The sequence below is a fragment of the Williamsia sp. Y844 genome (assembly GCF_056786475.1).
Genome location: NZ_JBXCJB010000002.1, coordinates 57,672 through 115,342, shown reverse-complemented (window position 1 = coordinate 115,342; position 57,671 = coordinate 57,672). Strand labels below are relative to the sequence as shown.

Below are 57,671 nucleotides of genomic sequence, written 5' to 3'. Positions count from 1 at the left end.
GGCGGCCGCCGCAGGTTCAGGAGCACCGGCACCATAGGCGAACAGGATCCGGTCCCATCCGAAATCCTCGTGTGCACGAGCGAGTTTGAGCGTGTACTCCCTGTCGAAGGAGCCGGCGGTGGTACGAGGGTGGATCTCGGTGCCGTCATTCGTGGCAGCGATCCCCAGGAACTCTACTGGCATGTTTGTCCTTTTCGATGTGTCAGATGAAGTGCGCGAAGATGCGCCGACCGATACGCATCGACGGCGGGAGCCGGGTCGAAGCGGTCATGTCAGAGCCTCCAACGCGACGGGAGTGGAGATCGGGCGGCTCGGGATCTCACGTCTGAGCACCGGTGCGATCTCGGACTGGAAGAGTTCGAGCGAGTCGCGATGCTGGGAGTCGGTGAGGCCGCTGGCGTCAGCGTGCAGATGCATGACCTCATGACCGAACTTCTCGTGATATCGCAACACTTTGTCGATCACCTGCTGCGGGCTCCCGAGCAGAAGTGAGCTTCGTTCGATGGCGTCCTCGAGGGTCGGAAACACCAGCGGCAGACCGAATGACCCGATTCTCGCCAAGGTGGCGTCGAAGATCGGGCGGTATGTGTCGATCGCATCCTGCGAGTTCTTGGTGGCGTAGTACCCGGCCGATCCCGCACCCACGAGAGCATCCGCCGGATCGTGCCCGTATGCCGCCCACCGCGCTCGGTAGTGGTCGATCAATTCGGCATAGGGTTCGATCGGATTGGTGACGTTGGCCGAGAACAGCGGATCTCCGTAAAATGCTGCCAGATCGACTGATTCACGGCTGGTGGCGCTGCCGTGCCAGACGCGAATCTTCTTCTGCAGCGGGCGGGGCAGGGCCTCGGCGTCGGTCAACGACGGCCGGTACTTGCCCGTCCAGGTGACCGTGTCGTCCTCCCACAACCGTCGGAAGAGTTCGTAGCCTTCCCGGTTGCGCTCCCACTGGTCGGCCTCGGTGACGTGGAACAGCTTGGCCTGCGCGGCGCCGTTGCCCTTGCCGATCATCAGTTGCAGTCGGCCACCGGAGAGGTTGTCGAGGGTCGAGTAGTCCTCGAAGGCGCGAACCGGATCGAGCAGACTGAGCGTTGTCACCGCGGTGAACAGCGCGATGGTCGAAGTCCGTGCGGCGATGTTACTGAGCACAACCGGTGGCGACGAGGAGATGAACGGCCTCTCGTGCCGCTCGCCCACCCCGAAACCGTCAAAGCCCAATTCCTCTGCGAGAACCGCGTTGTCGATCACTTCTCGAAACCGCTCCGCCGCGGTCACGGTCTCGCCGGACAACGGGTGAGGCGTGTGGGTGATCAGACTGATCAACAGAAACTTCACCCGGACTCCTGAACTGACGGCATGGCACACAACCTTCATCGGTCCCGGCAGTAGCACCCGCACCCGCCGAGGCGGGGGGTTGCTGCGACGTCAGCGAGCCGGGTCTCTCAATCGCTCTTGATGATCCTTGTGCACAGTAAGCCGGTGCCCATAACGCGTCAAACGATGAATCAACTTGCCCGACAGACAGTGTGAGTCACGTTGGTCCCGCCATCAGGGATGTTCAGCCCTTTCCGGCGAACGGACCGACGGACTTTCTGAAGCATTGCCGCAGCACAACAGCCTCCAGGGCGATCCGGTCGGTCCGCGGTGATCGCAGGCCGTCCGGCACGACGCGTCATGACCACCCGCCGTGGAACGGTTAGATTCAGTCAGGTTCAAACCCCACGCCATCTTTTGATGGCCATCGGAATCGTGCGCCCAGGTCGCCGGACCCGCTATGGCTTGTTGCCCTCGTCTTCGATGATCCTGGGGGCTGCGACGCCAAACAGAACAAACGCGATCTCCCGATCTGCCATCAGCGAGGACCGGTCGGCGCCCGGGAGTACAAGAGGTTCGGCAAGATGCTTGTACCCGCAATGACTTTTCACCGCCACACCGCAGCCGGGATGACTTGTCGATCGAACCGGCCGTCTACTCGGGCGCCTGCAGCAGGTGTTCGCGTGTGTCGGCGAATGCTCGCCCCAACACGGCAACGTCCCGCGGACTGAGCAGGTCGAACATGTTTCGCCTGACCTCGGCGACATGTCCGGGGCTCGCCGACGCCAGCTTCTGCATCCCGGCGTCGGTCAATTCCGCCATCATGCCGCGTTTGTCGTCTTCGCATTCGACGCGAAGCACCCATCCGGCGTCGACCAGACGGCCGATTGCCCTGGTGGCGCCACTTCTCGTGGTCGTGATCGCATCAGCCAGATCCCGCATGCGCAGTCGGTGCTGCGGCGCCTCGGACAAGATGACCAGCAATTCGAAGTCCGTGAACGACAAACCGGCATCCCGGGCGAGCTGCTGATCGAGCGTCCGCAGCAGCAACCGGGTCGCATCCAGGTACGCGCGCCACGTCCGCTGCTCGTCCTCACTGAGCCACTGTGTTGATTCCACGACTAGAGCATAGCCAAAGTAGTTGACAAAGCAACCAGTTGCGGTACGCTACCGAAGTAGTTGAGCACGCAACCATTTACCTCTGCCCACTCGAAGCGCACACTGGATGAAGACCCCCGCACGGAAGGACCGGCCATGAGCACCGCCGACATCGACGAGAAGCGCCTGCAGGAATATGCGGGCAAGCGTGAGGCGATCCGCGCCGAACACCTGGTACCCGCCGAATCCCGGCCGGCCTCCTCTGCTCGCGGTCTGCACCACACCGCACTGGTCAGCAGCGACGTCGAACGCACCGTTCGCTTCTACCAGGACCTACTCGAATTCCCGCTGACCGAACTCATCGAGAACCGCGACTATCCCGGCTCCTCGCACTTCTTCTTCGACATCGGCAACGGAAATCTCTTGGCGTTCTTCGACTTTCCCGGCCTGGATGTCGGTCCATACCAGGAAGTCCTCGGCGGGCTGCATCATGTCGCGATCAGTGTCGAGCCGCAGCGCTGGAAACATTTGCGCGACAAACTGATCGACGCGGGCGTCGAACTCATCGAACACAGCGAGGTGTCGCTGTACTTCCGCGACCCCGACGGGGCCCGCCTCGAACTCATCGCCGATCCACTCGGCGAGATGTACGGCTCTCACGTTCTCTAGACATGGCTTCTGGCGATAGCGCTCCACTCGAAAGGCCCTACCGATGACCACAGCAACACCTCCCACCCGCTTCGACGTCCGCCGTGCCGACAGTCGCTTCAAGACCAACGCGGGTTGGCTCGACTCCAAACACTCCTTCTCTTTCGGCCCCCACTACGACCCGGCCAACACCCACCACGGTGTCCTGATGGTCAACAACGACGACATCGTCCTGCCCCGACAAGGTTTCGACACTCATCCCCATCAGGACATGGAGATCGTCACCTGGGTTCTGCAGGGCTCCCTGGTCCACCAGGACTCGATGGGACACAACGGCGTCATCTACCCCGGTCTGGCGCAGCGAATGAGCGCCGGTACCGGGATCATGCATTCGGAGAAGAACGATGTCTGGCGCCAAGACACCGCCGATGCGACCCACGATCCCGTGCACTTCGTCCAGATGTGGGTTGTCCCTGATGAATCCGGTATCACGCCGGGCTACGAGCAACTGGAGATCGACCACGAATTGCTGTCCGGCGGATTGGTTCCGGTGGCCTCGGGCATGCCGCAGTACGTCGACCATTCGGCGATCCGCATCAAAAACCGTTACGCCACCATGCATGTGGCGAGGATGTCCCCCGGGCAGCATCCCCTGACACTTCCCGACGCTCCCCTGCTGCACGTCTTCGTCCCGCGCGGCGACGTCGTGATGGAGGGTGTCGGCGAGCTCGGCGATGGCGACGCGGTCCGCGTCCACGGCGATGGCGGGCAACAGCTGACCGCCACCTCCGATGCCGAGGTCATCGTGTGGGAAATGCATGCCGCGATAGCGGCCTGAGACACCGGGCACATGGCAGACCCGATGCGGGGCTTCACCGATCCCGGACCGCCGTCGCGGATCGTGTTCGGCAGCGGGACCCTGGCAACCGTCGGCGACGAGGTCAGCAGGCTCGGCGGCAGTCGGGTTCTGCTGATCGCCGGACCGCGCCTGGAATCCCTGGCCACCGAGCTCACGGACCAGTTGGGAACTGCGCTCGCGGCCCGCTTCGACGGCGCGGTCATGCACACGCCGCTGGAGGTCACCGAGCGCGCGATGGAGTTGGCCGAAGCAGCAGATGTCGACTGTGTGGTGGCGATCGGCGGTGGTTCGGCAACCGGACTGTCGAAGGCGCTGGCAGTACGCGGCGGATACGACCAGATCATCGTTCCGACCACCTATGCCGGCTCTGAGGTGACGCCGGTACTCGGCGAGACCGTCGACGGGGTCAAGACCACACGCAGTTCGCCGGCCATCCTGCCCGAGACCGTCATCTACGACGTCGACCTGACCATGGATCTGCCTGCCGCGATCACACTCACCAGCTCGATCAATGCCCTGGCGCATGCGGTCGAGGCGTTGTACTCGGCCGACGCGAATCCGGTCACCGACCTCATGGCACTCGACGCCGTCACGGCCATCAACCGCGCACTCCCCCGCGTGATGGCTGATCTCCACGACGCGCAGGCCCGATCCGACCTGCTCCGCGCGGCCTGGCTGGCCGGCAGCTGCCTGGGATCTGTCGGAATGGGCCTGCACCACAAGCTCTGTCACACCCTGGGTGGCAGTTTCGGCCTGCCCCACGGCCCGACGCATACCGTCGTGCTGCCGCATGCCATGGCCTACAACACCCCCGCCGCACCGGAGACGATGGAGCGCATCGCCAATGCCATGGGTGTGCCCGATGCCGCGGCAGGCGTCTACGACCTGGTGGCGGGGCTCGGCGGGCCGCGCTCACTTCGCGAACTCGGATTCGATCCCGAATCCATCGCTCGGGCAAGCCAATTGGCAACCGCCAAGCCGTATCCGAATCCGAGGCCGGTCACATCTGCCGGCGTCGCCGAACTCCTGCGCGATGCTACCGTCGGACGCCGACCATCCACCGAGTCCGCTCGGACCCGATCCACCATGCCGTGATGGGGAATCTCGGGGAGCGTTTCGAAGAGCATCGCAGTCGGCTGCTGTCGGTGGCATACCGGATCACCGGCAGCATCAGCGATGCCGAAGACGCGGTTCAGGAGTCCTGGTTACGCCTCGATGCGGCCGAGCACGACGCGATCGACGATCTCGGCGCCTGGCTGACCACCGTGGTCGGCCGGATCTGTCTCGACCGTCTCAAATCAGCCGCCGTGACACGTGAAAGTCATGTGGGCCAATGGCTTCCGGAGCCGATCGTGACCCGGATAGCCCCCGAATACGACGATCCACTGCACGCCGTCATCGCAGCCGAAGACAGTCGTTACGCCGCGATGGTGCTGTTCGAAACCCTCACCCCGGCAATGCGCGTTGCCTTTGTCCTCCACGACGGATTCGGCGTTCCCTTTGCCGACATCGCCGAGATCCTCGGCTCCTCGACCGCGTCGGCACGCCAACTCGCCTCGCGGGCCCGTCGAACCGTCTCCGACATCCCGGCCCCGGTCAGCGACACCGAACAGGCCGAAGCCGTCGGCAGGCTCGTCGCGGCGATGGCGGCCGGCGACATGGATGCGGTGTTGGCCGCACTGGATCCGGACGCGATGATCGTCGGCGACGCCAACCGCACCACACCAACCGCGGTGAAGGCGATTCGCGGTGCCGCCGGAGTTGCCCGATTCCTGTTCTGGCTTCTGCGCCGCTACGGACCTGACGCACTCGCCCTGCAGATACCCGTCCGGGTCAACGGTGAACTCGGAACCTATTCCGCCGGCTGGGAGGTCAAGGGTGATCGTCGCGCCTCACCGGCCCGGGTCGTCTGCTTTGTGGTCCGCGACGGCCTGATCGTATCCATCTACGACATCGCCGATCCGACCAAGCTGACTGCGATCGATGCCGCTCAGCTCGTGCCCGCCTCCGAGGCAGCGTCACCGCCGGCCCAGGGCACACGGCAGGAGTCAGTGGAAAATCCCTGATCGGTCATACCCAGCGCCGCATACATCCGGGAGCGCTGGTTCTCCAGCGAGATCTGGTAGGTCAGCTCGATCAGTCCGTCGATTCCGAATCGCTCGCGTAGGTCGTCCACCTGCTCGTCGGTGACCGTGGGCGGCGTCGCGCTCACCGCGTCCGCGTAGGCGATCGCGGCCCGCTCATCGGCACTGTAGAGCGGCGACGTCTCGTAGTCGGCGATCTGTTGCAAGCGGTCGATATCGAGATCTTCATGCTTCTGGAGCATGGTGCCGAAGTCGATGCACCACGAACATCCGACAACCCACGCCGTTCGGTAGACGGCGATCTCGCGAATATTCGGCGGCAACACCTTTGACGCCCGCTCCACCGCACTCTCGTGCACGCCCGCCGCCATGAACAGGCCCCGATGGTGTGCCAGGACCGCAAAGGGTTCGGGCACCGACCCGAACCGGCGCTCGGCGTACCGATACACGCCCTTGACGATCAGCCCCGCGTCTTGCGGCGCCAGTGCTGGTATCCGTGCCATGTCTGTTCCTCCCAATCCGTCGGCGCGAGGTGCGCCTCTATGGGGTAGACGAGACAGCAGGCGAAAACGTGACAGATTCGCGGAGAACGACTCAGACCGGGAGATCGACCGAGTCCGGCGCCCACAACCGCTCGTAGTGATACGGGTCGAAGGTTCCGTTCCGTTCCCGGAACGAGCGGCCGGTTCCGGGCCAGAGCAGCGTGAGCCGGCGACTGGTCGGATCGAGGTACCAGCTGCTGCAACCACTGAGCCATACCGTCGACGCACTACGCTCGTCGATCTCCCGGGTGTAGGCCTGTTCGGCAGCGGCCGTCACCTCCACCGCACGGGTTCCGCTGTCGTTGAGGTGATCGAGGGCGCCGAGCACGTAGTCGATCTGGGTTTCGATCATGTAGATCGCCGAGTTGTGGCCCAGCGCCGCATTCGGTCCGTCGAGTACGAACATGTTGGGGTATCCGCTGATGGCGGTGGATGCGTACGACACCATCCCGGCCCCCCAATGCTCCGAGAGCCGTTCCCCGTCGACCCCGACGATCCGGGTGGCGAACTCCGGGCGGGCCGCCGAGAAGCCGGTCGCCATCACCACGGTGTCGAGCTCATAGGCCTTCCCGCCGGCCGCCACCGCCCGGGATCCGTCGAACTGTGCCAGCGCGGATGGCTCGAGCGTGACGTTCGGCCGGGTCATGGTGGGAAAGAAGTCGTCGCTCAACAGGATTCGCTTGCAACCGATTTCGTAATGCGGTGTGAGATCGGCGCGCAGGCCTGGATCGGCGACCTGCGCGTGGAGATGACCCAACGCCCGGTCACGTATCTGGTCGATGTCCGGGTGCAGGCCGCGACGCTGCCCAAATGCCTTGTCCGCCTCGGTGAACAACTCTTCTCGAAGGCGATCGGCATTGGCCTTCACCCGTAATTCTTCGCGCTCGGCCGAGCTGTACTGCCGATTGCCGCGCGGGACCACGTACGGCGCGCTGCGGGAGAAGACCACCAACTCCTCGGCCCGCTGCGCCAGTTCCGGGACCAGCTGGATCGCCGAGGCACCGGTACCGACCACACCGACCCGAGCGCCGTCGATCGGTGCGGTGTTGTCCCAGCGCGCGGTGTGAAAAACACTGCCCGGGTATGCATCCATGCCCGGGATCGGCGGAACGAGTGGGTCGGCCAGACGCCCCACCGCGACCACCAGCACCCGAGCCCGGAGCTCACCGGCCGTGGACGAGACCGCCCAGCACAATTCGTCGGGCAGCCACCGCGTCTGGGTCACGTCGACACCGAGGTGCAGATGCGGCAACAGCCCTTCCTCGGCGGCGGCCTGCTCGAGATAGTTGTGGATCTGATCGCCTGCGGCAAACAGCGATTCCCAGTCGCCCGGCGGACGGAACGAGAACGAATAGACGTGCGAGGGCACGTCGCAGGCCACACCCGGATACCGGTTGTCCCGCCAGGTGCCGCCGACCGCGTTTTCCCGTTCGAGGATCACAAAACTCTCGTCACCGCGCCGAGCAGTGCGGATCGCCATCCCGAGTCCGGCAAATCCGGCCCCCACGATCGCGACGTCGACGTAGTCGGGCAAGAGTTGCGGGCCGGTCATGCAAATACCCGACGCAGGACGTCGCGGCGTTCGGCCGAAGGCGAGCTGTAGGGGGTGGTGCGTTGACGAACCGTCCGTCCGAGGTCCGCGGCCAGGCTCTCCACATCCGCGGGCAGCAGTTGTCTGCCACTTTCCGGGCCTGCACTCGGCATCAGGGTCCCGTCGATCAGTACGCCCCCCACATCGTCGGCACCACCGCGCAGGACCGCGGTGAGCGCCTCGGCATCGAGCTTCGTCCACGCCGCCTGGACGTGATCAAACGACTCCTGGAGCATCAGCCGTGCCACCGCGTGTACCGCCCGCGTCTCGCGGAAGGACGGACCACGGGTCGCCATCTCACGCAGGTGCGGCGGTGCGAGCTCGGGCAACATCGGCATCAGGATGAGTTCGGTGAAACCACCGGTCCGCGCCTGGATCTCGCCAAGCAATCGCAAATGCGCAACCTGAAGTTCCGGCCGTTCGAGATGGCCGTAGAGCAGCGTCGCGGTGGATTTGAGGCCCACCTCGTGCGCGGTGGTGATCGTCTCGACCCACGTCTGAACCGACAGCGCCTGACCGTTCGGCGAAAGCGCTTCACGGACCGAGTCATCGAGTACCTGGGCAGCGGTCCCCGGAACAGTGCTCACCCCGGCGGCCTTGGCAGCCAACAGGAAATCCCGGACCGAGATCCCGAGACGGTCGGCGGCATCGATCACCTCGGGTACCCGGTAGGCGTGCAGGTGCATGTCCGGTGCGACAGTCCGGATGCGTTCGACCACCGTCAGGTAGTCGCTGGCAGGCCGCGCCTGGGGCACCGGACCCTGCATGCAGATCTCGGTGGCGCCCAGCGTCCAGGCTTCGGCCACGAGATCCTCGAGTCGCGGCGACGCGACGAGGTCGAGTACGGCACCGGTGTCGAAGTTCCGGTTGGCAACGAATGTGAGTTCGTCGCCGACTGCTTTCTGACGGGCGGATTCTGCCAATTCGCACAGTTCGTTCAGCTCGTCGCCCTGCGCTTGCAGCAGCAAAATCCATTCGGCATCGTCGAGCGGAGCCGAACCATCAGCGATCCGGCGCAGCGCCGGCCGCACCGTGGACCCCGGGAGCCGAGTGTCTTCGGCCCAGGACCTTCGCATCGTCATCCTTCGACTCTAGAACCGGACCACGACCGGTGTTCGCCGCAGGTACACCTGCGACACCCACCGTGTCGGGACGACGGTCCGGGCGTGGTGGGCCACTAGAGTTACCGCCAAGTCGGCGATCCGGTGACAATCTCCACGTCACAGCAGTAGAAGGCAGACACGATGGCGGAATCTCAGGCGGTTTCCGACGATGGTCTCGAGTCGGTACGTGGGGTCGCGATCCTCTGTGTTCTGGCTGTTGTCGGCGGGATTCTGATCGGATTCATCGGCGGCGCATTCCGCTGGTGCCTGCGCGAGGCCGACCAATGGCGCGGCGACATGCTCGAGTGGGCGCATGAGCTACCCGGTCCGGGCTGGCTCGTCCCGGTGGCGGTCACCGCCACCGGCGCCGGATTGGCCGCGCTGATCGTCCGGTGGGTCCCACTGGCGTCGGGCAGCGGTATCCAGCACGTCGAGGCTGTTGAACGTGGCGAAGCGAAAGCCGCACCATTGCGCGTGTTGCCTGCGAAGTTCGTCGGCGGCCTGCTGTCGATCGGATCCGGACTCGTCCTGGGCAGGGAGGGCCCGACCGTCCACATGGGGGCGGTGATCGGCGCCGAAGCCGGCCGCCGCGCCCGGCTCGACGACGGTGACTCGCGCCTGATGCAGACCTCGCTGGCCGGGGCCGGACTCGGCGTTGCGTTCAACGCCCCGATCGGGGGTGCGTTGTTCGTGTTCGAGGAGGTGACCAAGTCCTTCCGCCTCCGCACGGCCATTCCGACATTGTTGGCGGTTGCGGTCGGTGTGGGCTGTTCACGGATCATCCTTGGCGACCACCCCGACTTTCGCGTCGACGCCGTCGAATCCCCATCGATCACCCTACTGCCGGTGTTCGTGGTCTTCGGCCTTCTCACGGGCTTGCTCGGGGTGTTCTACAACAGGCTGATCCTCGGCTCGCTCGATCTCCTTGCGCTCTTCCCCACCGTCCCGAAAGTGGTGAAAGCCGCCGCCATCGGCGCGGTCATCGGCGGTCTCCTGGCGATCGACCCGCTCGCGGCAGGCGGCGGTGATGACCTGGCACAGAAGGTGATCGGCGGCGGCAGCATGGCGCTGACCGCGGTCGCCGGCTATCTCGCGGTCCGATTGTTCGCCGGCCCGTTGTCGTACGCGGCAGCCACGCCTGGTGGCCTGTTCGCTCCGGTACTCGCAGTCGGCGCCCTCTGGGGTGTCCTATTTGTCGGTGTCGCAGACGTTTTCGTGCCGGGCGTGGACTCGTCACTCAAAATCGCGATGGCCGTCGTCGGCATGGCGGCATTTTTTGGCGCCGTGGTCCGGGCCCCGCTGACCGGGATGGTGCTCGTCATCGAGATGACCGCGGTCACCTCGGTCAGCGTCCCGATGATCGCCGCGACCGCGATGGCCGTACTGGTCGCCCAGTTCGCGGGCTCACAACCGATCTACGACAGCCTCCGCGAGCGGATGCTCCAGTCCAGGCCGCACGCGTGAACGCACCGTGGTCTGCGCAACTCAGATCGCACTCAAACCGGTGGCCACCAGTCGCCGTCGTTCGCGAAAGCCGAGACGCCGGTACAGCTCGATCGCTGATGTGTTCGTGATCGCCGCATGCAGGAAGGCCTGTTCATCGCGGGCTTCGATCTGCCCGACCAGGGTGTGGACCAGTCGTGCTGCCAGCCCCTGCCCCCGGTGGCTGTGTGCCGTGCAGATCGCGCTGATCTCGGTCCACCCGGGCGCGCGCATCCGCTCCCCCGCCATTGCCACCAATTGTCCGTGGTCGCGGATACCCAGATAGGTACCGAGTTCGATGGTCCGGGCCGCAAACGGTCCGGGCTTGGTCGCGGCGGTCAGTTCCAACATCTCCGGCACGTCGACCTCACCCAGGACCACGGCGTCCAGATCGCCTGCACCACTGACATTGTCGGCCACCATCTGCACGAGATCGAGCGTGTTGGCAGGCCAATACTCGGGTACCTCGTACGGTTCGGCACTGAACAGGATCGCCCCGGATGCCACCGCCAGTGCTGCCGCCGACGCCCAGTCGTCAGATGTGGGGTCTTCCGGGATCGACATGAACTTCGAGATGCCCGGATCGAATCGTCGTACCCGACCCCGAACCTGCGCCACATTTGCATGGAACCCGTTGAGTGAAGCGCCAATCGGGTCGTCAAGGGCGAGTTGGTCGGCTACGGGTGCAGGTTGCGGTCTCATAGTTTCCGTTCTGCCTCCACCATCAGATTTCTGGTCAGTCCCCGGAACTGATCAAACTGGCCGTGCGTGCCGTATTTGATCTTCAACGTCGAGTACACCTGAAACTCCGCGGCCCCCGCAATCGAATTGGACTCCGGCAGGTAGTTCGGCAGCACATTCTGGATGTTCGGATCACGTCGCAGCCTCATGATCGTCGACTGGTGGACCGTCGAGTTCGCGCGCATCTTGGTGATCACCACACCGAGTTCGACGATCTGGCGGCCGATCTCGTCACTGAACTCTTTGACCCGCCGCTGGATCTGCGGGATTCCATGGGTGGACAACACATCCGGGATGGCCGGGATGATGTATCCGTCGGCCATCGCCAATCCGTTGAGTGTGATCGGACCGACGTTGGGCGGGCAGTCGATCAGGATGTAGTCGTACGAGTCGCGGACCGGTGCAATCGCGTCCCGGAGAATGGTGACCGCGGCCAACGTGTCGTCGGCCCGGACCCGCAGCGCGCTGACCTCCTCCTGGACTTCGATGAGGTCCAGCGACGACGGCAACAGGTCGAGGCCCTTCACCGTCCCGACCGACGACACCGACCGCTGCACCGCGGACCCGACAACAAAGTCGCTGGTGCCGTCCAGTGCGTCGTTGAACAGTGTCGCCAGCGTCCGGCCTGCCCGATTCAGCTCTGACCAGCGCTGCTCACCGATCATCATCGTGGTCAGGTTGATCTGCGAGTCGAGGTCGACGACCAGTACCCGCTGCTTGAACTCACCCGCCAGGAACTCCGCGATTCCGGCCGTCACCGTCGTTTTACCCACGCCTCCTTTGAGGCTGATGGTCGCGATCACCTTGGCCATGCGGGTGCTCCCTAGAGCCTGTTCGCCTGACTGGCGTTACGATCAACTTACGACGGAGAGGCCCGGCTCACACCTCGATCAAAGTTCAGGGCCTCCGTCTGACCAGCTTCAATACCTGATTGTCGGATACTGCCGATAGCCTAAAACGTGCTCAATGACCGTAACGATCAGATGGGCTATAGGGTCACTGGGATACGGTCCAGCAACAGTCAGGAGCAACCATGACCGATCCGATCGACTTCGACAGTTCGATGGACGACTCGTGGGCTCAGTTCCGACTGTCTCTGGCCGACACCCTGGCCGATCTGAAACACGGCGAGCGCCATGTCCTCGACCGGCCCGACCCGGTATTCGAAGAGCATGCGCAGGCGTTCACCTTCACCGTCACGCGCGCAGGCCGCATGCGCTGCGCGCTGTCGTCGGAGTTTCCTCGGTATCTCTGGCCGGCCAACAGCGAGGCGCCGGCGGCCCTGCTCGAGCGCGGCTGGCGCGAACTCAGCTCAGGTGAGTTCACACTGACAGTCGGTCGCCGCCACGTCGACAAACTGGCCGTCGAGGTCACCTCGGTGATCCGCGAGCACTGGCAAGTTGTCCATCCCGCGTTCTTCGACCGGCCCGCCCTTTACGACGACGACGGAGCGCCACCGGCAGACGTTTCTGTCCGACCCAGCGGGCCTGCCCATCTACAGGCCCTGGTCGAGGGAGTCCTCGCCCAGGTATCCTGCGACCCCATCACAAAAGATCACGACGGGGACATCACCTTCACGCTCGGCGGCCTCACGTCGTGGTTGCGAGTGCGGGCCACCGAGTCCTACGTCGACCTTTTCACGATGCTCGCCCCCGACATCGACACGAATCCGCATGTGCACGCAGTGTTCGATCTCCACGGGCCACACTGGCCCGAGATCGACTTTGTCGTCTCCCGCAACCATGCGGTGGCCCAGATCAGCATCGACGCGAACGTGTTCACACCCTCGGCTGTCGAGGACGCATTACTCACTTGGTTCAAGTTCATGCGTATCGGTGCCGGACTGATCGCGCGCGAGATCGCGTGCGCCGGAGTGACCGGCGAAGTCGCGGCGGCATCAACTGATCCAGCCGACCTCTATGACGGCCTACCGCCCGCGCTGATGGTCCTGCTGCACCTCGACCCAGACGGAACCGGTGTCCTGACCCCACACGAGGTTGCCGAGATCTGTGACTACGACCGCGATGCGATCCTGCGGTACCTACGGATCAGCACCGACGAGGCGATCTCCTGGCGCCGGGCCGCAGACATCGCGGCAGAACGTGGCGACCGGGACGAAGCTCGCGCCTGCCTCCACGAGGCCGACGGGTGGGCGTGCACCAAAGAAGCCTTGCGTGCCGGTCTGCGTGCGGTGGTGTTGCCCGGCGATCACACCCGGCGGCGCAAGAGCAGGCCAACGTCCTCCGACGTGGACGCAGTCCGGCCAGACTGACCTCGTCCGGCCGAGCAGCAGAACGAGATCTCCTGCATTCCAACCGAATCCGATTGTAGAGTTCGGCGACGATGGTGTGCCGGAATCAGGTCTAATTCGGTTCGTAGGGCGGCAGAGCCGGCAACTCCAGATTCTCGCGGAACGTGTTGCCAACGTAGTCGGAACCGACAATGCCACGTGTGCGCAGTTCGGGCAGCAGTCCGTTGGTCACGAAGTCGCGCGTACGTGGGTCCGCGAGTCCTCCTAGCGAGATGATGTCGAGAACACCCGCGTCGTAGCGTTCTTCGATTGCGTCGGCGAGCTGATCAGGCGTGCCGGCCATGGCCCAGTGCCCCGTGTCCTTCGATGCGATGATCAACTCTCGCAGCGTCTTTCCCTGCGCTGCCAACTTCCCGAATATCTCGACTCTGCCTCGGCGGCGATTGACCGACTCCGGATCGGGCAGCAACGATTCCGGGATCGGCTTGTCGAGCGGCAATTCGGAAAGGTCGACGTCCCCACCGAACATGTCTTCGAGACGAACCCGGCCCGCGCCGAAGTCCGTGGATTCCTCTGCCTCCCTGGCCAACTGCGCGACTTCGGCTTCGCTGGCGCCGTAGGTGGCATGGAACGAACTGAAGATCAGCGGCAGTTCGCCGCCGCGACCGAGTTCCGCGGCCCTGGCACGGATGGGCTTGGTGTACGTCACCGCGTCTTCCATCGTCGCCAGGGATGTGAAGACGACCTCCGCGAAGCGTGCTCCGAGCTCGATGCCACCTGCAGACTGGCCGGCTTGGAATTGGACGGGGCGACGCTGTGGCAAGGATGGGATATTGAGTGGCCCCTGCACTTTGAAGTACTTGCCCTGATAACCGATGGGAAGGACACGCGAGGCATCGAGGCGCGCGCCTTTGGGTCCGGCAACAAGCGCTCCGGGACGCCAACTGTCGAAGAGTGCGCCCACGATCTCGAGCGACTCCGTCGCGCGCGCATAGCGCTCTTCGGGACTCGGAAGGTCTTGGTCGCTGTAGTTCTCTTCTCCGAGCGATGACGTGACGGCATTCCATGCCGCCCGCCCATTGCTGACGTGATCCAACGTGCCGAACAGGCGGGCCAGGTTATAAGGGTGGTGGAATGTCGTTGTCACTGTCGCAATCAATCCGACATGCTCGGTGACAGCACTGAGGGCAGCGAGAAAGATCAACGGTTCCTGCGCACCGATGGCGCCCTGTGCACCGAAGCTCAGCAGGTCGGGCTGCGTGCACTCATGCCGTCGTCTGCGCGTCGAATCGGGCCAGATCAAGCGCTTCCAGAAAGCCTGCGAAGTCGTCGAAATGAACAACGTGCCCGGCGTCATGGACGGAGCGCACCTCGAATCCGGCGGCACGCAATTCCTCGGCACGTGCGGCGGGCACCAGGTGGCTCGGATCGGCGAGCACCACAATGGATCGAACAGCAGGCGCAGTCACTCGCGCTGAAGTGAACGAACTAAGACCGTCCAGGATCCGCTCGTCCCACTGCCCGAGCGCGGCCAGTTTGCGAGCCTTGCTCCCCTCACTCCATTTCGGGTACACCACGTCGACATCCTCCGCAGTCCAACCTTTCTGCGCGCGGAACGAGTCCACGACGGCCGGGTCGACCGACACACTCCAGGCCGGGTCCTCGTAAACGGCCACGCCAGGACGCAACACTTCGACGGCGTGCGCCAAGACCAACCCACCGAGCGAATGCCCGAGCGCGAGGGCCGGTTCCGCAGGCACTGCGTCCAGAACCGCGTCCACCAGCGCCTCGACCGAGTACTCGTCGAGATGCTCACTGGTCCCATGTCCTGGCAGATCGACAGCATGAACGTTGAAGCCGCGACGGGCGAACTCCGGTCCGACCTCCCACCATGACTCCGACGAGTTGCCGAGGCCATGGATGAGAACCGCGTTTCGATCTCCACTCCCCCACCGTCGGACATTGACCCGAACCATGCAGCACCTCCGCTGTAGATCATTCGTGCGTCGGACGTTACGGCCGACTCGCCCCGGCGAGAAGAGTTCTGCGCATCGTGATTTTGCGGAGTTCTGCTGTATTTCCTGCCCGTGCATACTGTGAAATGCGGCGAATTCGACCGTGCGCCAGGCACACCCACGAAGAGGATTCATGAGCCCGTTGACCATAGCGATCGTCGGCGCCGGCCCACGCGGAACCGGCGTGCTCGAGCGTCTACTGGCACGTGCCACCGACCGGGACCTTCACATCCACGTCATCGACCCGTTCCCGCCCGGAGCCGGCCGTATCTGGCGTGAAAGCCAACCTCCCCTGCTCTGGATGAACTCCGTCGCAGCCGACGTCACGATGTTCACCGACGACACAACCGCGGTCGAAGGCCCCCTGCGCCCCGGCCCCACGCTGGCCGAATGGGTACAGGCCAACACGGAGATCCTCGGCAGCGACCCCGAGCTCCTCGACGAACTACGCGGGTTCACTCCAGACTCCTTCGCCTCGCGCACTCTGCAGAGCCGTTATCTCAGTTGGGTTTTCGACCGAGCGACCAAGGGCTCCTCGGCGCGGGTCACTTACCACCAGCGGACCGTCGTCGACATCTCGGGCCAAGGCCCGCAACAGGTCTCGCTTGACAACGGCTTCATCGTCGGCGCAGATATCGTCTTGCTGGCACAAGGCCACCCGGACTCGCTCCCTTCGGGACGCGAACGCACACTCGCCGATTTCGCGGCAGGCAACGGATTGACCTACGTGGGTCCGGGATACACCGCCGACCTGGACCCCGATGTCGTGCCCGCCGTCGAGCCGATCCTCGTCGCAGGCCTGGGCCTGGCATTCATCGATTGGATGGTGTTGCTCGCCGAGAGCCGCGGCGGTACGTTTGTTCGCAACACCGAAGGCGCGCTTGTCTATTCGCCTTCGGGTCGAGAACCGATCATGTACGCCGGTTCGCGCCGAGGCGTGCCCTACCATGCGAAGATCTCGTACGACATCGCTGCGGCCCGCCCGCCACTACCCAAATACTTCACCGCCGATGCATTCACCGGCAACGGCCCCTTGAGCTTCCACGACGACATCTGGCCGTTGGCGTCGAAAGAACTCGCATGGGCGCACTACTACGAACTTTTCGCGGCCCATCCCGACCGAGCACGCGGGACGTGGACCGATTTCGAGTTCGAGTTCGATGCGCTTGATTGGGGGTCCGTCGCGCTCGATGAACTCGTCAGCACATTCGTCCCCGACGAGCGTGATCGCATCGACCTCGAGCGGCTGGACCGGCCTCTGACCGACGAGAAGTTTACCGGGCTCGATGAAGTGGCGCAGCGTCTTTGCGCATACATCGAGGAAGATCTACACCGCCGATCAGACCCATACTTCAGCTACGACGCAGCGGTGTTCTCGGCACTGCTGTCGGTCTACATGACAATCGGCGAACTGCTGCGCCGCGGTAGGATCCCAACCCAGTCGATCGCGGCGGATGTCGAGGGGTGGTTGCATTCGTTCTTCAGTTTCTACGCCAGCGGTCCCCCTCCGCTTCGCCTGGAACAGCTACTCGCGCTGTCCCGCGCGGGTGTGGTTCGGTTTCTCGGACCCGAGGTGTCGTTCACCGCTGACGCCACCACCGGGAAGTTCCGAGCGAGCAGCGACGCTCACCCGGACACCGTCTTCGCCGACACCCTCATCGATGCTCGGCTGCCCGTCGCGTCGATCTCGGCCAGCGGCGATACCCTGCTGCGCACCTTGTACGCCCGCGGGGAGATCACCGAAGTGAGAGCGACCACCGACAGCGCCGCAAAGATCGCCGTCGACGGCCGATCCCGGATCCTGGGCGCCGACGGTACCGTCCACCCGCTTCGATACGCGGTCGGTCCCTGGGTCGCCGGGCACACCTGGTCGAGCGCATTCCCACGGCCCCGAACCAACGCAGGCTTCTTCCGTCACAACGATTCACTTGCGTCCGAACTGCTCAGTGTGGAAATCGGTGCGCACATCGATCAGTCGAGCGTGTCAGCGACCCGGTAGCCGCGCTTATCTCAGCTGCCGGTGGCTTTGCTGAATCTGGGTAGAACTCCGGTCCCGAAGTGCACTGCCTCTTCGAGATGTGGGTAGCCGGAGAAAATGAACTCGTCGATACCCACGTCCCGGTACTCCTCGATGCGCGCCGCCACTTCGTCGTGGCTGCCGACGAGTGCCGTCCCCGCGCCCCCTCGCACGAGGCCGAACCCGGCCCACAAGTTGGGCGCGACAAGCAGTTTCGAGCGATCACCACCATGCAGGTCGAGCATGCGACGTTGACCTTCGGAACCCAGTTTCCGCAAAGCTTCCTGGCGGCGTCCGATCGTCTCGTCGTCCAAGCCGGCGATGAGGTTCGCTGCTGCGGCCCACGCCTCCTCGGCGCTCTCACGAGTGATGACGTGCAGTCTGATTCCCCCGCGGACTGCCCTGCCGTTCTCGGCTGCCCGGGCCTTCACCACTGCGAGTTTCTCGGCAACCTCGGCAGGTGGCTCGCCCCATGTGAGGAACACGTCGGCTTGTGCCGCTGCCACGTCGATCGCTGCCGCCGATGAGCCGCCCAGATAGACGTCGGGCAGCGGAACCGAGCTGTACCCGCTGAATCCGCCGCCCTCACGCTCCACCGTGTAGAACTCGCTGTCCACGTGCACGTTTTCGCCGTTTCCGACGGCTCGCGCGATCTCGAGGAACTCATGGGCCCGACGGTAACGATCGTCCTTGCCCGCCGTGTCACCGTACCCTCGCTGTTCCGAATCATCACCGCCGACAACCACGTTGAGCAGGGCACGCCCACCGGACAACCGCTGGAACGTACTGACCATCTGCGCCGACAGCACCGGAGCCACCGCCCCTGGACGGAACGCAACGAGGAACTTGAGTCGCTCCGTAGCCGAGATCAGAGCAGACGTCACGAGCCACGAGTCCTCGCAGTGTGCGCCGGTCGGTGTCAGGACGGCGTGAAACCCCAAGCGGTCCACAGTTTGCGCGACTTCTGTCAGGTAGTCGAGAGTTGCCTCGCGATGCCCGCCTGTCTTCGTCGCGACGCGATCTCTCTTGACACCATCTCCCTTGACACCATGGCCTTTGACACCACCGCTTGCAATACCTACACCGTGTGAACCTGCGCCGAGTCGCTCGTCGTCACCGCCGGTCGGCAGAAACCATGAGAACTTCATGCTCGCCTCCTTCTATGATCGGCCACCGCGCACAGCAACGACGCCAGCAGCATCACGAAACACACACCGAGGCCGGCAGCGATCGCCGGCCCGAATTCGCCCGTGCTCGCCAGGATTCCAAGGTACAGACCCGACACGGCGGCCAACGATATCGTCGCCGAAACTCGTTGCGAGAGCTGCAGGAACGCAGCCGCAACACCACTCGCCCCGGCCGGCGCGTACTCTAACGTCAATCCGCGGTTCGGCGCGTCGACCAGCCCGCTCGCGATTCCGGATATCGCCGCCAACACGACAAACATCGTCACGATGTACTCGCGGGGCATCGCGTTCACGGTGACGATGTAACCGGCGACCACGACCAGTTCGGTGGCGACCGCGCACACCACAGCGCCGCGTCCGAATCTCGAGACAAGACGCCAACCGAAGGCCGACGTCACGGCCATCATCACCGACCCGGCTGCCATCACGAGTGCGGCCTGCAAAGCCGAATAGCCGAGGCCTTCGATCAGATACAAGCTCAGTACCGCATTCAGCGCCAACAGAGCACCGAACCAGAACATCGCGACCATCGTTCCGAGTGTGTAGCCCCGCGCCGCGATCAAAGCCGGCAATAGCACCGGCACACCACCATGTGCGGCGAATCTACGTTCGGCGAACCAGAATCCGACCAATGCAGCCACCGATACGGCGACGGACAGCACGGAGAACACAGCCCCGAACGAGGATACCAATGGCAGCAGCAAGGCGAGCGTTGCCACAGCAAGCGCAATCAGCCCCACGATATCGATACTCGCGCCCGCACTTGACGTGCGATCCGGCCGTAAGAAGAGCACCGCCATCACCAACGTGGCGAGAGCGAACGGGACATTGAGGAGCAGCAGCAACCGCCAACCCAGGTCGGCATCGGCCACCCCGAGCAGGGCACCGCCGATGATCGGGCCGAACAGTCCGGCCAGGCCCGCTGCCGTGCTGTAGGCACCAAGCGCTTTCGCGCGCTGCCGCCCGGAGAACCGGTCGGTGATGATTCCCAGGACCTGGGAGCTGACCATCCCCGCGCCGACGCCTTGACCGAGGCGTGCGGCGACGACCATCCATGGACTCGATGCCAGCGCGCCAACGACACCCATTGCCGTGAACAGGGAAAGGCCGACGAGGAACAGCCTCCGTCGGCCGATCACATCCCCGAGCCTGCCTGCCGGTACCAGCGCCAGGCCGAACGTCAACGAATAGCCGGCGAGGATCCACTGCACCTGGGCGGTATCGGCACCCAGCGATGTGCGAATGGCCGGGATACCGATACCGAGAACTGTCGAGTCGAGCAGTGTGGTGAATCCGGCTGCAGCGCAGACCAGTACCTCTGCGCGCGACCCGACGGTGGTGCGTGGGTCAACCTGCAGCGCTGATATCGCTGTCACCGACCTTGCGTCGCGTCAGAGGTGCGCCCAGGCCCAGGTTCTCCCGCAGTGTGTTCGACTCGTACGCGGCCCGATACGCGCCCCGCTCTTGCAGCTCCGGGACCAACCAGTTGACGATGTCGTCCAGCCCGCCCGGCACGATGTACGGCGAGATGTTGAACCCATCGGTTGCACCACTGCGAACCCACTTGACCAATTCGTCGGCCACTTGCCCTGGCGTGCCGGCAAAACCGGAGCGCGCAGTTGTCTCGATGGCCACCTGCCGCAGCGACAGGTTCTTCGCATCGGCCAGTGCCCGCCATTCCTTCGCGATCGCGATGGGGTCCTTGCCGTCCCGCGCGGCGCCACGTGTCACCGAGATGGGTGCAGGCAGGGGATCTTCTTCGGGTAGTGGACCATCGGGATCACGATCGGAAAGGTCACGGCCCCACACCTGCCCGACGAGCGAGAGCGCCGTCTGCCCGGTGAATTGCCCCTCGCGGACCCACCGCTCCTTTTCCTCGACCTCGGAGGCGTTCTCCGCCAATACGATCTGCGTCCCGGGGAGGATCTTGATGTCATCGTCCGGCCGGCCGGCCTTGCGCAGACGCGCCCGAATGTCGTTCGCAAACTCGAGCGCATCGCCGAAATGCGTTCCGTGGGCCGAGAAGATCACCTCGGCGTTTGCCGCAGCGAAGTCTCGTCCGGTCGGCGAGTCGCCGGCTTGGAAGATCACCGGATGTCCCTGAGCACTGCGAGGAAGGGTCGGGGACAACTCGACATCGAACTGCGACGTCGTACGGCGAACGGTGCGGACCGCATCCTTCGCCGCCCATGAATCCGCATCCCGTGACGAGGAGATCGCGTTTCCGTTCCACGAATCCCAGATCTCTCGCGCGACCTGGATGAACTGTCCGGCACGCTCGTACCGCAGTTCGTGGTCGAGGAACCCGCCGCGACGGAAGTTCTCACCCGTCCACGCGTTGTCCGTGGTCACCACATTCCACCCGGCGCGACCACCGGAGAGAATATCGAGACCCGCAAGGCGTCGGGCAAGGTCCGCAGGCTCGTTGTACGTGGTGTTCTGGGTCGCGACGAGTCCGATGTGCGACGTGATTCCCGCGAGGGCGGACAATTGCGCGATCGCATCCGGCCGTCCGACGATGTCGAGATCGAGTATCTTTCCCTGCTGTTCGCGTAGGCGCAGGCCCTCGCCGAGGAAGAACGCGTCGAATAATCCGCGTTCTGCAGTGGTGATCACACGGCGGAAGGTCTCGAAGTCGATCTGCGACGCACTCGCAGGATCGGACCAGATGGTTGTGTGGTTGACGCCCTGGAAGAAGACACCGAAGTGCACGTGAGCGTCGGGGCGGAGAACAGTCATGACGTATCAGGCCTTCTGGTAGCGACTTGCAGGACGGGTGAGACCGAGGTTGGCGCGCAAAGTCGAACCCGGCACCGGACGATGGCTGATGCCGGTGGCGAACAGGCGCGGTAATACATGGCGAGCGAGAACCACCAGATCTTCGTCCAGGACGGTGGGGTGGATTCTGACGCCGTCGACATGATGTGCAAGCTCGGTCAAGAGGTCGACCAATTCAACAGCGCTGCCGATGAATTGGAGACGCGGAGATCGCTGGGCCTGCGTGTACGAGTTCAGATGCTCCAGCCGCTCGCCTGCCGATTCGGTAGCGGTGTCGAGGGTGACATCGAGCTCGGCAAAGGCAAGCCCGTCGAATGCCTTCGCGGCCACGGAAATAGCTTCGACGGAGGTCTCCGAGAACAGACGCACGTCGACGTCGCCCGCGGTTCCGAACACCACCAATTGTCCCTGCGGCGGCCTGGGAACGATAGCCGGGCCTTTGACGGAGAAACTCTCACCCTGGAAATCGATGTAATGCAGCTTGTCTCGATCGAGGAATCGGCCGGATGCGAAGTCGCGGATCACCGCATCGTCCTCCCAGGAATCCCACAGACCACGGGCAACAGTGATCGAATCCCGCTGTTCACGTGCACGTTCCGACTCTTTATCCACCTCGGGTCGGCCCCATACCTTCGACGCAGCACTGTCGGTGACGGGTGCCGCGATCCAACCGGCTCGCCCCCGCGACGCGTAGTCGAGAGTCGCCAACTGCGAAGCCGTATGGAACGGTTCGGCGTACGTCGTACCGATAAACGGAACGAGTCCGATGGTCGATGTCGTCGCCGCCACGAAGGCCGCGCGGTTGGGCGCGTCGATGCGTCCGACAACGTCGCTGGTGGCACCGACGATCGAGTCGTCGAACGTCGCCAACGTGAAGCCGGCATTCTCCGCTGCAGCAACTCTCCGTCTCACGGTCTCGCCGGTCAGCAAGGCGTCGGGCGCATGAGATGCCCGTCGCCACGCCGCCGGATGATTTCCCTCCCCATCGAGCTCGATACCCAGGGCGAAAATGCTCATGCTGAAACCTCTTTCGATGCGAGACTCTTCTCGAACGGATGGACGCCGACCTCATCGGAGGCCAGTGTCGTGTCGTATAGCGGCGTGTAACCGGCAGCGAGATACAACGCCACCGCCTCGGGCTGGTTCCATCCGGTTGTCAAAAAGATTCGCCGATAGCCACGGCCGATCGCGATCTTCTCGAGTTCGGCCACGATCGTCTTGCCGTACCCGCGGCCGCGGTACGCCGACGCCGTCCAGATTCGCTTGAGTTCGGCGGTGGTGGCGTCGTACTGACGGAACGCGCCACCGGCCACCGGGACGCCGCCGGCCAGTGCGACGATCAGAACGCCGCCCGGCGGCGCGAACTCCTCTGCGGGATACGCCCGCAGTTCGCTGTACTGCTCCCCCGGGCTGCGCCCATAACGAGAGCTGTATTCGAGGGCCAACTCCTCGATCAGCGGGGAAGCCAGCGGATCGTCCTGATGGACCGTGGCGATCTGCAACTGTGCAGTATCGACAGTGCCCGTGGCCGATCCACCGGCTCCACTCCGTAATGCACTCACGCGTCTTTCCTTCCATCGGTCCGGGCAGGAGCACCCGCCTTCGCGGGTTGCTGCGACGTCATCGAGCCCTGGTCTCTCGGTCGCTCTGGATGGTCTTGTTCGACTACCTATGCTTCGGTACGTGGAAGTCCGGGCGGGTTGATTTCCGAGACGGTGACGGCTTCGGACTGCAGGCCCCAGCGGTCGATGACCTTCTGGTAGCTGCCGTCCTCGATCGCGTGGTTGATGGCCTCGTTGATGGCTTCGATGAGGCCGTTGTCCTTCTTTGTCAGAACCGCGATCTCGCCCTGCAGCGCATCACCCGCACCGGAGAACACCCCGATCACCTCGGTGTCGCCCGACGTGGCAGCGTGGTAGACCGACGACGGGTTGGGGCCGAAGTATCCGTCGATTCGACCCGAACCGAGGGCCAGGTAATAGTCGGATGCATTCTGGTAGTACACGATCTCTGCCGGCGCGAGACCATCGGCGACATTCTGCTCGTTCCAGTCGACCAGCAGCTGCTCCTGATTGGTTCCTGAACCGACCCCGATCTTCTTGCCCGCGACGTCCTTACGACCTTCGACCTTCCAACCACTGTCCTTAGGTGCTTCGAAGGCAAGGTTGTCGAGGCGATACGTGGCGAAGTCGTACTTGTCCTTGCGCTCTTCGGTCACCGTGACATTGGAGATGAACAGGTCGTTCTCACCGGAGTCGATCTTGACGAAGTTCTGCGACCAGTCCGCAACCGCCAGATCAACTTTGAGGCCGAGGATGTCACCGATCAGATACGTGAAGTCGACCTCCGATCCGATGATCGTCCTGTCGTCGGTGGCGTAGAACCGCAGCGGTGGAGCGGTACCGCCGGCTCCTGTCACGACAAGCGTGCCGCGATCGCGGATCGCTTGGGGCACCTTGGCTGCGATGTCAGCGACCTTGTCGACGCGAACTCGGCTGGACTGCTCTGGCGACAGGTCGAAGCTCTGCCCGTCGGACGTGACCACCTCGGACTCCGCAGTCGGTTCGCTGCACCCGGTGACCAGCAATGCGAGCGCGGCAAATGCGGACGCGACAATCGAGAGTCGACGGCTTGTTCTGGACATGTTTGTTCCTTGTTTGTCGGTTTGAGTGAGATGGATCAGAGGACGTGTGCGAGAAAAGCTTTGGTGCGTTCTTCCTTGGGAGAGTCGATGAGTTCCGCCGGGGTTCCCTGTTCGACGATGACGCCACCGTCCATGAACACCACCGTGTCGGCGATCTCGCGTGCAAAACCGACTTCGTGGGTCACGATGACAAGCGTTGCACCGTCGCGGGCGAGTCCTCGGATGACTTCGAGCACTTCGCCGACGAGTTCGGGATCGAGCGCAGATGTCGGCTCGTCGAACAGAATCACTTTGGGCCGCAGTGCAAGTGCCCGAGCGATCGCAACACGCTGCTGCTGCCCACCCGAGAGCCTGCGTGGGTATTCGTGCGCTTTATCACCGACGCCGACGCGTTCGAGCAACGCCAACGCCTCAGGCTCGACGTCCGACCGCTTGCGCCTCTGTGCCGAAATCGGCGCCTCGATGACATTCTCGAGTGCGGTCAGATGCGGAAACAGGTTGAAGTTCTGGAACACAAAACCGATCCGCGAGCGTTGCTGCAGAATTTCCTTGTTGCTCAGCTCGTGAAGCTTGTTGCCCTTGCGTTTGTACCCGACCAGGTCACCATCGACACGGACGGTGCCGTGATCGACTTTCTCCAAGTGGTTGAGGGCGCGCAGTAGCGTCGACTTCCCTGATCCCGACGGACCGATGATCGCGGTGACCTCACCCGGTCGCACGACCAAGTCGACGCCTTTGAGCACCTCGAGATCGCCGAAGGACTTGTGAACGCCCCTGACCTCGACCGCGTACTTCGAGTTCTCTATCGCCTCGGTCATCGGGTCGCCCCGCGCGGCGCAAAGGAGATGTCGGAGAACTTCTTTCGAATCTGTTGCACCGGCGTCAACGGAATGGTCCGCAGCGCACCCTTGGCATAGTGTCGCTCCACGTAGAACTGCACGACCGACAGGATCGACGTGAGGACGATGTACCAGACCGTGGCAACCATCAGCAGCGGGACGACGCGTCCACTGCGCCCGTAGATGACCTGTACCTGGTAGAACAGCTCGGCAATTGCCATGACCGACACGATCGAGGTGCCCTTGAACAAGCTGATGACTTCATTCGCGGCGTTCGGCAGGATTCCCCGCATCGCCTGCGGCAAGATGATCTTGAAGAACTCACGGTGCTTCGGAATACCTAGTGCTGCAGCGGCTTCGAGCTGACCCTGGTCTACCGAGATGATCCCGGCACGGATTATCTCCGCCGAATACGCCGCCTGGTGCAACGCCAGACCGATGATGGCCGCAGCGGAACCACTGATCACATTGTTGACATTGAACTCGAAGAAGCTCGGCCCGAACGGAACTCCTACCGAAAGAGTTTGATAGAGGTACGCGAGGTTGAACCAGAACAGCAACTGGACGATCAAAGGGATCGAACGGAATGCCCAGATGTAGAACCAGGCAATGACCTGCAGTACCGGATTCTTCGACAGTCTGGCCGCAGCCAGCGCAATGCCGATCGCAAATCCGAACAGAGATCCCCAGAACGTCAGCTGGATGGTCAGCCACAGCGCAGACATCACCGACGACGCGGTGAAATACTGCGCGAACGTGCCCCAATCCCAGCCCGGGTTGGTCGCAAATCCGTGCAGGAACTGGACGACAACGATCAGCGCGGCAATCGCGATGATCCAACGCCACGGATGCCACTTACGTGCAATGACCAGGTCTACGTCGTCTACCTCGGCCGATACGTCGAGCGTCGAGCGGGTATCTATCTGGGTCACGGTGACCACTGGTGTATGCGCGCAGCGAGCATCGCTGAAAGGGCCTTCCAATAGGACAAGAATGTGTGGGTGAGGCGGGTCAGACCTACATACAGACGCAGGTGCCCGCTCGACACAGGTCGACGTGCAGACGTCGCCACGATGCGCGTTCCATAATCGTTCCTCCATCGTTCTTGGCGGTAGCACCCACACGTCCTATGACGGGGTTGCTGCGACGTCGACGAGCCAAGTCTCTCGGTCGCTCTGGATGGTGAGGAGGAATCTATGCGGTCGATGAACCATCCGTCAAGGGGTAGAATTTGATTTGCCTTGCGAGAGTGGGCTTTCGGGTTGGAATCACCATGTTTTAAACCTTGCGTGGTGTCCATTTGTCTGAAAACAGAGTGGTGAGCCGGCGACTTCCCGACCTCGCGACAGACAAAAGATCGCCCCCTCAAACACTTGAGGGGGCGATCAATCGGGGTCAGTGCAGGCCTACTCGACGTCCGCCTTGTCCACCACAACTGTCCCGCGCCAGCCGCCGACCACGCGCATGACGTGATAGATCAGCAGTGCCGCAACAGCTCCCAGTGCGATTCCGCCGAAGCTCAAATCTCCGATGGTCCAAGAGAAGTCGGCGATGGCGATCACGAGTGCGATGGCTGCGGTGAACTGGTTGACGGGCTTGGAGAAGTCCACCTTGTTGGTCACCCAGATGTGCACACCCAGGATTCCGACGAGGCCGTAGAGCGCTGTGGTCACACCACCGAGGACACCCGGCGGAACCGATGCGATGACCGCACCCACCTTCGGCGACATACCCAGCAGCACTGCAGCGATGCCTGCCACCCAGTAGGCAGCCGTCGAGTACACCTTGGTGGCCGCCATGACGCCGATGTTCTCGGCGTAAGTCGTTGTGGCAGAACCACCACCGCTGCCTGCCAGCACCGTGGCGATACCATCGGCGGCCAACGCCCGACCGATCTTGTGGTCGTAGTTGATGCCGGTCATCGTATTGATCGACTTGACGTGCCCGATGTTCTCGACCACCAGCACCAACACAACCGGCAAGAACATCGGCAGCACCGACAGATGGAACGTCGGCGCCTGAAAGTCGGGCAGGCCAACCCAATCGGCGGCCCCGATGGGATCTGTGTCGACCTCATCGCGGACCAGTGCAAACAAATAGCCGATGACAACACTGGTGAAAATCGCGAGCCGACCGAGCAAGCCCTTGAACAACACCAGCGAGGCGATCAGTAGCACCAGGACCAGCGTGGCCGTCGCCGCATCCTGCTCATAGTTCGACTTGGCAGTCGGCGCGAGATTCAGGCCGATCAGGGCAACGATGGTTCCGGTCACGATCGGCGGCATCAGCGCGTGGATCCAGCCGGTGCCTGCGAATTGCACCACCACGCCGATGACGATCAGCATCGCGCCCACCATCACGATGCCGCCCAGCGCGGACCCGTGCCCGTGTGAGGCCGTCGCGGCGAGGACCGGCGCGATGATCGCAAAACTCGAACCTAGGTAGCTCGGCAGCTGATTGCGCGTGATGAGCAAGAACAGGATCGTGCCGATGCCGGAGAAGAGCAGAGTCGTCGCCGGCGGGAATCCGGTGAGGACCGGCACCAGGAACGTCGCACCGAACATGGCCACCACGTGCTGCAGACCGATGCCCACCGTGCGCGGCCACGACAGTCGTTCCTGCGGGGCAACCACCCCGCTGCTACCCACCAGCGACCAGCCGAACAGCGGTGACGGGGCATCAGTCGCCGCTTTGCCGGATTCAGCCGGCCTCAGATCTTTCTCAGACATGGGCAACAGTCTGCCGCGTGAGCAGCCGATCCCTGCCATCGCCTCTGATTCCGCGCCACCTGTCCACGCGTATTTGCCAGGCGGTAACGTTACCGGCGGTGTGCCGGGAAGTCTGGTCGGCCGCGTGCTCAATACCGTCTCTTGATGGTTGCGCGTGTCGCGCTTCGCCGACCCAAAGACAGGACACAACGTGTCAGCACAGGATCGAAAAACCCCATCTCCACTCTTTGCCCGGGGCTCATGGGCTGAGTCATCGCGCATCGCCGACATCCTCCGCAAAGAGACCATCGGTGGCGCAATCCTGCTGGTGGCGACCGTGGTTGCGCTGATCTGGGCCAATTCGCCGTGGTCCGATTCCTACACCGATCTCAGCGAGTTCCAGGTCGGCACGGACGCACTGGGCGTCCACCTCGATCTGTCGTTGGCCACCTGGGCTGCCGACGGACTGCTCGCGATCTTCTTCTTTGTGGTGGGCCTCGAACTCAAACGCGAGTTCGTTGCCGGCGACCTCCGTGACCCGAAGCGCGCGGTCCTTCCGATCGCCGCGGCAGTCGGCGGCATGGTGGTGCCTGCCGTCATCTTTGTGGCGTTCACCGCCCACGTCGGCGATGGCGCCACCCAGGGCTGGGCCATTCCCACCGCCACCGACATCGCGTTTGCGGTCGCCGTCCTGGCAGTGATCTCTACACACCTACCGGTGGCCCTGCGGACATTCCTGCTCACCCTTGCCGTGGTCGACGACCTTCTCGCCATCACCGTGATCGCCATCTTCTACAGCGACGACATCGATCTCGGTGCCCTCGCGCTCGCCGCGATACCGCTGGTGCTGTTCGCCATCTGCGTCCAGCGCCGAATCCGATCCTGGTGGCTGCTCATTCCACTGGCCTCTCTGACCTGGGTGTTCGTCCATGAGTCCGGGATTCACGCCACGGTCGCCGGTGTTCTACTCGGGTTCACCGTTCCGGTCCTTCGGAGCAAGGCAGCCGGTGGCCCGGAGGCCGGAATCGGTCTGGCTGAACACTTCGAACACCGAATCCGGCCCATCTCGGCGGGTATCGCGATTCCGATCTTTGCGTTCTTCGCTGCCGGCGTCGCGATCGGAGGTCTCGACGGCCTGACCGATGCGTTGAGTGATCCCATCGCCCTCGGCATCATCTTCGGCCTGGTCTTCGGCAAAGCAATCGGTATCTTCGGCACCACCCGACTGCTGTCGGCGTTCACGCGGGCCTCCCTCGACGCCAGCGTTCGCTGGATCGACGTCCTCGGCATCTCGATCCTGGCCGGCATCGGATTCACCGTGTCCCTACTCATCGGCGACCTTGCCTTCGGCCTGGGCTCTGAGCGCGATCAAATCGTCAAGATAGGTGTGCTGACCGGATCTCTGTGCGCCGCACTGATCGCATCAGTCCTCCTACGAGCCCGAAACCGGCACTACCGCAAGGTTCAGGAAGAAGAAGAGCGCGACGACGACCACGACGGCATCCCCGATATCTACCAGAACAAAAACAACAGCTAGACAAGGGATCTGGCGACTGGGTGCCTTCACCCGATGAGAATCGGTCCTGTTTGGGACAGTTTCATGCCGGTGCCCGACACATCCGTGCCGACCCTTTCAACCGTGCGATATTGTCTGCATCGGATCTGGAGGGGATCCGGGGGAGCTGATGGGTCGTGCTCGCACGATCGCGCAGCGAACCGACCACGTCATTCGGGGGGATCAAATGGACGTTGTCATCAGCAATGCGGTGATGGATACGCTGGCAGCAGATATCGAAGTGGTGGCAGCCGAGGTCTCGGAGATACCGCACCCAGACGTCACGGCAGTCGTTTCAGCGTTCATGCCAGATTCACCAATGATCGCCGCAACCGCAACTGCCACGGACATCCTCAAAGGGTCGCTGACAGTGGTCTCCGGTCAGTGGGAGTCAATGGCCTCTGTTGTTCGGGCGACCCGTGACGGTCTCACGGGAGTCGACGAGCAGTCGGCCGGCAAGTTCGCCGGACTCGGTCACCTCCCGACCGGTGACGCGCCGCGATGACTCCGACCAAGAATCAGCTGGACAAATGGATGCCGGACCAGCTGAAACTTTCGGCGTTGACATCGATGGCCTCGACAATGCGCACCAAACTCGACACAGCAGATCGGAAGTTCGATCTGCCGACCACCGATTGGAAGGGCGAGGCACGGACAGCGGCCGAGGACCGCTCAACTGAAGAAGTCACGTGGGGCAAGCGCGTTGCAGCCGAATACGAGACCCTCGGTACGACCCTGAGTGACGCTTCGACTGCAATCGACGACACTCTGACGGCGGTCGACAAGTCCATCGCGGACGCCGCCGCGAAAGGCTTCCATCTGATCAGCGGCGACGACAGTATGTGGCAGGTCCGGTATGTCCCTCTCAGCGACGACGATGAGACAACCGAAGAAGAGATTGCCCAGCTCAGACACGAATGGGCCACCTACCTCAAAGGAAAGGCCGACCTGGCCGAACTGACGTGTCAGCAGTTCGCGACGGCACTCGCCGGCAATCTGCAAGCTCTGTCAGGTCTCACTCCCGCAGTGCTCGGGCTGAGCGCGTCCGATGGCCGCACCGCCGCAATGATGTCCCAGGACGGCTGGACGAAGGAAGAATTGGCGGTCGTCGGCAAGAGCCTGGAAGCGGCAGGATTGACACCTGATCAGGCTCAACGATTACTCAACGGCGAACGTGTTGATGATCTCCCAGTCGGCGCCCAAGAATTTCTCCATCAGTTCTTCAACAACCTGTCGGAGGATCAGACGCTCGGACTGAAGGACGAGTTCGACCGTCTGGGCAATGCAGACGGCGAGGCATATTCGAAGGCGCTTGGATCCGGGTTGCTGATTCTGTCGAACGAGAAGGTCGGTGCTGGTGATGTCCACGGTGGCTTCGAGAGTCTTCCGCCTTGGATGCGCGACTGGTCAACCCATAGAGCACGCGACGAATGGATCGTGAGCCGTGACGGTAAGCCCGTCAACATCGCCCGCCAGGACTACAAGATTGCAAAGTTGTTGTCCAACACAGGAAGTGCGATAGCGCCTGGTGAGCGACTGGGAACCGAACTGATCCGAAAGGCAGAGACCGAGATTGCGTGGGGGCAACACTCGCCGACCATCGAGGCATCATTCCCAGGATCTGACGTTTCCGATTTGAAGAACAATTACCAACAAACCATGGAAAACCTGCTGTCGGTCGGAACCCGGAGTCATGAAGCATCCGCAGCGATTCTTTCCGGCCACTACACCGACGGCACATCGCTTGACGGCGACTACGACCGAAACCGCACTGTGGAAAATCTACTGACACATGAGTGGCGCGACGATGGCAAAACTGCCGCAAACCTGACCAACTGGGTTGACGAGTACGCTGCAGACCAAACAAATGCATCCAAATCCGACTTGTCCGCTCGCGCGTTCCGCGGACTCCTCGACAGCACCTCTGGGTCGGGGGAACAATTCGGCAATCTGATCAACATCGGCGAGTCCGAGAAGAGCATGGGCGACATCAACCCAGCACTGGCCGGTGCAATGGAAGAAGCGGTTCGTCCCTATCTCAATGTCATGGCAGGCGGCTCTCCAGGCGCGTTCGGATTCAACGAGAGCACGTTCGACGATCTCAATTTCGGGGAAAACAACGATGCGTTGCGGGATCAATCGCAACGGGCGATGGCATTGATCGCCAGCGATCCGACTGCCGGTGAACGGCTCATCCACGATGTCCAAACACAGCAGGCACTCAACGCCCACAATCTGGTGACGATGGATCACAACGACCCGGATGCACCCAATGCCGGCGAAATCGGTGCCCGCAACGGAGCGTTACAGAATCTATTGACCGATGGATTGACAGCTGCCTCTCTCGACAACTGGCACGACGAGCACCTCGGGTCGGGCACGGACGGCTTGACCAACGACGATCGAGCAGCAATCTCTTCGAACGTCGAAACCAGCATCAAAAAAGTTGCAGCCGCGATCCCCGTTGTTGGTAACACCGCCGAAGTCGGTCTGGACCTGGCATCACCATATATTCCGGCGTGGGACAAAGAGATCGAGCTCGCGGATCAAGGCCCATATCCCGAAAACATCCCAGACGCGGTTGAGAATGCGAAATTGCAGCAGTATTACCAGCTGTACGCATCGAAGAATCCAGTACCTGACGGCGCAAATTCGCAGATTGATAAACGTCTCTTCGACGGTCAGACACTCCGTCCCCTCAGCGAAATAAAGTCTGGGTACGGCACGGACAGCGACGAACAAATTCTCGGTGCACTTCGTCCTCGGATCGAGCGCGCCGGTGTCGACGTAGGAACATACCAAGACATGTACGACGCCCGACAAGGCGATCCGACCGAAGCCATGTCTTACGACGAATACAAGAATCGATTGCTGAATGAGTAATAGGACCCGAACGATTCTCGTTGCCGCGGTTGCAGTTCTCGTCGTCGGTTGCTCATCAAGTCCCGGCGCCGGCCCTCCGAGCTCACCCAACACGTCAGCGGCGACCCACCCGTCGGAGTATGTTCTGCCCCCGGAGGTCGGAACGTACACGAATGTTTGGGCGACGGACTCACCTGTCGACCTGCAATCAGAGTCGATATCGGTCATCAGAGCCGCCGTTGAAGGCTATGCGGTCGCCCATACGGTCGGCCCCGACAACAGCTACCCCGGATACGGGCGATTTATCGACGAAGCTACCCAGACCTCCCGAGGGAGAAGCCGTGTCGACGTCGAACTTCCAGATCAGTTGGAGCCGGCGATTGCCGTGTCTGGCACGATGCACTATCTGCTCTACGACGTGGTTGAAACCCCCACCACTGTCGACGCCAGGATTTGTGAAGTTGCGTTCGGCACTTATCAACCCCACCCAACGCATCCGCGTAGGCCCTACGAACCAGTCGATCAGCGACTGGTGACCGATCCAGACGTGCTCAGCCCCGAGGGCCACATATTCGCGACGCCCGAAATGTGGCGGGTCCACATCGAGCGGGAACCACAGCGCGCCTCCGCGAGCACGCCGCCAACGAATCCCACGGCAACCGAACCCGCCGACACTGCCGAACCCGAGCGCTATCCCAACAGGGACGTGTTCGAAGGCTGGACGCTCGAGCAGTACACCTACGAAAGTATGCAAGAACCGCCCTGCAACGATTGGGCTGTCGAGCAATACCCCATGGCCCTACTCGACAGCTTTGGCCTGGTGTACCCAACCAACCCGATCGACACTTCGTACCTTCCGACGCTGACGCCCTTCCCCGGCTGGACTCACAGCCCCGGAGTGTAGGGACGACACGGCCAAAAGGACCACAAGCACGATGCCCGACAAGGCGATCCGACCAAGGCAATGTCATACGACGAATACAAGAATCGATTGCTGAATGAGTAACAGGACCCAAACTTTTCTCGTTGCAGTGGCCGGAGTCCTCGTAGTCGGATGCTCGTCCAATCCAAGCAACCACCCATCGAGTTCGTCCGGCACATCACCGGCTAACAACCCGTCTGAATACGTCCTACCTGCCGAGGTTGGCACATACACCAACGTATGGGCAACCGAATTCCCCGCAGACCTTCAGTCCGAGTCGATGTCAGTCATCAGAGCCACCGTTGAAGCCAAAGCGGTCGCGTATATGGTCGGGCGTTACAGCAGCTACCCCGGATACGGACGATTTCTCGACGAAGGCATCAAGACCGAGGGAAAAACCAAGATCCATGTCGAAGACACCTCTCGGTTGCCGCCTGCGATTGCCGTATCTGGTACCAAGCACTATCTGTTGTACGACGTCGTCGAAACCCCCACCACTGTCGATGCCCGGATTTGCGAGGTCGCGTTCGGTACCTATCAACCCCACCCAACACATCCACGCAAACCCTACGAACCAGCAGACCTGCGACCGGTCACCGATCCAGACCTGCTCAGCCCCGAGGGCCACATATTCGCGACGCCCGAGATGTGGCGGGTCCGCATCGAGCGGGAACCACAGCATGCCACCGCGAGCACGCCGTCAAAGACGGCCACGGCAACCAAACCCGCCGCCACTGCCGAACACAAGCGCTATCCCAACAGGGACGTGTTCGACGGTTGGACACTCAAGCAGTACTCCTACGAAAGCGGACAAGAACCGCCCTGCAACGATTGGGCTGTCGAGCAGTACCCCATGGCCCTACTCGACAGCTTTGGCCTGGTGTACCCAACCAACCCGATCGACGCTTCGTACCTTCCGACGCTGCCGCCATTCCCCGGCTGGACTCACAGCCCCGGAGTGTAGGGACGACGGCCAGGCCCATCAGCACGATGCCGGGCGGACCATTCAGACAGCGGCCGCGCTGTCGTACGAGTCCCGGTCAGAGCTCTTCAACCGTGATGAGACCGTCTTGGAGCGCTCTTGCCAACAGCGATGTCTTCGATGTCGCCGGCCGGCCGACCGCGTCGTATTTGTCACGGATCCGCGCGATGTGGGTGTTCACGGTCGCCGAAGAGATGAACAGCGTGCGAGCAGCAACATCCTTGGAGTCGCAGAAAAGCCACGCACGAAGGACTTCAATCTCCCGCGCACTCAGGCTCGGCCTGACTAGTATCTCGGCTGAGACCTGATTCATCGCGAACATCTTCGATCCGATCTTTCGGTGAGCAGCCGACGGATTGACTGCCTGTCTCCCTTGAAACTAATGGCACAGTCCGACAACATCCAGCCAGCCCTTCCAATGCCCCCCGAACTGGGGTCACCATTAGCTATGCAAACAACTTGCACGAAAAGTGGTGTCCGCCTTGCATTTGCGAACGGTCGCTGACCGCGCCCGATCCCTCGACAACCTAACTATTTGAATTAACAAGTGCCACTTTAAGGTTCCCCTATCGGGAATCCCTCCCCTCCTCCGGACCGGAGCAACAGCTCTGCCGCACATCGCATTTGGAATGCCAGTTCTTCCCACCCCACACCGAGCGACCCCGAAGAACCGCCCGGCGCGTGAGATTCACCCGCTACTCAGTAGCTACCGGCAGGACGGGTTCGCCTACCGGGCGTTTGGACCCCAACCGCCAAATCGCATGCTCCGTGTGACCAACATTCCAATGCTTCTGTGTCGCCACGTCGCTGATGAGCACGCTCGCCACGGTCGGAGTCACTTCATCAATGGGAAGATCCAAGACGCGCGCAACATAACTGACGATTGCGCGATCGACCTTGACGGCAGAGACACCGGCGAGCGTCAGCACATACGCCCAGGTGACACCCGATCGCTGACCCGGCACCGCGAGCCACGATTTCTTGACGGCATCGAGGGCATCGGAATCGGCCACGTCGCGCAAGTCGGCGGCAGTATCGATTCCGAGGTCGACAAGGCGGCTCGCAACATCGTTGACCGCCTGCGCTTTCAGCGGCGCCCCCGGCGTCGACGACGTCGGCCTTCGATTGCCGATCGTTGACGCCCACTCCGACGCGTCGCCCAACTCGTGAAAAGTCTTGAGTAGCTCGGGCGCTCCGTCCTGCGTGATGTCGCCACCCTGCGCGGCGCGGTAGATGCCGTACCGCTCAAAGATGTTCTCAACGGTCACGTGACGCGCGCCCGTCGAATAGATGGCATCAATAATGCATAGCGCCAACGCTTTCGGATACGCGCGCGGCGCGATCCACTGCGCCGGATCCCCCAGGTCTCGTTCGCACGCATTCGCGAGCGCACCGACGCGAAATTCCACCCCTACAGACATGATTTCCCCCTTGTTGCCCTCGCCCATCCCCATGGGCGATTCGTGCGCACACCGTATCGCCGGGCACCGACAAGCCGGATAGTTGCAGCGTGCACAACCTCGACGTCCGGGATCCCCTCGCATTCGGCCAGCACCCCATGAACGGGCATCTCGACCATCTACTCCCCTGGTCGCGTATTGGCATCGGCGGCCTCGCCAACCTCGTCCTCGCCTGCCCGCGATGCAACGGAGCCAAGTCGAACCATCTGCGGGCGCGAGATCTGTAGTCGACACAGCCACCGAACACACCGATGGCTCGGACGTGAATCGATCCGAACTCCTGCAGCCAGACCTTCAACGGCCCAATCCCCGAACGACGTGGTCTACGAATACCTAGATCAGCTAAGAACAGCTCCACACGGGGTTGGGGCGACGACGTGGCCTGCGAATAGCCCCGACCGAAACTCGCGAATGTGAGCTGAGATACATCCGCGACCGTGAATGCGGGGTGCACCGATCAGACATACCGTTGACACATAGAGTGTCAACGTCAACGACCGCCGGATCGAGGCGGTGATCGATCAACTGACCCGTGAGGGGTAGCTGCAAATGTCCACAGATGATGTGACGGCAACGCGTACGAAGTCGTCCGGTCTGCGCGAGCTGACGCTGCGAGGGATCATCCTCGGTGGCCTCATCACGCTCGTATTCACAGCTGCGAATGTCTACCTCGGATTGAAGGTCGGCCTCACGTTCGCCACCGCTATCCCGGCGGCAGTCATCTCGATGAGCATCCTGCGCAACTTCGCGAACCACACCGTGGTCGAGAACAACATCGTCCAGACGATCGCGTCGGCAGCGGGCACCCTCTCGGCCATCATCTTCGTGTTGCCCGGCCTGATCATGGTCGGTTGGTGGACCGGATTTCCCTACTGGATCACCGTGGCCTTGTGTGCGATCGGCGGCATTCTCGGCGTCATGTATTCCATCCCACTGCGACGAGCATTGGTGACGGGATCTGACCTGCCCTATCCCGAAGGTGTGGCCGCTGCCGAGGTGCTGAAGGTCGGCGACACCAACGCGGGCGCCGAGGAAAACCGCGGCGGTATGCGGATCATCATCATGGGCTCGCTCGCAGCCGCGGGATTCTCGCTGCTGGCAGCGCTCAAGGTGATCAGCAACTCTCTGGCCGGTGCGGTCAAGGTCGGCGCGGGCGGCACCATGTGGGGCGCGAGCCTGTCGCTGGCCCTGATCGGTGTCGGTCACCTGGTGGGACTCACCGTCGGTATCGCCATGCTCGTCGGTCTGGTCATCTCGTTCGGCATCCTGCTCCCCGTTCAGACCAACGGCCATCTCCCTGCCGGTGAGTCGCTGCTCGACGGGGTCAGCAGCATTTTCTCCTCCGACGTTCGGTTTGTCGGCGCCGGCGCCATCGCCATCGCCGCGATCTGGACGCTGCTCAAGATCATCGGCCCGATCCTGCGAGGCATCCAGAACTCGTTGGTCTCGGCCCGGGCACGGCGTAAGGGCGACAAGGTCGACCTGACCGAGCAGGACATCCCGATCACCATGGTTGCGATCGTGATCCTGGTGGCACTGATCCCGATCGGGTTGCTGCTCTGGGACTTCGTCCACAACACCGCACTGCATGGGACCGCCACCGGCATCATCTCCGTCAGCATCATCTTCGTCTTTGTCATCGGCCTGGTGGTTGCGGCGGTCTGCGGGTACATGGCCGGTCTCATCGGCTCGTCGAACAGCCCGATCTCCGGTGTAGGAATCCTGGTCGCCATCCTTGCCGCGCTGCTCATCAAGATGGTCTACGGCGACGCCGACGACGCGCAGAACACCGCGCTGATCGCCTTCACCCTGTTCGTGACCTCAGTGGTGTTCGGTGTCGCAACCATCTCCAACGACAATCTGCAGGACCTCAAAACGGGTCAGCTGGTCGGCGCGACGCCGTGGAAGCAGCAGGTCGCACTCATCATCGGCGTGCTCTTCGGATCGGCGATCATTCCGCCGATCCTCGGGCTCATGAACACCGCGTTCGGTTTCGCCGGTGCCCCCGGCGCCGGTGACGACGCCCTCGCGGCCCCGCAGGCCGCGTTGATCTCATCGCTGGCCGAAGGCGTCTTCGGCGGCGATCTCGACTGGAACCTCATCGGCCTCGGCGCATTGATCGGCGTCGGCGTCATCATCATCGACGAGCTCCTGTCGCGGTCAACCTCCAAGTTCAGCCTGCCGCCGCTGGCCGTCGGCATGGGTATGTACCTGCCGATCGCGCTGACCCTGATCATCCCGGTCGGCGCCATCCTCGGCACCTTCTACAACCGGTGGGCCGTTCGGAGCGGCGGCAACGTCGAACGCAAGAAACGGATGGGCGTGCTCCTGGCCACCGGCTTGATCGTCGGCGAAAGCCTGTTCGGCGTCGTGTTCGCCGGCATCGTGGCGGCCACCGGCGACGAGAGTCCACTGGCGGTTGTCGGCGACAGCTTCAGCAGCTGGGCCGAGATCCTGGGCGTTGTTGCCTTTGTCGCGCTCATCGCTTGGCTGTACAAGAAGACTCAGCAGATCGCGAACCCACTCAAAGACGTGACGGTCACCAAGGACTGACGCGGCTCACAGCTCGTCGACGGTGATGTGACCGTCCTGGAGGGCACGCGCGAGCAATATCGCCTTGGTAACCGCCGGCCGGCCGGCCGCTTCGTACTTGTCGCGGATCCGCGTGATGTGGGTGTTGACCGTGGAGCCTGTGATGAACAGGCTGCGCGCGGCTGCGTCCTTGGTGTTGCAGACGAGCCACGTCCGCAGAACTTCGATCTCGCGCGCGCTCAGGGACGGCCTGGTCACAGGTACGGCAGCTTCCATCGTGTCCACGGTGATTCCGATCTTCTGGTCGCCTGCCGCGGATTGACCGGCGATGTGTAATCGAAATTAATGCCGCCGACATGGGTGCACCAGACGCATCTTGCGGGGTCCCCTGAGTTGGGGGCCCTACAAATCGGGGCCTCCACCGTGCCTCGGCTGCGCGCTAGTTCTGAACTTCAGTCCCGGCATGGTCGAAGGTGATGCGCCGGGTTCCGGCGGTGTCATGCACGTAGATCGACGCCAGCGCGGGCCGGTCCGGGGGCAGGATCCGCACGCAGATGTCGCCGTCGTGTGCGTCCCGGAGGGTGTCGATGATCCGTCCGCGAAGCAGTTCCCTGATGGCGGCCGGTGTGGCATCCATCCCGTGATCGTCGATGAGGATCACCTCGACGCCGCGGGCCCGGGCCAGCCGCGCGGCCGCATCGATCTCAGGGCTTGTCAACGCGGGCGCTCGCAGGCGGTCACGCAGGTTCGCCTCGACCAGCTCATAGGTTGCCGCCTCTTGCGGGGTGAACTCCTCAGCGGTCGCGATGCGTTCCAGGAGTGGTCTGGCCATCTCATCGAGCTGGCGCAAACGGGCATCGCGTTCTTCGGTCGCCGCACGTGCGGCCGAGAGCGCTACGATCCGCGCGGTGGCGGCATCACGCAACGCAAAGACGGCTTTCCCGTTGGGCCGCAGCGTGAATGAGAGCAGCGTCGCCATCGCCAGTGGCCCGCCGTCGATGACCACCATCCCGACTCCGAACAAGAATCCCTGGTCGGTGAACGCACCCCACAGCCCGTAGACCAGTGCCATGGCGAGCAACCCCCACCATGCGCTGATCCAGCGTCCGCGCACCGACATGAAACATAGAATCGTTGTGCCCGCCCCGTGCGTCCACCCCTGCAGTGGCACCTCGAGCGGAACGGGCATCACCCACAACATCAGCGCGGACGCGATCGGTCCGGCCGCGGCCAGCGCCCAGGTCGCAGGCACGGGCAGCGGGTCGCCCGGCACCGTGATCAGCGCAATGGTGCCGGCCGCCAGGATCACCAATCCCACCACCACCGGCCAAAATGCACTGATCCCCTGCCGAGTCTCGACGGCAACGATGGTGATCGCGACGATGTATACCGCGACAACACCTTTGGCTGCCGGGGTGTGCATCCCCAGGATCGCGGTGATATCTCGTGGGGCCGCCGATCGTGCCCGGGTGATCATTGTGGCCGTGTCCAGTGCAGGCCGATCCGGGTGCCGTGGCCCGGCTTCGAATCGACCGTGGCACCACCGCCATCGAGAACGGACAGCCGCCCACGAATACTCACCGCAAGACCCAATCGTTGAGGCGCGACCGCACGCAGATCAAACCCGACGCCGTCGTCGCACACGTCCACCCGGATCGCGTCGGCCTCGAGGTGGACGACAACACTTAGCGTCGCCTCCGGTCCGGCGTGGGTGACGCTGTTGCGCACGGCCTCGGTGGTGGCTGCGGCGATGGTCAGCACGACATTGACCGGATAAGACTGCGCGTCATCGCTTCTCGTGACTTCAGCTGCGACAGTCGGGTCCGCATCGACGACCGCTCCGCGCAACTGAGCAACTGCCGCGTTGACCAAGAGGACATCGTCGTCAGTCGGTTGTGTGTGGAATCCGTCCATGTCGGCCAGGGTGCGTTTGGCCTGAACGGCGAGGCGCTGCGAGGCTCCTTGGCGTGCGGCGCCGAGCAACGTCGACATCACACCGTCGTGGGTCAGTGCGTCAAATCGCGTTCGTTCCAGTGTTCTCGCCTGTGTCGCAGCGGCTTCCGCTGCTGCCGCGTACGCCGACTCACGCGTTGCATCGAGGATCCCCGCGGTCCGGATGCCCATCACCGCGGCGGAGAACGGGATCAAGCAAAAGGCGAATGCCCAGGCGATCTCGGGGATCACCGGCCCATTGAACTCAGGCGCTCGGACCTCGTGATTGATCAGCTGGACCACCACGGTCACCCCGGCCAGATAGGCAAACGCCCACCGCGCCCGCCACGCCGCAGCAGCGACGATGGCCGGAAGCCCACTGAATTGCGAGAACCACATGCCTCTTTCGCTGGCCAGGAGCATCCCGTCCCAACCAAGCGGCCACAGTGCCAGGGCCGCCACGTATCCGATCGCTGCGACCGATGCGGTCCTGCGCAACGCCGGGATACTGCTTCGCATCGCGACGGCTCCCATGACGAGCCCGGTCCCGAAGATCAACACGAGTGCCGAGACCGTCCACCACCCGGCCATGACTTCCGTGGACTGCCCGATGTTGGGGATCACCAGGACGAGGTAGAAGAGGTAGCCGCCGCCGACAAACAGTGAGAATTGTTGCAGGATGCGGTGTCCGGCAGTTTTGGCTTCGTCCCCGATCGCCGCGGCTATCGCCGGAAACGTCGCGGAATCGGTAGCCATCCGTCCTCAATCGCTCGTTTGTACAGGTCGGTTTTGGTGGGTGCGGGCCGTCCCGCGTCGCGATACTTGCGGCGGATGCGGTCGACGTAGTCGCTGACGGTATCCGGCGACAAACCGGTTTCTTTCGCCACCCGCGCCGTCGGTTCTCCCGACGCATACAACTCCAGCACTTGCCGCAGCCGGGGCGAGAGGTCGACAAAGCCGGGGTCCGAATCGAGTGCGGCCGCCCAATCCACCGACGCCACCTGCCGTCCCGCCCCAGCAGTCCGGATCGCGTCCTGGATCTCGGCCTTACGCGCAGACTTTCGAATCACCCCGAGGACTCCCGCGGCGGCAGCTTCCCGCACCAGAAACGGTTCATCACCGGAGGTGTAGACAAGCGCTTCGATATCGGCTTCGCGCAACCGGGTCACATTCGAATGCGGCGACGATCCGTCGGACAACCGGAGGTCCAAGATCACCAGTCCGATGTCTGAGGTCGACTGCAACAACTGATCCACCGTCTCCGCACCGGCAACGAAGGCCATGTCCTCGCCCTCCTCGATGATCGTCCGCAATCCCTCCACCACGGACTCATGGTCGTCGATCACCGCCACCTGTAACACTCGGCGGGCCGTCACCGGTTCCCCCGGCCATAAGAACGCATCCCGACATTCTGACGCACAGATTCGAAATCTGCGCGCCAGGATTATCCTTTTTCAATTAGTTAGTGCAAGTATTTCTGTTTCCGAATTACCGCTGGCACAACGGCATACAGAAAACAGTCCCACGAATAGTGGACCGATCCTGTAATGCGAACGCGTGGAAATCACCGCTGCGCCGGACACCCACAGACGATGTCGCCGACCACAGCTGTTCACGAGGACCAGCAGATCGCCTCGCCAATGTTGGGCGATGTTGTGATCCATAGCCAGGACTGGAGCACCGGCACTCGTCACGTTCGTCTGGCACGAATCGGCCGCAGGTCGCCGACGACGTATCCTTCGGGTGGATGCACACCGTCGAACTAGGAGGTTCCCGTGGCCGGCGGACTCGTCGCACTGCTGGATGACATCGCAGCGATCACGAAGGTTGCCGCAGCGTCCCTCGACGATGTCGCAGCGGCCGCAGGCAAGGCCAGTGTCAAGGCAGCAGGCGTGGTTGTCGACGACACTGCTGTCACCCCCCGCTACGTGCACGGATTCTCTCCTGCCCGCGAACTGCCCATCGTCGGCAAGATCGCGCTCGGATCGATCCGCAACAAGCTCCTGATCATCCTGCCGGTGGCCATGCTGCTGAGCCAGTTCCTCCCTGGAGCTCTGCCGTATCTGCTGATCGCCGGCGGCCTGTTCCTGTCCTACGAGGGCGCGGAGAAAGTCTACGAGGCGCTCTCCGGCCACTCTGGCCACGCCGAAGAGCCAACCGAGCGTGGTCCCGAGTTCGAGAAGACGATGGTCAACGGCGCAATCCGTACCGACCTGATCCTCTCGGCCGAGATCATGGTGCTCTCGCTGTCGTCGGTGGAAGACGAACCGTTCGTGACCCGTCTGCTGGTCCTCATCGTCGTCGCCTTCCTCATCACCGCGCTCGTCTACGGCGTCGTGGCGCTGATCGTGAAGATGGACGACGTCGGTCTGGCGCTGGCAGGGCGCAAGTCGACGCTGAGCCAACGCGTCGGCCGCGGCCTGGTGTCCGCCATGCCGAAGCTGATGTCGGTCCTCACGGTCGTCGGCATCGCGGCGATGTTGTGGGTCGGCGGACACATCCTGCTGATCAACATCGGCGAAGCCGGGTTCCACTGGCCCGCCGATCAACTTCACGACCTCGAGCACTGGTTCGGACACCTCGTCCACGGAGGGTTCGGTGGAGTGCTCTCCTGGATCGCCGGCACCACGGCGTCAGCCGTGTTCGGCCTGATCGTCGGCGCGATCATCGTGGCGATCATGCACGTGATCCCCAAGCGCAAGAAGGCGGACGCCGCGCACTGACAGCTCGCTGGAATGCCACTTCGAGACGAATGTTCTACTGGGATCCGTGACCGAACGCGCCATCGCCCTGGACATTTCCCCCGAAGCCCTGACACTCGGGATCTCGTTGTATTCCATGGCGATCCTGGTCAGCATCGGCGTCGGCATCAACGCCGCCCGGCGGCATCGTCGTCGGCTGGCGTGGATCATGGCGACCGTCGTCGGGGTGTTGACCGTCGCGGGCGTGGTCATCGCGGTTCTGAGTAGTACGACGCATTCCCCGTAGCGCCCGACGTGACCCAGTTATGGCACCACTTCGAGGATCGTTGATCTTGTCAGACCCAACTCGGCCGCCATCGCTTGCACCACAGCCAGAGCCGGCGTCCACTTCTCAGGCGGAATCGGCGTCGACGAGACCAGCATTGGCGTCGTCACCTCGAATCCGCCAGATTGGCTCAGCTCACCAGGACACGCCAACTTCCCGACGCTCTGCCCCTTTCCCAATACAGCTCAGGCACTACGTTGTTCACCGCCTCGGCGATCCGCCATGAGAGTGCCTCGAACTCCAGGGCCACGTGTTCAAGCGGTGGCAGCCCCCCGAGCCGCTGCCTGATCTCGGCGATTCGGTCCACAGAGGCGTCAGATCCTTCAAACAGCTCAACCTGCGCTGCAGTACAACTCGACAACACGACCGTCGACACACACGCCGTCGCGCACGCATCACTTGCCTAGCGCCTCATCGGTCCCCAAACTGTTGACCAGTCACCAATGCAACGAGAACTTTATGCCCTCACGATCGGGCGATTGACGCCCTGTGGCCCGATATTGTCACGCGGCGTGTGGCCCAGACGCCCTATGCTCGGGCGGTGAACGAACGAGCCCAATCATTCATCGGCGAGTACCAGCGTGCACGTCGCCGGCGGCCCGATGCCCTGTTCATTCATCGAGGAAGCCCCTCACCTGGAGTGATCCAAGACTTCTGGGAGTGGTCCACGTCGGATCTTCTCAGCAACACCACACGCGGAGTACTCGCGGAGTACATCGTGGGGATGGCACTGGGGTGTGTCGACGGCGATGTCCGACGCGAATGGGATGCCTACGATCTCGTGACCGCGGACGGTTTGCGTGTCGAGGTGAAGTCCGCTGCTTATCTTCAATCTTGGAAACAAATGTCGCCGTCCGCGATCTCGTTCAGCGTCAGCCCCGCAACGGCATGGTTCGCCGAAACGAACTCGTACTCCGAGGCACGCCGTCGCGAAGCAGATGTCTACGTCTTCTGCGTTTTCGGGACGACTGACCGGGACCGCGCCGATCCACTCGACCTAGACCAGTGGACGTTTTTCGTCTCCCCGACCTCAGCGATCAACAGCGCGTTGGGCGAACAGAAATCAGTCACCATCAACAGTCTTCGGGCCCGTGTCAAGCCTGTCGAAGTCAGGTACGCCGGCCTTGCTGACGCGATCCGTGGTGCAGCAGCTCGCTGAGCGTATTGAATGCGATGAAGCCCGCGCTGTAATCCCCCAGCTCATCAGACAGCACTGCCGGCCAATCGGATTCAGGCCGCCTGCATGCCGCGCACCGCAATCATATGTTCAGATGAATTTTCGGGTGATCCGTTACAGCCCAATATGATTCCCGAATATCTGTAACGCTTTCGGTTGTCGCTACTATAACCAGCTGACGCCCTTGAACGTTCCGCGAAACGTGCCGGGCCAGTTCCACCCCCGATGTGCCCGAAGGGCTCTCACCACATCGTCTCACCATGGCCGTCATGCCTCGGCGTCCGGAGACGTTGACCATCCTTCCGAGTCGTATCCCGCTTCCTCGAAGCGGATCACTGTCCGATGCACTCGGTATCAACAACAGAAAGAACAGATCTCGTGACCACACCACCTCCCCCACCTCCATTCAATGGTTCGAACTCCGGAGAGCCCTCATGGGCCAACCCGGGTGACAGCAATCCGGCCGGCCAAACGCCGAAGAAGTCCAAGAAGCCGTGGATCTTTGGCGGCATCGCCGCAGTCGTCGTACTTTTCGTCATCGCCGCTGTTGCCGGCGGTGGTGACGCGGAGAAAGACACCTCCACGACTGCAGCAAGCTCGTCCGTTGCAACGGCGACGGTCCCACCGAGCACTGTCACCGTTGAACCCACCACGACCACAATCGCCCCTGCGCCGACATCAACGCGCGCAGTCGCCCCGGTCGCTCCAGTGACCACGTCTGCGGCCGCCGCCGGCGGCATCATGCCTGCTGTGGTGTGCATGAACCTTCAAGATGCACAGGACCTCATTCAGGAGAATGGCGTCTTCCTTTCTCGCAGCAGCGATGCCACCGGCGAGGGACGTCGACAGGTGATCGACAGCAACTGGGTCGTGGTAGGACAGACACCCGAGGCCGGAACCCCCATCACCGAAGGTGAGGCGGTTCTGTCGGTTGTCAAGATCGGCGAAACCAGCAGCTGCTAGGCATGACTCGCAAATAGGCCGCGCTCACAACCACAGAGGTTGTGAGCGCGGACTTCACGAGTGTGCGGCAATCACAGCCCTCTTGGCTTCTCGGAACTCGTCGGCATCGATCAGCCCCTGGCTGTATAGATTCGCCAGCTTCTCGATTTCTATCGCCAACCCGCCGGCGTTGGGTGCCTCGACCGGCGCTTTCTCAACAACTCGCGGCTCAAGCGGGGGTTTCCACAAAGATACCGGCTTCCTTCGTTGAGCAGTAGCGACTTTGCGCCGGAGCTCGTCGAGTTGCGGCAGTGCGTTATCGTGCAGGGCCCACGGCAATCTAAGCGCATTCGGAGCCGTTCCGTCCCAACCGCGCACGCTGTCCAGGGCAGCCCCTGCAGAATCCCACGCGCGCACTTCCAATACGCCATCTGACAGCCCACGCCGGTACTCGATCTCGGAGATATTGGAGTAGGTAAGGGAAACCGCTCGCGACTCAAATATCCTGCCATTCATGATTTGTGCCTTCACGATGACGATCCGATCTTCGAACGCGGCCAACAAACCGGCCGAGCCGTTGCTGATGATCAGCGTCGGCAATTCGTCGGGGCGCGAACTATTCTCGATGGCCTTCGCCCAGGAGTCATCGAGCGGAACTCCCAGGACCTGGGTCGATTCCTGAGCCGTTGTACGCTGCAGATGTGCATCGATAACCGTTGCTGCGGCTTTGTGGAGCGTCGTCGTTTCCTCGACACTTGCAGGCCCGCGACCCGCGTCTACGAGGTACTGAACGTAGTACCGAATGAATTCGATTTCATCTTTCCGGACGTCCCCGAAACTGACTTCCTTTTTCGCCGTGTTCACGATCAACCGAAGCGATCCCAGCTTCTCCGTAAAACCGAACCCGACGATCTTGTTCACATCAGCCGAAAGCACCACAATCTTATCCGCTGTCATTGCGTAACTCTTGAAGCCGAGTAGTCGCCGATTCGTCACCGCCAGGGCTTCGGTTTGCGGCACCAGACGAACGACCTTCGCAAAGGCCCAAATTTCCTCGCCCTCAGCCAATACCGGCGCAAGTGCCTTTGCCCACTTTGCAGCGGTTTTGTCCTTGATCTTGGGCGGTACTACATACATTATGTTCCTTCAAACTTGTATCCATTGACCCCGCTCCCCTGATTCAGTTCAAAAAACACCCTGCTCCGCCAGTACCCAGCGCACCGGGTCCAAACAGCGGAACGGTGTAATCCCGTTGGCATGAAGTCTTGCACCAACGGGGGATTCGCCTAGGGCCGATACCGCGAAGAACCGATTGGTGTACTGCTGGCCGGTGTGTGGATTCTCAAGATTCTTGAGCATCGGCCCCGCGTCCAACTTCTGCAACAAGCTACTCACCTCAGCGTCGAGGAGCTCGCCGTCGGCGTCGTCGTAGGGCTGCAGCTTCAACCCCGGGTCACGCGAGAACGAGGCACCCGCGTTAGCCATGATCTGTCCCCACTCGCTGCCTCGGACACCTTGAAGTGCTTGGAGGGCATCGAACTTCGACAAGATGATCGCCAACTTCGGCGTTCCACGGCCGATCAGCTTCATGACGTTGCGAAGGACCATTCGAGGATCACCACCACGATTGGTCTGGACGGGTACCAGATCCTGCAACTGGTGGCCGATCTCGTCGACTTTCAGCGGATCGAACATGAACAACACAGCGTCAGCGGCCCCGAAGAACTGCCACGGATAGCCGCCGACCTCGCTGTTCTCGAGGTCCTCCCCGGCCACATCTCGGATGACGAGGTAGTGCTTGACCCCGTTCCAGATGCCGATGCTGAAGATCAAAGGAACCTGCTGGGGACTTCCTTCGGTTGAGGACGACGGGGTGGATTGGAGGATGCCCCGTTGTTCGAACAGCGGTCTCTCATAGACATTTTCATAGTGCTTCGCGACCTGATCGTCGGCCGGTTCGACCACCACGTTCATCCGCTCGGCGTACTTCTCGAGCTGTTTGATCAAGACCGCGATATACACCGTCTTCCCGGTCGCTCGCGCACCTGCCATCACCAGGCAGGTTGATACACCCCAACGCCACAGATCCGGCAGCACAAAATGGCAGATCGGGCATATGTCGAGAACGGATCCACCCAGTTCCGCTTCTGCCCACCCGATGTCTGGAACCCACGCGGGAGGAGCATCCTGCGGCTTACGCAGTTCACACGTCTTACCCATCCGGACATCTCGTCCGCTGAAAGCGGTTGCCCGGTCGTCCGTTTCAGAGACTGACGGCTCGGCTTCGGTCCATGCGAACCAGTCGGGTCCGAGGAAGTTGAAACAGCGTGGGCATTTGTTCACAGCGAAGTGCTCCTGACATTCAATACAGCCAACAAGCCGCCGACGACTTCGTCGACCAGTGCAGGTTCGGCGAGAAGGCGATCGACAGCGTTCTCACCTGGCAGCGGCGGCGGGCACACCGCCCCCACAAAATTGGGATCGGTCAACGCCGCGCGTGACGGCGACAGCACCAGCTGTGTACTCAAGCCGCGTGATGCCACCTGTGTCGGCGCATCAGTGACGGCGATCGCCAACTGTGCACCGCCCTGAGCTACAACCGGTTCTGCGAGCGCGGCACCGACTCCCATACCCGTGGCCGCGACAGCCGATTCGAATGCCGCCGTGAAATCGTCGCCTTCCAGGGCAACTTCAGTGACGGTCCGACCCGAAAGAACCGCGCGCACCGGCGCACCCGCGGACAAGACCGCCGCGACTCCCGTGGCGATTTGTATCGCGGCACCGACACTTCCGTCGGAGATGAGCGACGCCATCGACAAACTGGCGTCCACCACAACCACAACCTCCAGCTGGCGTCCGGAGGGAAGCTGGTCGACTCCGAGTGCTCCGCGCGCCGCCGACCTCGCCCGCGCAGCCAGAGGCGTCAGTGGCAATTCTGGGCGGATCAGGCGTGTAGTGACCGAAACCTGTTCGCTGCCAGACGGACCTATCACCGCCAACTCGAGCGCGCTCAGTCCCGACACGTCCCGGGGCGTCAACTGGGCCCGGTCCGGATCCAGATCGTTCGAGCTGTCGAGACCCACTGCAACATGCAGAACGGTCCCTTGCGGAAACGTCGACAGGGATCCCGAAGGCACCGCTGAGATGACCACGTCGTGATCGACCCGGGGAACGATCAACATCCCTGGGCTGTGGGCGATCACCGAAGTGTCGATCATGCCGTCTCGGCGGGCCACCAATGCAGCGGCGTCAACGGCGCCGGTCACCGACATGGTGACGGCCAGCGGCCGCTTCGGCAGCTGAGCGGAACTGGTTCCGTCCAGTACGTAGGTCACCATCAGGTGTGATCCTCTCGGTTGGTCAATGAGAAACGAGGGCGCGACGATTCGCGGGCGAGAAGTCCACGCTCGCGCAGCCACGTCTTTCCGGGCGTGCGGTATTCGGAAAAGAAGCGTTCGGCTTCGGCTGCGGTGAGGCCACGCACGGATTCCCACAAGGCGTCCCGCACGTCCTCGACAGTTGTCGGCCCGCGGTAGGTGGCAGTCCCGAGCTGCTTGTCGATCATCCGATCCATCCAGGTGACCGGAGAATGGTCGACGTCTACCCGTGCGCACAAAGCGATCGGCGATATGCCGATATCCATTTGTGAGCTGGCGGATTCACCGGCTATCCACGCGATGTCGATGACGTCGCGCTCCACGAGTCGGTCGATCCAATCGATCAATTCCGGCTCGAATGAGCGCAACCGTTTCGCCAATCGATCAACCGCAGGCGCGTCGACCGATGCCCAAGTGCGACCTCGTGATTGCGCGGCTATGAACAGCGCACCCAACGGAACACACACATCTTTGTCGGCGTGGTCGAAAACTTCTGGGTGTAGCTCGTTCACCAGCAACTGCACCTCGGTGTCCATGAGCGTGAGCGCCCAGCGCGTTTCGAAGTCGGTCCAGGCTGACGCGGATCGGACACGGGCTACCGCGACGACCAATTTCGATGCATCGTCGAGGGGATCGGGTTGCGCCAGAGGGTAGTTGCAGACGTAGTCGACCACACTATCGAGGTCTTCGGACGCAGGTGCGTACAGCACGCGTCGCCAAGCCAGGGCGGGCAGGACGTTCTGTGGATACCGGTCGATGAGGTTCAGCAACTGGACCGTCGTCAGTGAGTGGTGCTTTATCAGCCGCGCGACCCGCTCATAGCGTTCGACCACCGAGTAACCGCGCAACGCCATCACACACTCGACAGCGATGTGGACCAGCTCAGCCTTCCTCTGCGGAGACAGCGAGTCCCCGGCAGGATCGTCCAACAGGGCGGCGATATAGAGCGGGAAAAGCTCGCACACGTGCTGGTCGAGCGTGATGGGTCCGGTAGCGCCGAGCCCGGGCTGAATGCCGTTGTCACCGAACAGCCATCGCCACACATTCAGGTCGAGTTCATGCGGCGCATGAATCACTGTTGCCACTACACGCTGCAACACCAACGACATCGTGGCGCCCGAAATACCCGCGGTTGCCTTCGCAAAGGCGCCCGCACGAGAGCGCGCTCGCAAGAACTCGACACCCGAAACATCAACGAGGTCGCACAGCGCATTCATCGCGGCATCCAGACCAGGTCCGGGGCGTGCCACCCGATTCAGCAATTCGCCTACCCGCAACGCCGAGAGCACAACGGATTCCGACGCCGGGGGTGCCACAGCCGACAGCGAGGCCTGGATTACGTTGAGCCATAGCGTGAATTGGTCGTGCAAGCGACCGAAATCGACATTGCGGCACACCGGCACCGGCTCGAGGTTCGTCTCAGGTGCAGCCAGCCACGCTTTTGAACCCAGCGCACACCTGACCAGTTGCAGCGCTGCTCTGGATTGACTGCCTCCGGCGTACCTGATCCGGGCGAGCCGCCCAATCGCTTCGACGGGTGTCTTGGGCGCGTCCGCGACGTAGAGGTTCTCGACGAGGTCGCGAAGCCGCTCGGAACTACCCAGGTGTGACGGATGATCGTCGGTCACCGCATGCGCGGATTCCCTGTCGACGTCACCGAGCCCCATCAGCCGACTGGCCACCGCGATGGGCCACACCGGCGAAAGGTCGCGATCTCCGACCTCACGAGCTACGTCGTCCTGCAGTCGGATCACCCGCATCGCACGGTCGGCATCAACCAGTGCCGCCTGCGCGAGCAGCGACCACGGCGAGACCGGCACCTCGAAGGCCGATGTCGAGGGGGTATGACCTTTCCCACCCAGTGCGCCCAGTGGCGGGTCTTCCTCGTCGGCGTCGATGACAACCCAGTCTGCGGCCGGTAGTTCGACGTCGTTTTTCGGAACGCAGATGAGGTTCATTCCCCGTCGGGCGTCAGCGAGCGCGAGTTCGGGCTTGTCATGTGTTGTCCACGAGAAGCGACGGGCGGTACCCGGCGACATGAAGTAACTCACCGCACCGATCCATTGAGGAGCGTCGGCGGTCGCGGTCAGCAGGACCACGGGCCGCCCACCGGTCATCGCGTCGTAGACCGCATCGAGAAGCACCTGGATCACACCTTCGCGGTACGTCTCCAGGAGGAAGCCCACCGCCCTGCCCATGGTGATGAGCGCGCCGGCCTGAACGCGTTGACGTCCAGACAATGTTGTCGCGCGGACCGGTTGGGCGTTGTAGGGCCGCAACCAATCCGGAGAATTCCACAACTCGATCGGGCGCAGCGACGGCCGCTCGGCGACGTCGTCATCCAATACGACATGCGCAAAGACGTTTCCGGGCCGACCGGAGCCATCGAGACCTGCATCCACCGTGTGCCAATAGATGCCGGCTCCATCAGGGAGTGCGTCGTACGCGAGCCGCGCCGGACGCCCTTCGATGGTCGCGATGGTCGGAAACTGTGGCAGCGGCGAGCCCACATCGAACTTGGTGACGATGCGCTCTGTCATCGCGTCGATGTCCGCCGTGGTCAGGTTCCCGACCTTGTCCTTCACCTGCCATCCACCACCGCTACCTGATCCGTTGTCGAACGACGTGTAGATCAGTTCCCCGTACCGGCCCGTTTTGTAGAGCGACGTGATCCCGAGACGCTCGTCCTCACCGAACACGCTTGTTGTCACGTTGCCTGCCCCACCTGGGCATCCAATTGCAGCCAGGCCAACGGCGGGTCGGCGAGGGCAATCCGCCGGACTGGAAAGCCGCCGTCTTCGACGGACTCGGCCATGCCACGCGTATCCGCAAACAACCGAACGTAACCGGACTGGTTGGGCAGAAGAGCACGCCACCCGTTCTCCGGTTGACCCTTCATGAGCCGCTCGACGACGAGCTGCCACGCCTGTTGCTGCGAATGGGGCGACATCAGGGGAACGGTGACTCCGTCGTAGGGCCCCAACGGAAACCGGCTCGGGTTGTGCACCATCACAAATGGAGGCGGCGCATCGAGGTCGGTGTCGCTTTCCAGCTGGATGGCGACCACACGACCATTCGCGTCAGCGTGGACCTCGGGAAGTGAATATTTGATGCGAGTGAGGCCGGGGTACGGAATCCCGGTGTGCTCGCCGCGAACCTGCACGCCGCCGGAATAAGCCACCGGAACGAGATAGACCATGCATCCGGCGGGCAGTTCCTTCGAGAAGGTCAGGCCCCCATCACGACGATGGTGCCGCAAGTGGATTTCCTCCAGCGGATGTCCCACTATCGCCTGTTCGGCAGGAACCGAAGGCGGAGCCACATACGCCAGCACACTCGCCGCACCCGACGGCCATCCGAATGAAACGATTTGCGCATCGAATCGCTCGATGATGCGGGCGTCTGCCACGGCAGGCAGCGGACGCGTCTGAACGCGCACCTTACCGACCTTCGCGTGGTCGGCCAAGACCGTGACGGGCGTGAAATACGTGCGATCCCAATCGCCGTGCCATGGCACCGCGGTCATGCGCGACGCCATCGAATCAGCCGCCACCACAGGGTGCTTCAGCTGAGCGGCATCATCAAGACCCTGCGGCGCGAGGGCTTCCTGCGGCAACTCCGACAACTCGAGGTCTGCCGGCGGCGGAGTCGGGCTTCGGTAGATCACAACCCGCCCTGCAGGCGGCGTGGACCATCGCAGTTCGAACTCTCCGATCCGATCAGCGCTCAGGGTTACCTGTAGGTCCGTCACCGGTTGCAGCACAACCGATACTGCTATGTCCTTCTGCACAGGATTGGCGAGCCGCACGCTGTTGCCCACACTTACTTCTGCCAAGGCGCGGTACAGGTAACGCTCGCCGCGGGTGACCTCTGTGTCGACGAATCCGGTCAGATTGGGTTCGCTGGAGAGGATCTGGTGGCGGGGATCGTTCAATCCTCGAACACCTTCGCTCAGCGGCACCCGGAAGACTCGGACCGCCCGCGTACCCGGAAAGACGTTCCACTGCGCGATGACTCGGCCTTCGTCTTCGAACAGGTTGAAGTCTGCGACCGGACTGACCACTTCACCCTGCGCAACGAGCACCGGCTGTTGATATCTTGCAGTGCGGACGTCAGTGCCGACGTGGCACCACACCTGGAAAGTGCGCACCGCCGAGGCCAAGAACCGGGTGTCGTCGAATGCGATTTCGGTGGTGGCAACCAGGAGCTCGCCGGCTTCGGGCTTGTGCGGAAATTCGTCTTCGGTGGACACAACACGGTAGATCACGGTGTCGTCGGGTGAGGCCAGATACGGCTCCCAGGTCACACGATGCCCGTCGGGGCCTTTGACGATCACCACCGCACCGGGCTCGACAGGACTCTCTCCGTATTCGAACTCGCAGAAGTCCCTGTGCGCCAATCCCAATCCGCGATCAACTACCGGTGAAACCGCGGCCTGGTCGGTGCCCACACTCGCTGCGGGTGCGGACGCGACCGGGGTCGTTCGTTCAGCGGGCACCGGAACTGCCGGCGCCGCTACGACTGCCGGTGTCGGCGAACCGGCAGACGCAGCCGCCTCGTCCGGGAAGAACTCTGCCAAGATCACCGCGATTTCGGCCGCCAGGGCTGGATCTGCTCCCTGGAGCTTGTTGCGAATCTGGTCTTCGGATACGAACTTGTATTTGACCAGCTTGATCAGGGTCGCATCTTTGATCGCACCGGCGGACTCAACACCATCAGCGATTCGCTGCGAGCGCCACTGCATCAACGCTTCGACGGGATCTGCGGTCACGGAGCCACCAGAGGGGGGCTCAATTACAGCGGCGGGTCGGCTCGCTTCAGTGATCCGTGAACCGCTTGCATCAGCACCGGAGGCAACGCTCACCGGCTCACGCGGGTGCCGCGCCGGCGCCGCAATCTCAGCAGGTACCAGGAGTTCTCGAGGCAGGTTCTGTACCACAGCATACGGATCGAGCCCGAACTTCACCTGGTGCAGGATGTATTCGATCGTCGCCTTCCAGGCGAGTACTACGCCCTCGGTGGCCAACGTGCTCAGTGTTGCGGGGTTAGCAGCGATCGCGGATAACTGCTCTTCCGATGGCACGTCATAGCCATCGGCAACGGCTACCGCCCACAATAGGAGTGCGGTTTCCCGCTTCTGTTGTTTGATGTTCGTCATCTCAGAATCCGGCCCCTTCGCCCAGCTTCGGAGGCGCGAATCGCTGACTTTCCGAGACCGGTTCGACCGCTGCAATGTGTTCCGGACGCATCTGCGGTACCTCTTCGTTCCATTCGATGTCTGTCCGACGACGGGCGTCGAGGGTCAGACTGTCGATCGACAACGCGCCTGACAGCTGCGTTGCGGCACAGATGATTCCGAGTCCGTTCCGCGCCGCGGTTCTTACATCGTCACGCACCTCGGCTGCCCCGGAGGTCGTGGCCATGTCGGTCAGAATCATCCGGTCGAAGTTTCCGCTCGGCGGAGTCGGACGGTCGATCTGACACAAGAAGTCAGAAATGCTGACGGCGCGGTCGCTGCCGCCTCCCGGGACGTCGACGGTTCCCACCAATCGTTGGACCAGTTCCGATTTCGGTCCCATCAGGTTCGCGCGAGCACGATTCCACACGAGATCAGCGCCGGTGGACGTGATCTGACCACTGAACAGAGCGTTCGACCAGCGATCGAGTTGCGATCCCGACCCCTGTCCGGGGGCAGTCCACAATCGGCTCAGCTCGGCTTCCGCGTCGCGTTCGGCGCGTCCTGCAGCGGGGGTGGCGTTACGGACGAGTCCATCCCAGGACTCGGTCAACCATCCGAGCCCAAAGAGATCCTGCCGCACATAGTGCGCTGTGGTGGCAACCTGTTCGGCTACCGGATGTGCTGAGCCCGTGGCAACCGACATGGGCAGGCCCCAGGCAATCCTGGTATCAGCGTGGCTCTCGGCAAGATCGGGCCCGAGGGGTTGTGCGAGAAACGTTCCCAGCGCTCTGCTCCAGGACAGATATTGGCTGTATGCCTGCGACAGACGTTCCAGATCACGAAGTCCGGTACGAAGATTTTGCCGGTCCACCTCCTGCTCGGAGATGACAGACTTGCGCCGATTCAGTTGCTGGAACAGGTCTCGTTGGCTTCTGATGAAGGCGATTCCGCACACCGCTGTCGAAACCAGCAGGAGCACCACGTAGATCACCGCCGCCAACCACCAATCGAGCAGTCCGTCGACCACCTCCCAGACAAGCAGCGCGGCAACAAGAATGGCCAGGACTGCACCCACTTGGATTATCCGCGCGAACCGCCCGTGACTGCTTGCCGTTTGTTCCGGCGGCGTTTGAGCGTTACGCAGTTTCTGCAAGAGGTGCTGCACCTCACGGAAAGTGTTCTCGAAACTGTCGGCGAGCCGGCGGCCGACCTGTACGCCGAAGCTTCCTGAGGTTTCGCGTTGCCAGTTGTCGATGTCAGAGGCAGTCCGACGGGCATCCAGGCCCAGGTTGGACTCCTGCTCCAGTACGGAGAGCTTCTGGCGCAGCTGCTTGATGCCGAGCGCGTCGGTCGCGTCGACCCCATCGACTCCGACGGTTGCCGCGACGATGCCGGGAAGTTGGTTGAAGCGCTGTGCAGGCCCTGGGACGACGTCCGCAGACCGGCCGAGGACTCCGCGATTCGCCCCGACCTGAACGGGCGCCAGATCCGAAGACCGGGCTCCACCATCGGCCAACGTGAGAGCTGCCCGTGCGTAGTCCTGCCAGAGTGTCGACATGTCCACCGCCGCGTTGTGCGTCCGACCTTCGGTCGGGTCGGCCAGGACACTGCTCAGTTGTCCTGATGCCGAGCCGATCTCGGTCCAACCCGCGAGATGACCTTCCGCGGTGCGACCGCGTGCCACCACGTCGTACGCCGAGGGTGCGGCACCGAAGATGGTGGCATGCACCGTCGAGGCGATTCCGGCCGAGACCCCGTCCACCAAACGTCCGTACCAGGCGGCAGGGGCGTTGCGGAGTGCAGCGCCCATGAACGAGAAGAACATCTTGATCGCGGCCCAGACCCCGATCTCGGATGAGCTCTCGACCGCATAGGGCATGCGTGGTCCTTGGAGGACCGAGTCGAACTTGCGCCACAGCTCGTCGGACATTGTCCGAGCAGCCAATCCGACGTCTTGGATATAGACCACGGTGGAACGTTGATCGCTCGGTAGTGGCAGCGTCCCGTCCTGGGCGAGAACCTGTGCACGGAGCGAATCCTCCGACGCGGAGGTGTCGAGCTTGCGGTAGAACGATCGCGCCAACCGCACCACCTGGCCGGGGAGCACAGGTGCGTCATCAAGCGGCCGATGATCCAGGCCCTTCCACAATCCGAGCAATGCCACCGCGGCCGGTGCGCAGTGGCGACCGATTTCGACTGGATCCGTCGACGGTTCCAACTGGACGTGCCCCATCCCAGGGCCCTGCGCGTCTTCCGGCGCCACCAGGATGTTGTGCCATCCGTCCAGCACCGATGGAGACTGTGTGGCAACGGTTCCGGGCCGGGCGATCATGCATCGCACCCGGACGACACGCGCGCCACCCGACGTGGACGCGAGCAGATCGGCGATCCGATGCTCTTGTCCGGCCGACGCCGGTGCGAGGATGCCCACCAGTGGAACGATGACGCAGATCCGGAGTACATCGATCCGCTGCGTCGACAACACCTGTTGGAGCGTCGTGTCGTACGCACGCCCCTCCGACACACTGACGACAACCTCGGTCGTCGGCGCCTCGGTCACCCAGACAAAAGGTTCGATCAACCCGCCGGCGGAGAGATCACAGAGTGCGCTGAGGATCCCGTCTGCGATGCCGCGCGGCGCGATGAAGACAGTGACTGCAGCCATGTCAGAACGTCCCTCCCATGGGAACTTCGAACGCCTTCACAGAAGACGTCGGAGCGATCGGTTGCACCGGTGCTGACGATTCCGGGCGTTTGGCCTGCTCGACGCACCCGTCGATCATGTCGATGATCTGACTGGTCGCCCAGTACACGTCCGGGGCGAGGTCACGGAAAATCGGTGTGGCCGATGCCTGTTCGCGGACTGTGATAGTCGAGAACACACCGCCGCCGGGGGCCGGTGGCAATCCCGGCTCCGGACGTGCGCCCGGCGGAAGGTAGTGGGTGCCTGCGAAGTCGCGGTTGTTCTGCAGGTAGGTTCGGAGGCTTTCCGCACGCTCGTCGATGGTCACACCAGGTCCGGTGTTCTCGACCGCCGACGCCAGACCAGTTCCCGTGTCACCGTTTCGGAGCCAACGGGACAGATGGGTACGAGCCGCCAGGCCGTGAACGCCCGACACCTCGTCTTCGGCCGACGAATCGTAGATTCGGCGGAGCGCCCGGTACGGCAACATCGACGACATCACCGGCGGCTCATGGGACTGAGCCATCGCCAGCAATATCGACTCGAGAACTGCCGGCATCCAATCGTATTCGGCAGTGAACTGCGACGGTGGTGTCAAGAGTGGATTGGGGAAGTTCCGCCAGGCGCTTGTCTCGCCGTCCCAGACCCGGGCTGCCTCGTCGTAGGGTTCCGGCGGCAGCGAGACCTGGCCGATCACGCGACCCAGGGTCCATCCGGCGACCATCGCACGTCGTTCGGTCGGGTGCATCGGCAACGATGCGGCGAGCGGCCGCGAGCGGCGCATCCGCCAGAATGCCTGGCGCTGTGAGGCAGACGCCCCGAACCACTGACGCGCTGCCGGTTCGAGGACCGAGTTGAAGGCCAGCGGCGAATAGTTCGGGTATGAACCGAAGATGTCGACGCGTTTGATCTTCGACTCGTCGGTGAGCGCCCGGGCCAGCACGTCTTTGGTCTTGCTGTCGATACGTGAGTACTCATTGAGCGCCGACGCCAGCTCGTCTGCCACGCGCAAGCCCTTGAACGGCACCGCCGAGAACTTGAACCGGTAGCTCATCTGCTGGGTGTTGTGGATCGCCTGCATGGCCTGTTCGTTCACACTCGCCAGCGGTCGGGCCAGGTTGATCGCCTCACCGAACTTCG

52 protein-coding genes and 3 riboswitches (2 of these 55 cut by a window edge) are annotated in these 57,671 nt (G+C 62.8%); of the genes, 18 read left to right on the top strand and 34 right to left on the bottom strand.

The features are described 5' to 3' along the window. The 3 genes from AC1TQG_RS12905 to AC1TQG_RS12895 all read right to left on the bottom strand — a co-directional run. Window positions 1-183: the start of an LLM class flavin-dependent oxidoreductase gene (locus AC1TQG_RS12905; protein ID WP_482137446.1), read on the bottom strand. 927 nt of this gene lie to the left of the window's left edge; only the first 183 of its 1,110 coding nucleotides appear in the window; its start codon is at window positions 181-183; its stop codon lies off the left edge, out of view. Window positions 184-267: 84 nt separating this feature from the next. After that, window positions 268-1,335, bottom strand: a complete 1,068-nt coding sequence (locus AC1TQG_RS12900; protein ID WP_482137445.1) for an LLM class flavin-dependent oxidoreductase — start codon at window positions 1,333-1,335, stop codon at window positions 268-270. Between the two features lie 32 nt (window positions 1,336-1,367). Continuing rightward, a riboswitch (SAM riboswitch) is annotated at window positions 1,368-1,462 on the bottom strand. A gap of 506 nt (window positions 1,463-1,968) precedes the next feature. Next, window positions 1,969-2,433 carry a MarR family winged helix-turn-helix transcriptional regulator gene (locus tag AC1TQG_RS12895; protein WP_482137443.1) on the bottom strand — a complete coding sequence of 155 codons (465 nt, stop codon included), beginning with the start codon at window positions 2,431-2,433 and terminating at the stop codon, window positions 1,969-1,971. Between the two features lie 135 nt (window positions 2,434-2,568). On the opposite strand from AC1TQG_RS12895, the gene AC1TQG_RS12890 reads away from it, so the two are divergent. From AC1TQG_RS12890 to sigJ, 4 genes are read left to right on the top strand one after another with little or no spacing between them, the layout of a single operon-like run. Next, window positions 2,569-3,081, top strand: coding sequence for a VOC family protein (locus tag AC1TQG_RS12890; protein WP_482137441.1), 513 nt, complete (start codon window positions 2,569-2,571; stop codon window positions 3,079-3,081). A 43-nt stretch (window positions 3,082-3,124) separates the two neighbouring features. Continuing rightward, a complete protein-coding gene (locus tag AC1TQG_RS12885) occupies window positions 3,125-3,898 on the top strand; it encodes a pirin family protein (RefSeq protein ID WP_482137440.1) in 774 nt (257 codons plus the stop codon). Window positions 3,899-3,922: 24 nt separating this feature from the next. Next, window positions 3,923-5,014 (top strand): maleylacetate reductase, encoded by a 1,092-nt coding sequence (locus AC1TQG_RS12880; RefSeq protein ID WP_482138722.1) that lies wholly within the window; start codon window positions 3,923-3,925, stop codon window positions 5,012-5,014. Continuing rightward, window positions 5,014-5,985 (top strand): RNA polymerase sigma factor SigJ, encoded by a 972-nt coding sequence (gene sigJ / locus AC1TQG_RS12875; protein ID WP_482137439.1) that lies wholly within the window; start codon window positions 5,014-5,016, stop codon window positions 5,983-5,985. Before AC1TQG_RS12880 ends, sigJ begins: the two co-directional genes overlap by 1 nt. Here the strand turns inward: sigJ and AC1TQG_RS12870 are convergent. The 3 genes from AC1TQG_RS12870 to AC1TQG_RS12860 all read right to left on the bottom strand — a co-directional run bounded on the left by AC1TQG_RS12870 (window position 5,910) and on the right by AC1TQG_RS12860 (window position 9,218). Continuing rightward, on the bottom strand, window positions 5,910-6,506 hold the full coding sequence (locus AC1TQG_RS12870) for a carboxymuconolactone decarboxylase family protein (protein ID WP_482137438.1): 597 nt from the start codon (window positions 6,504-6,506) through the stop codon (window positions 5,910-5,912). The two genes, sigJ and AC1TQG_RS12870, sit on opposite strands and share 76 nt — an antisense overlap. Window positions 6,507-6,597: 91 nt before the next feature. Beyond that, window positions 6,598-8,097 (bottom strand): flavin-containing monooxygenase, encoded by a 1,500-nt coding sequence (locus AC1TQG_RS12865; protein WP_482137436.1) that lies wholly within the window; start codon window positions 8,095-8,097, stop codon window positions 6,598-6,600. Further along, the gene (locus AC1TQG_RS12860; protein WP_482137435.1) at window positions 8,094-9,218 is read right to left on the bottom strand and encodes an FO synthase; all 1,125 of its coding nucleotides are present in this window, start codon (window positions 9,216-9,218) and stop codon (window positions 8,094-8,096) included. Before AC1TQG_RS12860 ends, AC1TQG_RS12865 begins: the two co-directional genes overlap by 4 nt. Window positions 9,219-9,380: 162 nt before the next feature. On the opposite strand from AC1TQG_RS12860, the gene AC1TQG_RS12855 reads away from it, so the two are divergent. Continuing rightward, a complete protein-coding gene (locus AC1TQG_RS12855; RefSeq protein ID WP_482137433.1) occupies window positions 9,381-10,703 on the top strand; it encodes a ClC family H(+)/Cl(-) exchange transporter in 1,323 nt (440 codons plus the stop codon). Between the two features lie 21 nt (window positions 10,704-10,724). Here AC1TQG_RS12855 and AC1TQG_RS12850 read toward each other — a convergent pair whose 3' ends face one another. Together AC1TQG_RS12850 and AC1TQG_RS12845 are read right to left on the bottom strand one after the other, a co-directional pair. Then, window positions 10,725-11,423, bottom strand: a complete 699-nt coding sequence (locus AC1TQG_RS12850) for a GNAT family N-acetyltransferase (protein ID WP_482137431.1) — start codon at window positions 11,421-11,423, stop codon at window positions 10,725-10,727. Then, a complete protein-coding gene (locus AC1TQG_RS12845; protein ID WP_482137429.1) occupies window positions 11,420-12,274 on the bottom strand; it encodes a ParA family protein in 855 nt (284 codons plus the stop codon). The genes AC1TQG_RS12850 and AC1TQG_RS12845 overlap by 4 nt, the downstream gene beginning before the upstream one ends. A gap of 221 nt (window positions 12,275-12,495) precedes the next feature. Here AC1TQG_RS12845 and AC1TQG_RS12840 point away from each other — a divergent pair, with 221 nt between their 5' ends. After that, window positions 12,496-13,734, top strand: a complete 1,239-nt coding sequence (locus AC1TQG_RS12840) for a TY-Chap domain-containing protein (protein ID WP_482137427.1) — start codon at window positions 12,496-12,498, stop codon at window positions 13,732-13,734. Between the two features lie 91 nt (window positions 13,735-13,825). On the opposite strand, the gene AC1TQG_RS12835 is transcribed toward AC1TQG_RS12840, so the two are convergent. Next, window positions 13,826-15,070, bottom strand: a complete 1,245-nt coding sequence (locus tag AC1TQG_RS12835; RefSeq protein ID WP_482137425.1) for an NtaA/DmoA family FMN-dependent monooxygenase — start codon at window positions 15,068-15,070, stop codon at window positions 13,826-13,828. Beyond that, a complete protein-coding gene (locus AC1TQG_RS12830) occupies window positions 14,979-15,689 on the bottom strand; it encodes an alpha/beta fold hydrolase (protein WP_482137423.1) in 711 nt (236 codons plus the stop codon). Before AC1TQG_RS12830 ends, AC1TQG_RS12835 begins: the two co-directional genes overlap by 92 nt. 172 nt (window positions 15,690-15,861) lie before the next feature. Between AC1TQG_RS12830 and AC1TQG_RS12825 the strand changes: the two genes are divergently transcribed. Continuing rightward, a complete protein-coding gene (locus tag AC1TQG_RS12825; protein ID WP_482137421.1) occupies window positions 15,862-17,727 on the top strand; it encodes an FAD/NAD(P)-binding protein in 1,866 nt (621 codons plus the stop codon). Window positions 17,728-17,738: 11 nt separating this feature from the next. Here the strand turns inward: AC1TQG_RS12825 and AC1TQG_RS12820 are convergent, their stop codons facing one another. The 9 genes from AC1TQG_RS12820 to AC1TQG_RS12780 form a co-directional block, all read right to left on the bottom strand. Continuing rightward, window positions 17,739-18,893: an LLM class flavin-dependent oxidoreductase gene (locus AC1TQG_RS12820; protein ID WP_482137419.1), complete on the bottom strand. Its 1,155-nt coding sequence runs from the start codon at window positions 18,891-18,893 to the stop codon at window positions 17,739-17,741. Further along, on the bottom strand, window positions 18,890-20,308 hold the full coding sequence (locus tag AC1TQG_RS12815) for an MFS transporter (protein ID WP_482137417.1): 1,419 nt from the start codon (window positions 20,306-20,308) through the stop codon (window positions 18,890-18,892). Before AC1TQG_RS12815 ends, AC1TQG_RS12820 begins: the two co-directional genes overlap by 4 nt. Next, window positions 20,280-21,671, bottom strand: a complete 1,392-nt coding sequence (locus tag AC1TQG_RS12810; protein ID WP_482137416.1) for an NtaA/DmoA family FMN-dependent monooxygenase — start codon at window positions 21,669-21,671, stop codon at window positions 20,280-20,282. The genes AC1TQG_RS12815 and AC1TQG_RS12810 overlap by 29 nt, the downstream gene beginning before the upstream one ends. 6 nt (window positions 21,672-21,677) lie before the next feature. Further along, complete coding sequence (locus tag AC1TQG_RS12805; protein WP_482137415.1) at window positions 21,678-22,727, bottom strand: LLM class flavin-dependent oxidoreductase; 1,050 nt, start codon at window positions 22,725-22,727, stop codon at window positions 21,678-21,680. After that, window positions 22,724-23,272 carry a GNAT family N-acetyltransferase gene (locus tag AC1TQG_RS12800; RefSeq protein ID WP_482137414.1) on the bottom strand — a complete coding sequence of 183 codons (549 nt, stop codon included), beginning with the start codon at window positions 23,270-23,272 and terminating at the stop codon, window positions 22,724-22,726. Before AC1TQG_RS12800 ends, AC1TQG_RS12805 begins: the two co-directional genes overlap by 4 nt. A gap of 9 nt (window positions 23,273-23,281) precedes the next feature. Further along, window positions 23,282-23,368, bottom strand: a riboswitch (SAM riboswitch). Window positions 23,369-23,379: 11 nt separating this feature from the next. Next, window positions 23,380-24,354, bottom strand: coding sequence for an ABC transporter substrate-binding protein (locus AC1TQG_RS12795; protein WP_482137413.1), 975 nt, complete (start codon window positions 24,352-24,354; stop codon window positions 23,380-23,382). Window positions 24,355-24,389: 35 nt separating this feature from the next. Further along, window positions 24,390-25,172: an amino acid ABC transporter ATP-binding protein gene (locus AC1TQG_RS12790; protein ID WP_482137412.1), complete on the bottom strand. Its 783-nt coding sequence runs from the start codon at window positions 25,170-25,172 to the stop codon at window positions 24,390-24,392. After that, window positions 25,169-26,134 (bottom strand): amino acid ABC transporter permease, encoded by a 966-nt coding sequence (locus tag AC1TQG_RS12785; RefSeq protein ID WP_482137411.1) that lies wholly within the window; start codon window positions 26,132-26,134, stop codon window positions 25,169-25,171. Before AC1TQG_RS12785 ends, AC1TQG_RS12790 begins: the two co-directional genes overlap by 4 nt. Before the next feature lie 152 nt (window positions 26,135-26,286). Continuing rightward, a riboswitch (SAM riboswitch) is annotated at window positions 26,287-26,379 on the bottom strand. Between the two features lie 220 nt (window positions 26,380-26,599). Next, window positions 26,600-27,922, bottom strand: a complete 1,323-nt coding sequence (locus tag AC1TQG_RS12780; RefSeq protein ID WP_482137410.1) for a uracil-xanthine permease family protein — start codon at window positions 27,920-27,922, stop codon at window positions 26,600-26,602. A gap of 190 nt (window positions 27,923-28,112) precedes the next feature. Between AC1TQG_RS12780 and nhaA the strand changes: the two genes are divergently transcribed. The 5 genes from nhaA to AC1TQG_RS12755 all read left to right on the top strand — a co-directional run bounded on the left by nhaA (window position 28,113) and on the right by AC1TQG_RS12755 (window position 34,204). Then, window positions 28,113-29,438, top strand: coding sequence for a Na+/H+ antiporter NhaA (gene nhaA, locus AC1TQG_RS12775; protein WP_482137409.1), 1,326 nt, complete (start codon window positions 28,113-28,115; stop codon window positions 29,436-29,438). A gap of 205 nt (window positions 29,439-29,643) precedes the next feature. Further along, entirely contained in the window at window positions 29,644-29,961 is a 318-nt protein-coding gene (locus AC1TQG_RS12770) for an invasin (protein WP_482137408.1), read from the top strand. A 77-nt stretch (window positions 29,962-30,038) separates the two neighbouring features. After that, window positions 30,039-32,339, top strand: coding sequence for a TPR repeat domain-containing protein (locus AC1TQG_RS12765; RefSeq protein ID WP_482137407.1), 2,301 nt, complete (start codon window positions 30,039-30,041; stop codon window positions 32,337-32,339). 511 nt (window positions 32,340-32,850) lie between these two features. Continuing rightward, a complete protein-coding gene (locus tag AC1TQG_RS12760) occupies window positions 32,851-33,222 on the top strand; it encodes a hypothetical protein (RefSeq protein WP_482137406.1) in 372 nt (123 codons plus the stop codon). Window positions 33,223-33,520: 298 nt separating this feature from the next. Next, complete coding sequence (locus AC1TQG_RS12755; RefSeq protein ID WP_482137405.1) at window positions 33,521-34,204, top strand: hypothetical protein; 684 nt, start codon at window positions 33,521-33,523, stop codon at window positions 34,202-34,204. A 76-nt stretch (window positions 34,205-34,280) separates the two neighbouring features. Here the strand turns inward: AC1TQG_RS12755 and AC1TQG_RS12750 are convergent, their stop codons facing one another. Together AC1TQG_RS12750 and AC1TQG_RS12745 are read right to left on the bottom strand one after the other, a co-directional pair. Further along, window positions 34,281-34,544, bottom strand: coding sequence for a LuxR C-terminal-related transcriptional regulator (locus tag AC1TQG_RS12750; RefSeq protein WP_482137404.1), 264 nt, complete (start codon window positions 34,542-34,544; stop codon window positions 34,281-34,283). A 373-nt stretch (window positions 34,545-34,917) separates the two neighbouring features. Continuing rightward, window positions 34,918-35,676 carry a heme peroxidase gene (locus tag AC1TQG_RS12745; RefSeq protein ID WP_482137403.1) on the bottom strand — a complete coding sequence of 253 codons (759 nt, stop codon included), beginning with the start codon at window positions 35,674-35,676 and terminating at the stop codon, window positions 34,918-34,920. A gap of 56 nt (window positions 35,677-35,732) precedes the next feature. On the opposite strand from AC1TQG_RS12745, the gene AC1TQG_RS12740 reads away from it, so the two are divergent. Next, window positions 35,733-35,909 carry an HNH endonuclease gene (locus AC1TQG_RS12740; RefSeq protein ID WP_482137402.1) on the top strand — a complete coding sequence of 59 codons (177 nt, stop codon included), beginning with the start codon at window positions 35,733-35,735 and terminating at the stop codon, window positions 35,907-35,909. 322 nt (window positions 35,910-36,231) lie between these two features. Beyond that, a complete protein-coding gene (locus tag AC1TQG_RS12735) occupies window positions 36,232-38,235 on the top strand; it encodes an OPT family oligopeptide transporter (protein ID WP_482137401.1) in 2,004 nt (667 codons plus the stop codon). A gap of 6 nt (window positions 38,236-38,241) precedes the next feature. On the opposite strand, the gene AC1TQG_RS12730 is transcribed toward AC1TQG_RS12735, so the two are convergent. The 4 genes from AC1TQG_RS12730 to AC1TQG_RS12715 form a co-directional block, all read right to left on the bottom strand. After that, window positions 38,242-38,490: a LuxR C-terminal-related transcriptional regulator gene (locus tag AC1TQG_RS12730; protein WP_482137400.1), complete on the bottom strand. Its 249-nt coding sequence runs from the start codon at window positions 38,488-38,490 to the stop codon at window positions 38,242-38,244. A 163-nt stretch (window positions 38,491-38,653) separates the two neighbouring features. Beyond that, window positions 38,654-39,691: a hypothetical protein gene (locus tag AC1TQG_RS12725; protein ID WP_482137399.1), complete on the bottom strand. Its 1,038-nt coding sequence runs from the start codon at window positions 39,689-39,691 to the stop codon at window positions 38,654-38,656. Continuing rightward, window positions 39,688-40,902: a sensor histidine kinase gene (locus tag AC1TQG_RS12720; RefSeq protein ID WP_482137398.1), complete on the bottom strand. Its 1,215-nt coding sequence runs from the start codon at window positions 40,900-40,902 to the stop codon at window positions 39,688-39,690. Before AC1TQG_RS12720 ends, AC1TQG_RS12725 begins: the two co-directional genes overlap by 4 nt. Continuing rightward, window positions 40,869-41,522 carry a response regulator gene (locus AC1TQG_RS12715; protein WP_482137397.1) on the bottom strand — a complete coding sequence of 218 codons (654 nt, stop codon included), beginning with the start codon at window positions 41,520-41,522 and terminating at the stop codon, window positions 40,869-40,871. The genes AC1TQG_RS12720 and AC1TQG_RS12715 overlap by 34 nt, the downstream gene beginning before the upstream one ends. 399 nt (window positions 41,523-41,921) lie before the next feature. Between AC1TQG_RS12715 and AC1TQG_RS12710 the strand changes: the two genes are divergently transcribed. Both AC1TQG_RS12710 and AC1TQG_RS12705 read left to right on the top strand, forming a co-directional pair. Next, window positions 41,922-42,869, top strand: coding sequence for a DUF808 domain-containing protein (locus AC1TQG_RS12710; protein WP_482137396.1), 948 nt, complete (start codon window positions 41,922-41,924; stop codon window positions 42,867-42,869). Window positions 42,870-42,915: 46 nt separating this feature from the next. Further along, on the top strand, window positions 42,916-43,134 hold the full coding sequence (locus AC1TQG_RS12705) for a hypothetical protein (protein WP_482137395.1): 219 nt from the start codon (window positions 42,916-42,918) through the stop codon (window positions 43,132-43,134). A 17-nt stretch (window positions 43,135-43,151) separates the two neighbouring features. On the opposite strand, the gene AC1TQG_RS12700 is transcribed toward AC1TQG_RS12705, so the two are convergent. Together AC1TQG_RS12700 and AC1TQG_RS12695 are read right to left on the bottom strand one after the other, a co-directional pair. Beyond that, on the bottom strand, window positions 43,152-43,325 hold the full coding sequence (locus AC1TQG_RS12700) for an LppA family lipoprotein (RefSeq protein ID WP_482137394.1): 174 nt from the start codon (window positions 43,323-43,325) through the stop codon (window positions 43,152-43,154). Beyond that, window positions 43,304-43,480 carry an LppA family lipoprotein gene (locus AC1TQG_RS12695; RefSeq protein WP_482137393.1) on the bottom strand — a complete coding sequence of 59 codons (177 nt, stop codon included), beginning with the start codon at window positions 43,478-43,480 and terminating at the stop codon, window positions 43,304-43,306. The genes AC1TQG_RS12700 and AC1TQG_RS12695 overlap by 22 nt, the downstream gene beginning before the upstream one ends. A gap of 234 nt (window positions 43,481-43,714) precedes the next feature. Between AC1TQG_RS12695 and AC1TQG_RS12690 the strand changes: the two genes are divergently transcribed. Both AC1TQG_RS12690 and AC1TQG_RS12685 read left to right on the top strand, forming a co-directional pair. Next, window positions 43,715-44,332: a hypothetical protein gene (locus AC1TQG_RS12690; protein WP_482137392.1), complete on the top strand. Its 618-nt coding sequence runs from the start codon at window positions 43,715-43,717 to the stop codon at window positions 44,330-44,332. Between the two features lie 396 nt (window positions 44,333-44,728). Further along, window positions 44,729-45,313, top strand: a complete 585-nt coding sequence (locus AC1TQG_RS12685; RefSeq protein WP_482137391.1) for a PASTA domain-containing protein — start codon at window positions 44,729-44,731, stop codon at window positions 45,311-45,313. Window positions 45,314-45,367: 54 nt separating this feature from the next. Here the strand turns inward: AC1TQG_RS12685 and AC1TQG_RS12680 are convergent, their stop codons facing one another. The 7 genes in view from AC1TQG_RS12680 to AC1TQG_RS12650 are tightly spaced (at most 48 nt apart) and all read right to left on the bottom strand, a layout consistent with a single transcriptional unit that may run on beyond the window. Next, entirely contained in the window at window positions 45,368-46,429 is a 1,062-nt protein-coding gene (locus AC1TQG_RS12680; protein WP_482137390.1) for a PH domain-containing protein, read from the bottom strand. Window positions 46,430-46,477: 48 nt separating this feature from the next. Further along, the gene (locus tag AC1TQG_RS12675) at window positions 46,478-47,635 is read right to left on the bottom strand and encodes a hypothetical protein (protein WP_482137389.1); all 1,158 of its coding nucleotides are present in this window, start codon (window positions 47,633-47,635) and stop codon (window positions 46,478-46,480) included. Then, window positions 47,632-48,630 (bottom strand): hypothetical protein, encoded by a 999-nt coding sequence (locus AC1TQG_RS12670; RefSeq protein WP_482137388.1) that lies wholly within the window; start codon window positions 48,628-48,630, stop codon window positions 47,632-47,634. The genes AC1TQG_RS12675 and AC1TQG_RS12670 overlap by 4 nt, the downstream gene beginning before the upstream one ends. After that, on the bottom strand, window positions 48,630-51,380 hold the full coding sequence (locus AC1TQG_RS12665) for a GAP1-N2 domain-containing protein (protein ID WP_482137387.1): 2,751 nt from the start codon (window positions 51,378-51,380) through the stop codon (window positions 48,630-48,632). Before AC1TQG_RS12665 ends, AC1TQG_RS12670 begins: the two co-directional genes overlap by 1 nt. Continuing rightward, window positions 51,377-53,827 carry a SaeA-related protein gene (locus AC1TQG_RS12660; RefSeq protein ID WP_482137386.1) on the bottom strand — a complete coding sequence of 817 codons (2,451 nt, stop codon included), beginning with the start codon at window positions 53,825-53,827 and terminating at the stop codon, window positions 51,377-51,379. The genes AC1TQG_RS12665 and AC1TQG_RS12660 overlap by 4 nt, the downstream gene beginning before the upstream one ends. A 1-nt stretch (window position 53,828) precedes the next feature. Beyond that, on the bottom strand, window positions 53,829-56,513 hold the full coding sequence (locus AC1TQG_RS12655; protein ID WP_482137385.1) for a hypothetical protein: 2,685 nt from the start codon (window positions 56,511-56,513) through the stop codon (window positions 53,829-53,831). Between the two features lies 1 nt (window position 56,514). Further along, window positions 56,515-57,671, bottom strand: the 3' portion of a protein-coding gene (locus AC1TQG_RS12650; RefSeq protein ID WP_482137384.1) for a tubulin-like doman-containing protein. 2,419 nt of this gene lie beyond the right edge of the window; only the last 1,157 of its 3,576 coding nucleotides appear in the window; the start codon falls outside the window, past its right edge; its stop codon occupies window positions 56,515-56,517.

Coding starts and splice junctions, on each gene's coding strand:
- AC1TQG_RS12890 (WP_482137441.1), top strand. CDS start 2,569: ATGAGCACCGCCGACATCGACGAGAAGCGCCTGCAGGAATATGCGGGC.
- AC1TQG_RS12885 (WP_482137440.1), top strand. CDS start 3,125: ATGACCACAGCAACACCTCCCACCCGCTTCGACGTCCGCCGTGCCGAC.
- AC1TQG_RS12880 (WP_482138722.1), top strand. CDS start 3,923: ATGCGGGGCTTCACCGATCCCGGACCGCCGTCGCGGATCGTGTTCGGC.
- sigJ (WP_482137439.1), top strand. CDS start 5,014: ATGGGGAATCTCGGGGAGCGTTTCGAAGAGCATCGCAGTCGGCTGCTG.
- AC1TQG_RS12870 (WP_482137438.1), bottom strand. CDS start 6,506: ATGGCACGGATACCAGCACTGGCGCCGCAAGACGCGGGGCTGATCGTC.
- AC1TQG_RS12865 (WP_482137436.1), bottom strand. CDS start 8,097: ATGACCGGCCCGCAACTCTTGCCCGACTACGTCGACGTCGCGATCGTG.
- AC1TQG_RS12860 (WP_482137435.1), bottom strand. CDS start 9,218: ATGACGATGCGAAGGTCCTGGGCCGAAGACACTCGGCTCCCGGGGTCC.
- AC1TQG_RS12855 (WP_482137433.1), top strand. CDS start 9,381: ATGGCGGAATCTCAGGCGGTTTCCGACGATGGTCTCGAGTCGGTACGT.
- AC1TQG_RS12850 (WP_482137431.1), bottom strand. CDS start 11,423: ATGAGACCGCAACCTGCACCCGTAGCCGACCAACTCGCCCTTGACGAC.
- AC1TQG_RS12845 (WP_482137429.1), bottom strand. CDS start 12,274: ATGGCCAAGGTGATCGCGACCATCAGCCTCAAAGGAGGCGTGGGTAAA.
- AC1TQG_RS12840 (WP_482137427.1), top strand. CDS start 12,496: ATGACCGATCCGATCGACTTCGACAGTTCGATGGACGACTCGTGGGCT.
- AC1TQG_RS12835 (WP_482137425.1), bottom strand. CDS start 15,070: ATGACGCCGGGCACGTTGTTCATTTCGACGACTTCGCAGGCTTTCTGG.
- AC1TQG_RS12830 (WP_482137423.1), bottom strand. CDS start 15,689: ATGGTTCGGGTCAATGTCCGACGGTGGGGGAGTGGAGATCGAAACGCG.
- AC1TQG_RS12825 (WP_482137421.1), top strand. CDS start 15,862: ATGAGCCCGTTGACCATAGCGATCGTCGGCGCCGGCCCACGCGGAACC.
- AC1TQG_RS12820 (WP_482137419.1), bottom strand. CDS start 18,893: ATGAAGTTCTCATGGTTTCTGCCGACCGGCGGTGACGACGAGCGACTC.
- AC1TQG_RS12810 (WP_482137416.1), bottom strand. CDS start 21,671: ATGACTGTTCTCCGCCCCGACGCTCACGTGCACTTCGGTGTCTTCTTC.
- AC1TQG_RS12805 (WP_482137415.1), bottom strand. CDS start 22,727: ATGAGCATTTTCGCCCTGGGTATCGAGCTCGATGGGGAGGGAAATCAT.
- AC1TQG_RS12795 (WP_482137413.1), bottom strand. CDS start 24,354: ATGTCCAGAACAAGCCGTCGACTCTCGATTGTCGCGTCCGCATTTGCC.
- AC1TQG_RS12790 (WP_482137412.1), bottom strand. CDS start 25,172: ATGACCGAGGCGATAGAGAACTCGAAGTACGCGGTCGAGGTCAGGGGC.
- AC1TQG_RS12780 (WP_482137410.1), bottom strand. CDS start 27,922: ATGTCTGAGAAAGATCTGAGGCCGGCTGAATCCGGCAAAGCGGCGACT.
- AC1TQG_RS12770 (WP_482137408.1), top strand. CDS start 29,644: ATGGACGTTGTCATCAGCAATGCGGTGATGGATACGCTGGCAGCAGAT.
- AC1TQG_RS12765 (WP_482137407.1), top strand. CDS start 30,039: ATGCGCACCAAACTCGACACAGCAGATCGGAAGTTCGATCTGCCGACC.
- AC1TQG_RS12755 (WP_482137405.1), top strand. CDS start 33,521: ATGTCAGTCATCAGAGCCACCGTTGAAGCCAAAGCGGTCGCGTATATG.
- AC1TQG_RS12750 (WP_482137404.1), bottom strand. CDS start 34,544: ATGTTCGCGATGAATCAGGTCTCAGCCGAGATACTAGTCAGGCCGAGC.
- AC1TQG_RS12745 (WP_482137403.1), bottom strand. CDS start 35,676: ATGGGGATGGGCGAGGGCAACAAGGGGGAAATCATGTCTGTAGGGGTG.
- AC1TQG_RS12735 (WP_482137401.1), top strand. CDS start 36,232: ATGTCCACAGATGATGTGACGGCAACGCGTACGAAGTCGTCCGGTCTG.
- AC1TQG_RS12730 (WP_482137400.1), bottom strand. CDS start 38,490: ATGGAAGCTGCCGTACCTGTGACCAGGCCGTCCCTGAGCGCGCGCGAG.
- AC1TQG_RS12725 (WP_482137399.1), bottom strand. CDS start 39,691: ATGATCACCCGGGCACGATCGGCGGCCCCACGAGATATCACCGCGATC.
- AC1TQG_RS12720 (WP_482137398.1), bottom strand. CDS start 40,902: ATGGCTACCGATTCCGCGACGTTTCCGGCGATAGCCGCGGCGATCGGG.
- AC1TQG_RS12680 (WP_482137390.1), bottom strand. CDS start 46,429: ATGTATGTAGTACCGCCCAAGATCAAGGACAAAACCGCTGCAAAGTGG.
- AC1TQG_RS12670 (WP_482137388.1), bottom strand. CDS start 48,630: ATGGTGACCTACGTACTGGACGGAACCAGTTCCGCTCAGCTGCCGAAG.
- AC1TQG_RS12660 (WP_482137386.1), bottom strand. CDS start 53,827: ATGACGAACATCAAACAACAGAAGCGGGAAACCGCACTCCTATTGTGG.
- AC1TQG_RS12655 (WP_482137385.1), bottom strand. CDS start 56,513: ATGGCTGCAGTCACTGTCTTCATCGCGCCGCGCGGCATCGCAGACGGG.